Consider the following 56,252-nt stretch of genomic DNA (forward strand, 5'->3'; position numbering starts at 1 on the left):
GCGGCCATATTTCTCGCGCGGCAGGTCAAAGCCGTTGCGGCCACACATCCGAATCGCCCGGCTGGCAACTTCAAAGGCATTCTGCGCGGCGGGTTCGGAACCGTTGCGGTATCCGGCCAGTCGCAGGCTGGCCGGTTCGGGCCGTCCGTCCGGGCTCATGCGGAACCCGACCGAGACGGTCATGCGCGACGCCTCGACTGACAGGGCGCCAAGGTTCCAGCAGGGCCGCAGCGCCATCCGAAAGGCCTCGCGCTCGGACAAGGACAGCGGCTCTCCCATCGGCAGGCTACCGGGCCGGGTGGTAGAGGCCTCGGGTTCGGTCGCAGGATCGGGCAGGACCGTCGGGCGGATGGTCGAGGGCGCCAGCGGCATCACCTCATTGCTTTCGGCCTGCCCCCCGGTATCAGAGTCGCGCCCCTGCGACATCGCGCCCGCCAGGGCGGCAGCCAGCGGGTCCTGCGCGGCTGACGCCCCGTCGCCGCCCTCGATCCGCTGTGCCCCGCCAAAGGGGTCGGTGCCGGTCGTGGCCATATCGGTGCCGTCCGCGCCGGCGGTGCCTTCCTGCGCCTCGCGCAGCGCATCCTCCATCGCGCGCCGGCGCTCGGCCTCGGCTTCCGCTGCGCGACGTTCCTCGGCCTCACGTTCGGCGGCCCGGCGTTCCTCCTCGGCCCTTGCCTCGGCCTCGCGACGTTCGGTTTCGCGACGCTCTTCCTCGGCGCGGGCTTCAGCGGCACGGCGTTCGGCCTCTTCGCGCTCGGCGGCCTCTGCGGCGCGACGTTCCTCGGCTTCCCGCTCTGCCTGACGGCGTTCTTCCTCTGCGCGAGCCTCGGCTGCGCGGCGTTCGGATTCCTCGCGTTCAGCAGCCTCCGCCGCCCGGCGCTCTTCGGCTGCCCGCGCCTCTGCCTGACGGCGCTCTTCCTCAGCCCGGGCTTCGGCGGCACGCTGTTCCTCGGCGCGTTCGGCGACCTCGGCCTCGCGGCGTTCCGCTTCGGCCCTTGCCTCCGCTTCACGGCGTTCCTCGGCAGCGCGTTCGGCCTCTTGTTCTGCGGCCAGCTGCTCGGCCTCCTGCCGGGCCTCGGCTTCGGCAGCCTGACGGGCGGTCTCGGCGGCGGCTGCGGCCTGACGCGCGGCCTCGGCACTGGCGGCTTCCTGCGCGGCCAACCGGGCCTCATAGGCCTCGACCAGCCCATCGGGGGGCGTGCCCGGCCGGGGCGAGCCGTCCAGTGCCAGTTCCGAACGCGGCACCAGCGGCTGTGCCGAGTCGTCGGGCTGCGGCAGCGCCGGCTGCGACGGGCTGGCCTCGGTCACCGGTGGCTGCGCGGGGGCAGGGGCGTCGGGCATCTCCTCGACCTGCGGCTGATCCGTGGGCGCGGGCAATTCGCTGGCCACATCGACCGGCTCGGGTTCGGTGAAATCGCTCAGATCCGGCTCGGCTTCGGCATCGGCGGGCGCGGGCAGGGGCTGCGCCTCGGCTTCGGCCACCGGCGGGACGGCCTCGGCGGGCGCTGCGGCGCCGTCATCATCCTCGGCGGGGGTCGGCATGGCGGGCGCTGCGGTCGCCTCGCGGCCCACCGGACCCGCACCACGGGCAGCGGCGGCATAGGTCTCGAACTCGGCCCCGCTCATGGTGGCGACATCGGTCGTGCGGACGGTATGACTGGGCTGCGGACGAAACAGCATGCCGCCAAGGATCGCCCACAGGATCACGCAGCCATGCGCGATCCCCGAGATCCACCAGCCGATGCGTTCGTCGCGTTCCATCGGTCAACCATCCATTCGCGGGCCGCCGGTATCCGTGACCAGCACGATATCGGAATAGCCCGCCGCATTCAGCGCCCCCATGACCTGCACCACACGGGCATAGGGGATCGAGCCATCGGCGCGCAAAAAGATGCGGTGCGACTGACGTTCCCCGATCACGGCGCGCAGCCGCGTGACGATCTGATCGTCGGCCAGAGGCTCGTTCATCAGCGTGATCGACCCTTCGGCGGGGATCGAGATCACCAGCGGCTCCTCGGGCTCGGTCGGCATGGCGGTGGCCGCGCTTTGCGGCAGGTTCAGCGGCACGCCCGCCGTCATCAGCGGCGCGGCGACCATGAAGATCACCAGCAGCACCAGCATCACATCGACAAAGGGCGTGACGTTGATTTCCGACATGGGCAGGTTGCGGCGTTTGCCACGCCCTTGCCTTCTGACCCGCTTGACGACATCGCTCATCAGGTCAGCCCTCGTCCAGCTGCCGCGACAGCAGGGTCGAGAATTCGTCGGCGAAGGCCTCCCAGTTGCCGACGACGCGTTCGGCATCGCCCGACAGCTTGTTATAGAAGATCACCGCCGGAATGGCCGCCAGCAGGCCAAGCGCGGTGGCCAGCAAGGCCTCGGCGATGCCGGGGGCGACGACGGCAAGGCTGGTGTTCTGGGTCATGGCGATGCCCTCGAAGGCGGTCTTGATCCCCCAGACGGTGCCGAACAGCCCGATGAAGGGCGCGGTCGAGCCTGTCGTGGCCAGAAAGGACAACCCGCGGAACAGCCGCGCCTCCTCGCGCTGGATGGCAACATTCATCGCCCGGTCGATGCGCTGATGGCCGCCGGGGATCAGTTTGCCGTCATCGCGATGGCTGCGGCGCCACTCGGCCATCCCGGCGGAAAAGATCCGCTCGGAGGCGCCCGACGGCGTGTCGCCCAGCCGGTCATACAGATCGTCCAGCGGCTCTCCCGACCAGAAGCTGCGGTCGAAACGGGCGGCTTCGCGGCGGGTATGCGCATAGGAGATCAGCTTGCGGATGATGATGGCCCATGCCCAGAACGAGGCAAGGATCAGCAGCACCATCACGATCTGCACCGTCAGCGACGCCCGCGCGAACAGCGCCACAAGCGAGAAATCTACGGCCTGCGCGGCCTGAATGGGTTCCATCTGCTGCCTCATCGTCACGGACCGTCAATCGCGGCCTTCTAGCCTGTCTCTAGCAGGGGTTTCACCCCCTTGCGCAACACAAAGCCGTCAATTTCAGGATAGTGGTTTCCAGGAGACAGATCGAGAACCCGTCAGCCCTCGCCGCCCATGACGGCCCGGATATTCGCCGGAATACGCGCGGGCCTGCCACCCGCCGCCAGACAGACGATGGTGACCTGCGCCTGAAACAGCAACTCGTCCCCCCGGAAAACCTGCTGCGACATGGTGATCCGCGCCGTGCCGATCTCGCTCACGGCGGTCCTGACCTGCAACCGGTCATCCAGCCGCGCGGGACGCAGATAATCGGCCTCGACGCGGCGCACGGCAAAGACCTGCCCGGTCTCTTCTTTCAGAACCGACTGATCCACGCCCAGACCGCGCAGCCATTCGGTGCGGCCCCGCTCGATGAATTTCAGGTAATTGGCGTAATAGACGATCCCGGCCAGATCGGTGTCCTCATAATAGACCCGCAGATCAAGCGTATGGCCCATCCCCTCATCCCTCCCGCAGGGCAAGCCGCGCCGCCAGACGCAGCGCATGGGCGGAATCGGTCGCGGCCACCGGCAGCACCGGATCATAGGCCGCCCGGATCAGCGCCGCCAGTTCGGGACCGGCGGCGACCTCACCCGCGAAACTCAGCGTCGAGCGCATCACCACCGCCTCGGCCAGTGCCGCCGGGTGGCTGTCGGCCAGCGCCCCGCCCATGCGCAGAAACACCAGACAGGCACGAATGCCGCCATCACCGTCAAACCGAAACAGTCGATACTGATCCGCCCCCGCCGCCTGCAACCGCTCCGGCAGTCCGGGACTGCCGGTCAAGCGGTCCAGATCCGGCACCCCCGACAGTTCCGGCCAGTCGCGGACGAAGAACAGCATCAGATTGGCGCCCATCTCGGGATCGGTCTCCGCGACCGGATGCCCGGCATGGGCAAAGCCCGCCCGGATCGCCGCCCGGAAAACATCCAGACTCTCATCCGCCAGCCCAAAGATCACCGGCGCCACCGGCCGTCCCCAGCGCGCGCAAAGATAACTGCCATCCCCGCGCGTGAACAGGGCCGCAATCCTCTCGGGCGTCATCTCCACCATCCGATCCCTCTCCTTAACCCCCGGCCCATCTCTGGTGTCCAAATATCCCGGGGGGAGTCGCCGGAAACGGCGACGGGGGGCAAGGCCCCCCGCCACCCGTCCCATCTCGCAAATCTCAGCCGACGATGGTCGCCTCGGTGGCGGCGCGCAGCTCGTCTTCGGTCACGCCATCGGCGGTCTCGACGATCCGCAACCCACCCTCGACCACATCCAGCACGCCCAGATTGGTGATGATCCGGTCCACCACGCCCTTGCCGGTCAGCGGCAGGGTGCAGGATTTCAGCACCTTCGAGTCACCCGCCTTGTTGGTGTGATCCATGACCACGATCACCCGGCCGACGCCGGCGACCAGATCCATCGCCCCGCCCATGCCCTTGACCAGCTTGCCGGGGATCATCCAGTTGGCCAGATCGCCATTCTCGGCCACCTCCATCGCGCCAAGGATCGCCGCCGCGATCTTGCCGCCCCGGATCATGCCAAAGCTGGTGGCGCTGTCGAAATAGGATGTCCGCGCCAGTTCCGTGATCGTCTGCTTGCCGGCATTGATCAGGTCCGGGTCTTCCTCGCCCTCGAAGGGAAACGGCCCCATGCCCAGCATGCCGTTCTCCGATTGCAGCGTGATATCCTTGTCGCCCACATAGTTGGCGACCAACGTCGGAATCCCGATCCCGAGATTCACATACATCCCGTCTTCCAGCTCCTGCGCCGCCCGCGCGGCCATCCGGTTGCGATCCCAACCCTTCACGTCCTGGGCCATTACGCGGTCTCCTTCTTGCGGGTGGTGCGCTGCTCGATGCGCTTCTCATGCGTGCCCTGGATGATCCGGTGGACATAGATGCCCGGCAGGTGGATCAGATCGGGGTCGAGACTGCCGCGCGGCACGATCTCTTCGACCTCGACCACGCAGACGCGGCCACACATCGCGGCGGGCGGGTTGAAGTTCCGCGCCGTCTTGCGGAACACCAGATTGCCGGTGTCGTCGGCCTTCCACGCCTTCACGATCGACAGGTCGGCCACGATCCCGCGTTCGAGGATGTAATCCTGACCGTCGAAATTCTTGACCTCCTTGCCCTCGGCAATCACGGTGCCGACGCCGGTCTTGGTATAGAAACCCGGAATGCCCGAACCACCGGCCCGCATCCGCTCGGCCAGCGTGCCCTGCGGGTTGAATTCCAGCTCCAGCTCTCCCGACAGGTATTGCCGCATGAATTCGGCATTCTCTCCGACGTAAGAGCTGATCATCTTCCTGATCTGCCGCGTATCCAGCAGCTTGCCCAGCCCGAAACCGTCCACGCCGCAATTGTTGCTGGCGATGGTCAGATCCTTGACCTTGCTTTCGACCAGCGCGTCGATCAGCAGTTCGGGAATGCCACACAGGCCAAAGCCCCCCGCGGCGATGAACATCCCGTCGGTCAACAGACCGTCCAGCGCCTCGGTCGCATTGGCATAGACCTTCTTCATCTCGTCCTCCTGCTTGCCCATCATTGTTGTGGCGGCGTCACCGGGGGAAGTCAACGCGCCTGCCATCTGTTACACCGGTAGAAGAGGAGGAGCCCGCAGATGGCGAACATCACGCTTTGCCGCGCCTATGATCCGCCACCGAAGGATGCCGGACAGCGCGTTCTGGTCGATCGCCTCTGGCCTCGGGGCGTGTCGCGTCAGGAACTGGCCCCCGACCTGTGGCTGAAAGAGATCGCGCCCAGCACCGGCCTGCGCAAATGGTTCGGCCACGATCCGAGTAAATGGTCCGAGTTCCGCCGCCGTTATCGCGCAGAACTGGATGGCAATCCAGAACCCGTCGCCCAGCTGCGGTCATTGGCGCAGAAAGGGCCGCTGGTGCTGCTTTACGGGGCGAAGGACGAAAGGCACAATCATGCCCTTGTCCTTCGCGATTACCTGACGGATTAGGCGTCGGTTCCGGCAGACTTGGCCTTGGCCGCCGTCTTTTTGGCGGCAGGCTTCTTCGCCGTCGTCTTCTTGGTGGTCTTTTTGGCGCCCGCAGCCTTGCTGGCGGTTTTTCGGGTGCCCGCTTTCGGCTTCGTCTTGGAGGCCTTTTCTGTGATCAGTTCAAGCGCCCGCTCCAGCGTGATGTCTTCGGGCGACAGGTCGCGCGGCAGGGTGGCGTTGATCTTTTCCCATTTGACATAAGGGCCATAGCGGCCATTCATCACCTGAATCGCGCCGCCATCGGGATGGTTGCCCAGTTCCTTCAAAGGCGCGGCGGTGGCCCCGCGACCTCGCATCTGCTTGGCGGCCAGAACCTCGACCGCGCGGTTCATGCCGACGGTAAAGACCTCTTCGACATCGGGCAGGTTGGCGTATTTCGAGCCGTGTTTCACATAGGGGCCGAAGCGCCCGATCCCGGCCTCGATCAGCACGCCGTCATCGGGATGCGGCCCGACCGGGCGGGGCAGGGACAGCAGTTGCAGCGCCTTTTCCAGATCGATGCTGCCCGCGTCCCAGCCCTTTGGGATCGAGGCGCGGGGCGGTTTCGGAACCTCCGCCGTTGCCTCGCCCCGCTGCACATAGGGGCCGAAGCGCCCGGTTTTCAGGCTGATCTCGTCGCCCGCGTCCTGACCCAGAACCCGGTCGCCCACCGGCTGTTCGCCATCGGGGGCCGACAGCGGGCGGGTATAGCGGCATTCGGGATAATTCGTGCAGCCGATGAAGGCCCCGCCGGACCGTGCCGTCTTCAGGTTCAGACGGCCCGCGCCGCAGACCGGGCAGACGCGCGGATCGCCACCATCGGCGCGCGGCGGATAAAGATGCGGGGCCAGCGCCTCGTCGATGGCCTCCAGCACTTCGGTGATGCGCAGCTCCGACGTGCCTTCCAGCGCCTTCGAGAAGTCCTTCCAGAACCGGCCTAGCACATCGCGCCACATCAGGTCGCCGGCGCTGATCTCGTCCAGTTCGTTTTCCAGGTCGGCGGTGAAGTCATAGCTGACATAGCGCGGGAAATATTCGACCAGAAACACCGTGACCAGCCGGCCCTTGTCCTCGGGGATCAGGCGGTTCTTGTCCTTGCGGACATATTCGCGATCCTGAATCGTGGTGACGATGCTGGCATAGGTCGAGGGGCGGCCGATGCCCAGCTCTTCCATCCGCTTGACCAGCGTGGCCTCGGTATAGCGCGGCGGGGGCTGGGTGAAATGCTGCCGCGCGGCGGTCGAGGCGGCGTCGTTCATCAGCAGACCCGGCGCGGCGCGCTGACCGGCGGGCGCGTCGGGCAGAGGGGTGTCCTTCTCGCCGGCCTTGGCGAATTCGGCGTCGAAGGCCCGGCCGACCAGCGTCGCGGCCTCGCCCTGGGTGATGGCGGGCAGGCGGGCGCTGTCCTCGCCTTCGTCATCGTCGCGACCCTGATCATAGACACGCAGGAACCCGTCGAACAGCATCACCTGACCGGTTGCGCGCAGGCCGACCTGATTGTCGGGGCTGGCGATCTCGACCGTGGTGCGCTCCATCCTTGCGGCTTCCATCTGGCTGGCGATGGTGCGTTTCCAGATCAGATCATAGAGCTTGCGCTGATCCTCGGCGCTGACCTTCAGCTTGTCGGGCGACAGCATCATGTCGGTCGGGCGGATACATTCGTGGGCTTCCTGCGCGTTCTTGGCCTTGTTCTTGTACATGCGCGGGCTTTTCGGCACGTAATTCCCGCCGAAACGGGCCTTGATCGCGTCGCGGGCGGCCATCACCGCCTCGGGCGCCATGTCGATGCCGTCAGTGCGCATATAGGTGATCAGCCCGGCCTCATACAGCCGCTGCGCTGTGGACATGCAGGCCTTGGCGCCCATGCCCAGCTTGCGCGATGCCTCTTGTTGCAGGGTCGAGGTCATGAAGGGCGGCCAGGGGTTGCGGCTGGCAGGTTTGGCGGCGACGCTGGTCACATGCAGATCACGGCTGGAGACGGCGCTGACCGCCATTGCGGCCTTTTCCGCCGTGGGCAGGTCGAACCGTTCCAGCCTGGACCCTGCCAGCGAGACCAACTGCGCATCGTATTCATTGCCGTCCGGCGTCGCCAGACGGGCATGGACAGACCAGTATTCACGGGCCTTGAAGGCCTCGATCTCCATTTCCCGGTCAACGATCACGCGCAGGCAAACCGATTGCACCCGACCCGCCGATTTCGCGCCCGGCAGCTTGCGCCACAGCACCGGCGACAGGTTGAATCCGACCAGATAATCCAGCGCGCGCCGGGCCAGATAGGCATCGACCAGCGGCTGGTCGATCTGACGCGGGTTCGCCATCGCCTCGGTCACGGCGGCTTTGGTGATGGCGTTGAAGGTGACGCGGTTGACCTCGCTGCCCTTTTTCAGCGCCGGGGCCAGCGCCTCCAGCAGGTGCCAGCTGATGGCTTCGCCCTCGCGGTCGGGGTCGGTGGCCAGAATCAGGTTCGGATCGTCCTTCAGCGCGTCCTTGATTGCCTTCAGGTGCTTTCTGCTGTCGCTTGCCACCTCCCATTTCATCGCGAAATCGTCGGCGGGATCGACGCTGCCATCCTTGGGCGGAAGGTCGCGGACATGGCCGAAACTGGCAAGAACACGGTAATCGCCGCCGAGATATTTCTCGATGGTTTTGGCCTTGGCCGGGGATTCGACGACGACAACGGGCATTCTGACCTCGGACGGTTTCAATGGCCCGGCAACATGGGTGGCGGCGCAGGGACTGTCAACGGCAGAGCGTGTCGCACCGTTCAACTCAATGCCAGCCGCCCGCCGATCAGACGGTTCAGCCGGCCCTGCAATTCCAGTTGCAGGATGGCGGCGCTGGCGGTGGCGGCCGAGACGCCCAGATCGCGGATCAGGTCGTTTTCCTCGGTCGGGCTGGGGCCGAGACGGGACAGGATCCGCGCCTCCAGATTGACCGGCCCACCCGAATCGCGAGCCGTCTCGGGCAGGCGGGTGGTGACGGGCGCGGGTGCCATGGCGGGTGGCGTCGCGCGGGGCGGTCTTGCCCCCTGGCTCAGCGCATCGACCACATCGGTCGCGCCGCGCACCAGCAGCGCGCCGTCGCGGATCAGCATATTGCAGCCCGCCGCGCGCGCATCCATCGGATGACCCGGCACCGCCATCACCTCGCGTCCCTGATCCAGCGCGTTCCTTGCCGTGATCAGCGAGCCCGAGCGGTGGGCGGCCTCGATCACCACCACGGCGCGCGACAGGCCCGAGATGATGCGATTGCGGGCGGGGAAATGACGTGCGGCGGGTTGGGTGCCGGGTGGTTGTTCCGAGATCAGCGCCCCGCGCTCAACGATCTGGGCGGCCAGCACCGCGTTTTCGGAAGGATAGATGATATCGACCCCGCCCGCCATGACCGCGACGGTGCCAGAGGGCAGGGCGGCGTTATGGGCGGCGGTGTCGATGCCGCGCGCCAGCCCGGCGACGATGCTGTGGCCGGCCTCGCCCAGTCCCGCCGCCATGCCGCGTGCCATGCGCAACCCCAGCGACGAGGCATTGCGTGCCCCGATCACCGCCACCGGCTCGCGTGTCAGCCATGACGGATCGCCGCGCAGCCACAGGACCGGCGGGGCGCCGTCGATATCCTTCAGCGCCTGCGGATAATGCGGCGAATCGAAACGGATCAGCCGCGCGCCATGTCTGCGCCCGGCCTCAAGCTCTGCCGCGGCGACGGCTTCGGGGCAGGGCTGATAATCCGCCACCCCCGCAGCCGCGGCGATCTGTGGCAGGGCGCGCAGCGCATCCGCCGCGCTGCCATGTTCGGCCAGCAGCCGGTAAAAGGTCGCCGGTCCCACGCGGCGAGAGCGGATGAGACGGAGGACAACGAGATCATCATCCTTCGTCGTGGCTGGGGTTGGGGTAAGATCGAAAGTGCTGAACCCGGTCATCGTGACGCCTCTGCCTCATCCTGAGACAAGGCATAACGCATCAAGGGTTAACACAAGGTTAGCGCCGCCCGGATTTCACGGCTCAGGCTGCCGAGCCGCCGACCGTCAGCCCGCCGATCATCAGCGTAGGCTGACCCACGCCGACCGGAACCCATTGACCCTGCTTGCCGCAATTGCCGATTCCGGGATCCAGCGCCATGTCGTTTCCGATGGCGCGGATCTGCTGCAAGGCGGTCGCGCCGTCGCCGATCAGCGTGGCGCCGCGAATCGGATCACCCACGACACCGTTCTTCACGCGATAGGCTTCGGTGCAGGAAAAGACGAACTTGCCATTGGTGATGTCCACCTGCCCACCGCCGAAACCCACCGCATAGATGCCGTCCGCCAGATCGGCCAGAATTTCGGCCGGATCGGCGTTACCGCCGGGCATATAGGTGTTGGTCATGCGCGGCATCGGCGCATGGGCAAAGCTTTCGCGGCGGCCGTTGCCGGTGGGCTCGACCCCCATCAGCCGGGCGTTCTGGCGATCCTGCATGTAACCCACCAGGATCCCGTCCTCGATCAGCACGTTGCGGGCAGGGGGCGTGCCCTCGTCATCGACGCTGATGCTGCCGCGCCGATCGGGGATGGTGCCGTCATCGACCACGGTCACCCCGGGCGAGGCGACGCGCTGCCCCATCAGCCCGGCAAAGGCCGAGGCCTTCTTGCGGTTGAAGTCGCCCTCCAGCCCGTGGCCGACGGCCTCGTGCAGCAGGATGCCGGGCCAGCCGGGGCCAAGCACCACATCCATCACCCCGGCAGGGGCGGGAACCGAACGCAGGTTGACCAGCGCGATTCGCAACGCCTCGTCCACCGCGCGCTGCCAATGGGCGGGCTGCATCAGCCCCTCCAGCGAGACCCGCCCGCCGCCGCCGTGATGGCCGCTTTCGCGGCGATTGTTGTTCTCGACGATGACTGCGACATTCAGTCGCGCCATCGGCCGGATATCCCCGACCAGCCCGCCTTCGGGGCGCAGAATGAACACCTCTTGCAGCGATGTGGCGACCGAGGCCGTCACCTGAACCACCCGCGGATCCAGCCCGCGTGCATAGTCGTCGATCTGGCGCAAAAGCTCGATCCGGCGGGCGAAGGGGATGCCTTCGCTGGGGTCGATTTCGGCGTAAAGCCCGTGATTGAGCATCGGCGAGGGCGCCGCCGCCGTGCCGCCGCCCGCACCCACGGCCAGCCGCGCGGTTTCGGCGGCGCGGCGCAACGAAGCCTCGGATATCTCGGTCGAATGGGCATAGCCCGTGACCTCGTCGCGCACCGCCCTGAGCCCGAAACCCTGCGCGGTGGTAAAGCCCGAATTGCGCAACCGGCGGTCGTCGTAAACCAGCGTCTCGCCGATAGAGCGTTCAAGGAACAGCTCACCATCGTCGGCCCCGGCGACGGCCTGTTGCAGGATCGCCAGAGCGCGGTCCCGATCCAGAAGCTGTTCAAAGGGATTGAAGGGTTGGCGGCTCATGGCGGTTCCTGCATGCGGAGGGGAAAAAGCGGCATCCGCGGCGGCGATGCCTCGGAAATTCGTACCCTATTTCTTAGGTATCACTTGCCCGGACGGGTCAGATATGTTCATAGAACGGTCACTGTGAAAGGGAAAGGGGCAGCCTTCTGGATGCCCTTGCGGCCCATATTGATGGGTCAGACCAAACGCTACGGGATGGAACGATGGCAAATGCGATGATTCGCCGTGCAGGCGCGGCAGCTTCGGGGCTCGCGACCGCGGCATTTTTGGGCGGAGCGGCCTGGGCGCAGGATGTGCTGCCCGAACTGCCCACGATCGGCAAACCCAAGGCCGCCGGGATGGGCTTTCAGCCTGCGGCGACCGAAATTGCGCGCGATCAGCAATGGCTGGATCACTTCGTCCTGATCATCATTACCGTTGTGACGATTCTGGTCTGCGGGCTGCTGCTGATCGTGATCCTGCGCTTCAACAGCCGCAGCAACCCCGTTCCGGCGAAATTCACCCACAACACGCCGCTGGAAATTGCCTGGACGCTGGTGCCGGTGCTGATTCTGGTGGCCATCGGCGCGTTCTCGCTGCCGGCGCTGTTCCGCAGTCAGGAAATGCCCGAGAATCCCGATATCGTCATCAAGGTGACCGGGCATCAGTGGTATTGGTCCTATGAATATCCCGACAATGGCGTGATGTTCGATTCGATCATGCTGCCCAAGGAAGAACTGGCCGATGCCGGTTACGCCGAGGATGAGTACCTGCTGGCCACCGATACGGCGGTTGTGGTTCCGGTGGGCGCCACGGTGCTGCTGCAGGTGACCGCCAGCGACGTGATCCACGCCTGGACCATCCCGGCCTTTGCCATCAAGCAGGACGCCGTGCCCGGTCGTATCGCGCAGGCCTGGTTCAACGTGGAACAGGAAGGCGTCTATTTCGGCCAGTGCAGCGAGCTTTGCGGCATCAACCACGCCTATATGCCCATCGTCGTCAAGGCGGTCAGCCCCGAGGTTTACGAACAGTGGGTTGTCGAACAGGGTGGTTCGCTTGATGGCGAGGAAGCGCAGGCGGCGGCCACGGCCCTGCCCGCAGACACCCAGTTTGCCAGCGTCAACTGACGCCAGCTTCAAGATCCAACGAACGCGCAATGACCGATATCCGATCATATGAAGGCACCCCCGAGGCAGAGTTCGGCGATTACGTCGCCCTGCTGAAGCCCCGGGTGATGTCGCTGGTCGTCTTTACCGCCTTTGTCGGGCTGTGGATCGCACCGCAACCGGTGCATCCGTTCCTGATCTTCTGTGCAATCCTGTTCATCGCCCTGGGAGGCGGTGCCTCGGGCGCGCTGAACATGTGGTATGACGCCGATATCGACGCGGTCATGCGCCGCACCCAAAGTCGCCCGATCCCCGCAGGCCGGGTGACCGGGGGCGAGGCGCTGGGTCTGGGCATCGCGCTGTCTGGCCTGTCGGTGATGATGCTGGGGCTGGTCGCCAACTGGTTCGCAGCGGGCTTTCTGGCCTTCACCATCTTCTTCTATGCCGTAATCTATACGATCTGGCTGAAACGCTGGACGCCGCAGAACATCGTCATCGGCGGCGCGGCCGGGGCCTTTCCGCCGATGATCGGCTGGGCCTGCGCCACCGGCGGCATCGGTATCGAATCGCTGCTGATGTTCGCGCTGATCTTCTTCTGGACACCGCCGCATTTCTGGGCGCTGGCGCTGTTCATGAAGGAAGACTATCACAAGGCCGGTGTGCCGATGCTGACGGTCACCCATGGCCGCGCCGCCACCCGCCGCCATATCTTCGCCTATACGCTGGTGCTGGCGCCCTTTGCGATCTGGCTGGGGCTGACCTCGGTCGGCGGACCGCTGTATCTGGCCGTGGCCGTGGTGCTGAACGCGATGTTCATTCACGGCGGCTGGCGGATCATGCGCCGCAACGAAGAACAGGCGCAGGCCGATAACTATGTTGCGGAACGGCGGTTCTTCAAGCTGTCGCTTTATTACACCTTCCTGCATTTCCTTGCGCTTCTGGTTCAGCACGGGTGGGGGACATGGTGATGCCGCTGCACAGCGAACATGAACTGCACAACCGGCGGCGCTCTCGCAATGTCGGGCTGGGGCTGGTGCTGCTGGCTTTTGTCGCACTGATCTTTGCGCTGACCGTGGTAAAGGTAAGGCAGGGCAACCTGATGGAGGCCTTCGATCACCAACCGCGGGTGTCGATCCTGCCACAGGAACCCGCAGCAGCTACGACCGAGGAGGAAAGACCATGAACCGCGAATCCCGTACCGCCCTGTCGCTGGTGGGCGTTGTCGTGGTCATGGGCGCGCTGGCCTGGGCGGCCGTGCCCTTCTATGACTGGTTCTGCCGCGTCACCGGATTTGCCGGTACCACGCAGATCTCCGAGACGGCCCCCGACGAAGTGCTGGACGAAATGGTCCGGGTCCGGTTCGACGCCAATGTCGATTCCAATCTGGACTGGACCTTCCGGCCGATGCAGGCCCGCATGGACCTGAAGATCGGAGAGAACGGGCTGGCCTTCTATGAGGCGGTGAACAACAGCGACGTGCCGATCACCGGCACCGCCAGCTATAACGTCGCGCCGGAAGTCGCGGGTTTTTACTTCGACAAGATCCAGTGCTTCTGCTTTACCGAGCAGACCCTGCAACCCGGAGAGCGGATGGAGATGCCGGTCAGCTTCTATGTCGATCCGGCCATCGTCAAGGATCGCGATGCAGGCTGGGTGCGTGACATCACGCTGTCCTATACCTTCCACCGGACCGAGCCGAAACAGGCTGCGCTTGACAGCGCCCGGACCGAGACCATCAACTGAAACGAATACCAAGCAGCGACGGGGATCAGCTCATGGCGCACGCAAAGAACCACGATTACCACATCCTTCCGCCATCCATCTGGCCTCTGCTCGGCGCCATCGCCACTTTCGTCATGCTGTTCGGCGGCGTGATGTGGATGCAGGACAACGGCCCGTGGATGTTCCTGATCGGCCTTGTCGGCGTCCTTTATGTGATGTTCAGCTGGTGGGCCGATGTCGTCCGCGAGGGTGAGTCGGGCGATCACACCCCGGTGGTGCGCATCGGCCTGCAATACGGCGTCATCCTGTTCATCATTTCCGAGGCGATGTTCTTCGTCGCCTGGTTCTGGAACTTCATCAAGAACGCCATGTATCCGATGGGGCCGGAAAGCCCGATCAAGGACGGCGTCTGGCCGCCCGAAGGCATCGTGACCTTCGACGCATGGCATCTGCCCTTCATGAACACGCTGATCCTGCTGCTGTCGGGTGTCGCCGTGACCTGGGCACACCACGCGCTGGTGCATGAGAATGACCGCAAGACCACCATCAACGGTCTGGCCGTCGCGGTGGCCCTCGGCGTGATCTTTACCGTCATGCAGGCCTATGAATACAGCCACGCGGCCTTCGGTCTGGCCGACACCGCCTATGCCGGGGCCTTCTATCTGGCGACCGGGTTCCACGGCTTCCACGTCATCATCGGCACGATCTTTCTGGCCGTCTGCCTGATCCGGATGCTGAAGGGCCAGATGAGCCAGCAGCAGCATCTGGGCTTCGAGGCCGCCGCCTGGTACTGGCACTTCGTTGACGTGGTCTGGCTGTTCCTGTTCGCCGTCGTCTATGTCTGGGGCAGCTGATCCCCGTTGAACGGAAAACCGGCGCGCGGGGGTTGTCCTCCGCGCGTTTTTCTTTGGCCGGTTGATCCGGGCCGTATGACCTGTAAGAAGCATGCGATGCGACGTTATCTCTTTCCGCTGATCCTTGGCATTCTGGGCTGCGCCATTCTGGTGGGGCTGGGGGTTTGGCAGTTGCAGCGGATGGAATGGAAAGAGGGGCTGCTGGACCAGATCCGCACCGGGATCGAGGCGCCGCCGGTGCCTTTGCCGGACCAGATCGACGCGTCGATGAAATACCTGCCGGTCGTGGTCAGCGGCACCACCACGGGTCAGGAAATCGACGTGCTGTCAGGCAGCAAGGAGCAGGGCGGCGGCTATCAGATCGTCTCGGGTTTCGAGACCGATGACGGGCGTCGGATCATGGTCGATCGCGGCTTTGTCCCGCAAGAGATGCGCCATGCCCCGCGGCCGCCCACGCGGCTGGAGATCCGCGGCAACCTGCACTGGCCCGATGAAAAGGGCAGCGCCACGCCCGATCCGAACCTGTCCGAGAATATCTGGTTCGCCCGCGACGTTCCCGCCATGGCTGGCTTGCTGGACACGCAGCCGGTTCTGGTCGTCGCCAGCCAGGTGCAGGGCGATGCGCAAGGGGTGAAGCCGATCCCGGTCGCCGTCGAAGGCATACCCAACAATCACCTGTCCTATGCGATTCAGTGGTTCATGATCGCAGCCGTCTGGGCAGGGATGACAGTTGCCCTGATCTGGCGTATCAGGCAGCAGAAATACTGAAGGAACGGCGATGCGTTACATCTCGACGCGGGGCGAGGCCCCGGCTCTGGACTTCGAACAGGCGATGCTGACCGGGCTGGCGCGCGATGGCGGGTTGTATGTGCCCGAAACCGTTCCGGCCATGTCCGACATCGCGTCGCTGGACGGGCTTCCCTATGAAGAGGTCGCCTTCCGCGTGATCCGTCCCTTTACCGGCGACAGCTTTTCTGAGGACGAGCTGCGCGGCGCCATCACCCGCGCCTATGGCCGCATCAGCCATGTGGCCCGCGCACCGCTGGTCCAGCTTGCCCCCGGCCATCACCTGCTGGAACTGTTCCACGGCCCGACGCTGGCCTTCAAGGATTTCGCCATGCAGCTGATCGCCCAGCTGTTCCAGATCGCATTGAAGCGGTCCGGCCAGCGGATCACCATCGTCGGCGCGACCTCGGGCGATACCGGTTCGGCGGCGATCGAGGCCTTCAAGGGGCTGGACAATGTCGATGTGTTCATCCTGTTCCCCCATGGGCGCGTGTCCGAGGTGCAGCGCCGCCAGATGACCACGCCCGACGCCGCCAATGTCCATGCGCTGGCCCTGACCGGTCATTTCGACGATTGTCAGGCGCGGCTGAAGGACCTGTTCAACGACCACGCCTTCCGCGATCAGGTCGGGCTGGCCGGCGTTAACAGCATCAACTGGGCGCGGATCGTGGCGCAGGTGGTCTATTACTTCACCGCCGCCGCCAGCCTTGGCGCGCCGCATCGCGAGGTGGATTTCACCGTCCCCACCGGCAATTTCGGCGACATCTTCGCGGGTTCGATTGCCCGGGCCATGGGCCTGCCGATCCGCCGTCTGATCGTCGCCACCAACCAGAACGACATTCTGCATCGCGCGCTGAGCACCGGCGAATACCGGGTCGGCACGGTCGAACCTTCGATCAGCCCCTCGATGGACATTCAGGTCAGCTCGAATTTCGAACGCGCGCTGTTCTGGGCCTATGGCGGTGACGCGGGCGCGATCCGGCAGTTGATGGACGAACTGAAAACGGGTGGCTTCAGCATCAGCCAGGGGGCACTCGAGACGCTGCGCGATCAATATGCCTCGGGCTGCGTCACCGAAGATGAGACCTTGCAGATGATCCGCACCATTCGCGACGAAACCGGTCAGGTGCTGTGCCCGCACAGCGCCGTAGGCGTTGCGGTCGCGCGCAGGCATCTGGAACCCGGCGTGCCAATGGTGACGCTGGCCACGGCCCATCCGGCGAAATTCCCCGATGCGGTGGAACAGGCCGTGGGACTGCGCCCCGAACTGCCGCCGCATATGGCGCAACTGTTCGATCTGCCGGAACGCGTCAGCCGGGTTGAAAATGATGTGGCGGCGCTTAGATCGCTGATCCTTGAACGGAGAACCGCGTGAGCCACGATCCCGATTTCAACCTGACCACTCTTCCCAACGGGCTGCGCGTTGTCACCCGGCATATGCCCGGGCTGCATTCGGCGGCCCTTGGCGTGTGGATCAGCGCCGGTGGCCGCAATGAACGGGCCGAACAGAACGGCATCGCCCATTTTCTGGAACATATGGCCTTCAAGGGCACCACGACCCGCAGCGCCCTGCAGATCGCCGAGGCGATCGAGGATGTGGGCGGCTTCATCAACGCCTATACCTCGCGCGATACGACCGCCTATTACGTCCGGGTGCTGGAAAGCGATGTCGATCTGGCCTTCGACGTGATTTCCGACATCGTGCTGAACCCGGTTTTCGACGCGCGCGAGATCGAGGTCGAACGCGGTGTGATCCTGCAAGAGATCGGGCAATCGCTGGACACGCCCGACGACGTGATCTTCGACTGGCTGCAAGAGGCCGCCTATCCCGATCAGGCGATGGGCCGCACCATCCTTGGCGCGGCCGAGCGGGTCAGCCATTTCGGCCGCGCCGATCTGGCGAATTTCGTGACCGAGAATTACGGGCCCGGCCAGATGGTCGTCGCGGCGGCGGGGGCGCTGGATCACGACCGGATCATCCGTCTGGCCGAAGCCGCCTTCGGTCACCTGACCCCGATCACCCAGTCGCCGCGCGAAAGCGCCCGCTGGGAAGGCCGCGAGACGCGGCAGCTGAAGGCGCTGGAGCAGGCGCATTTCGCGCTGGCGCTGGAGGGGCCGGGCTATCTGGATCATGATTTCGACGCGGCGCAGATCTTTTCGACCGCGCTTGGCGGCGGCATGTCCTCGCGCCTGTTCCAGAAGATCCGCGAGGAACGCGGGCTGTGCTATACGATCTTTGCGCAATCGGGTTTTCATGACGATACCGGCATGATGACCATCTATGCCGGGACCGGGGCAGGGGATCTGGCCGATCTGGCCCGGCTGACCGTGGACGAGATCCGCCGCGCTGCCGAGGATATGACCGAGGCCGAGATCGCCCGCGCCCGTGCGCAGATCCGCGCCAGCCTGCTGATGGGGCTGGAAAGCCCGTCCTCGCAGGCCGAACGCATGGCGCGGACGCTGGCGATCTGGGGCCGCGTGCCCGATCCGGCCGAGGTGGCAGAGCGGATCTCGGCCGTCACGGTCGCCGATGTGCGCGCCCATGCCGAGCGGATGATCCGGGGGGCGCGACCGGCGCTGGCGCTTTATGGCCCGGTATCCGGTGCGCCCGCCCGCGAGGAGCTTGCCGAGAGGCTGGCCGCGTAATGTTCGGCATGCGCCGTGCCTTCCGTCTGGAAAGCGAGCGGATGGTGCTGCGCCTGCCCGCGCATTCCGATTACGCCGCCTGGACATCGCTGCGAGAGACCAGCCGCGATTTCCTGACCCCGTGGGAGCCCGTCTGGGCGCCCGATCACCTGTCGCGCAAAAGTTTCACCAATCGTGTCTATTGGGCCGCCCGGGCCAGCAAGGCGGGCACGGCACTGCCGCTGTTTCTGGTGCGCCGCGATGGGGTTCTGGTGGGCGCGATCACGCTGGACAATATCCGCCGCGGCCCGGCGCAATCGGGCACCATCGGTTACTGGATCGGCCAGCCCTTCGCCCGGCAGGGCTATATGCGCGAGGCGATCGGCGCGCTGGTCCATCACGCGTTCACCACCATGGATCTGAGCCGGATCGACGCCGCCTGCCTGCCCGAAAACGCCGCATCGCGCGGAGTTCTGGAACGCTCGGGCTTCAAATATGAGGGGGTCGCGCAAAGCTATTTGCAGATCAACGGGCGCTGGCGCAATCATGTGCTGTTTTCCAACCTGCGAAGCGACAGGCGGGGACGGACGGATATCCGCTGAAGGTAGGTGCGGCAGGGGACTGCGGCAATTACCCAGCCGCAGCAGTGTATGGCGACACAACGCAATGGCCATCGCCTCTTCGACCTCTCAGAGAACGGTTGATCGCGGCTCTTTCGGCACCGTCTCCGGGTTGATGCCGAACTCCCGGCTCAGCGTCGCGATCGAAGCTGGCGATCATTCGCGCCAGCCCGCGGACCAATCCCTCATCATTGCAGATCGCATGGCGTGCCTGTTCGTGGCGCTCCCATGAAGATCTTGGCCCAGGATGCTTCCTTAACAGCGCTGGCAGCGATCTTGCCGAGGCCCCACGGCCGTCAACGGGCCACGCCAACACCAGGGACGTGGGGCACGGTTACGTGCCTTTGAGAGGAAATTCAGTATTATCCTTAGTCGACTCTGACCAACGCGGAACGCGTTGATATTGCGTGATCATCCTGCGGTTTTGTTGGCGTTGGATCGCAGGATTTTGTAATCTTGACGCAGAAACCCTGCAATTTGTGATCGCCAATGAAGCCCCATTTCCGCACCGCCGAACAGGACGACCTTCTGCGCCCCCGACTGGTGGATATGATCGATCCGCGCCACGAGTTGGTGAAGCTCGCGGCGCTGATCGACTGGGAGTTCTTCGAGCGGGAATGGGCCGGGTTCTTCCCCTCGGCGACGGGGCGCCCGGCGACTTCTCCGCGTCTGATCGCCGGGCTGATGTATCTGCAGCATGCGTTCAAGCTGTCGGACGAGGCGGTGGTCGCCCGTTGGGTCGAGAACCCCTACTACCAGCATTTCACCGGCGAGACCTTCTTTCAGCATCGCCCGCCTATTGATCCGTCATCGCTGGTGCGCTGGCGCAAGAGGATCGGTGAAGAAGGGGTGGAATGGCTGTTGACCAAGACGATCGAGGCTGGCCGCAGTTCCGGGACGATCACCGACAAGGCGCTGAAGCGGGTGGCGATCGATACCACCGTGATGGAAAAGAACATCGCCTATCCGACGGATGCCCGGCTCTACGAGCGGGCCCGGGCCCTGTTGGTCGGTCTGGCGAAGAGGGCCGGGATCGATCTGCGCCAGAGCTATGCCCGTCTTGCACCGCGGCTGGCCATTCAGGTCGGGCGCTACGCCCATGCCCGCCAGTTCAAGCGCATGCGCAAGGCGCTGCGTCAGCTCAAGGGCCATGTCGGCCGGGTGCGCCGCGATCTGCGTCGGCACCTGCAGGACATCCCGCAAAGCCCCCTGCGCGAGAGGGTTGTGGACGCCCTCTGGCTGGTCGGCCGCCTGCTGGAACAGGGACCAAAGAGCCGCGACAAGGTCTATTCCCTGCACGAGCCCGAGGTCGATTGCATCTCCAAAGGCAAGGCACGGGTGCGATACGAGTTTGGCACCAAGGTCAGCCTCGCCACGACCCTTGTTGGCGGCCTCATAGTTGGCGCCCGCAGCTTTCCCGGCAATCCCCATGACGGCCACACCCTGGCACCGGCCCTCGAACAGGTCGAAATCCTGACCGATACGAGGCCCACACTCGCCCTGGTCGACCGCGGCTATCGCGGGCATGGCATCGAGACCACCCGCGTCCTGATCAGCGGCCAGCGGCGCGGTATCACCCCGGCGCTGGCGAAGCTCCTCAAACGGCGCAGCGCCATCGAGCCCGAGATCGGCCATATGAAATCAGACGGCAGATTGACCAGATGTCCCCTGAAGGGCAGGATCGGCGATGCCATCTTCGCCGTGCTCTGCGCCTGCGGCCACAACATCCGCAAGATCCTCGCCCATCTCAGGGCCTTTTGGGCCTTCGTCATCCGCTTAATCCTCGGCATCATCGTGGTCGTTAACAGACCACTTCAGATGCAGGGCGCGGCATAACCGCGTTGTTCAGAACCGACTCCTTAAAAGCCGTCAAGACAATGGACACTAAAGCATTTCTACTGAACCCTGAATCGTTTGGGGTTCCGTCGCAGCGCGGATCGTGATTCCCTTCTGTCTGGGAGGATAGATCATGTCAGCACCATTGCCGTCGGCCCTCCGGACGCGGTTTCAGCGATATATCGAGGAGGGTTTAAGCGGTCGGGCGGCGGCGCTGCGGCTGAAACTCTCGCCGGCGACCGGAGCACGTTGGGGCCGGGCGATCAGGACCAGGGGGCATGCCGAACCATTGCCCCAGGGACGTCCCAAAGGGCATGGAAAGCTTGCCCCGCACCGGGCCTTTTTCGAGGAACTGCTCGCACAGGATCCCGACATCACGCTGTTCGAACTCAGGGACGCGCTGATCGCAGCGGAAGGCGTTCGTGTCCATCACTCGTCCATTGCCAGTCTGCTGTCGCGGCTTGGGTTCACCTATAAAAAAAGTCGCTGGTGGCCGCCGAACGCCGCGGTGCCAGGGTAAGACAGCGGCGAACCGACTGGTTCGAGCATCGCTTGCCAGCCATCGCGGATCGGCCGGAACGCGTGGTTTTCAGTAACGGCCCGGTTGCCCTTGCAGTTACCCACAAGTGGTGCGGCGAATTGATTCACCCACCAGACTTGGCCTTGCCTGAGCACAAGCGATCATGATTCGTCATGTGGCACCGAATAATTGAGGTGCAGACATGGGACAGAGTTGGGTGGAAACGGAAACGGCCGGATGCGATCTGGGAGATGTCAGGCTGAACAGGCGGCTTGAGGCAATGCTCGAGGCCCTCGGGGAACGGCCGGGAAAATCGCTGCCGACGGCATTCCAGGACTGGTCGAATACCAAGGCCGCCTACCGCTTCTTTGCTAACGGCAATGTCAGCGAGGACAAGATCCTCGAGGGCCATTTCGCTGCCTCTGCCCTGCGCATCCGGGCAACCGATGGTCCCATCCTGATCCTGCAGGACACCACGGAATTCTCCTTCAAGCGTTCGGCTCCGGAGAAGGTGGGGTTCACGACGGTGTCGACTGGACGCAAACTGAAGGAAGGTCGCTATCAGAAACATGCGGTCTGCGGGCTTTTGATGCATGCCAGCATGGCCATCACGCCGGATGGGCTGCCGCTCGGCCTGACGGCGGCCAAGTTCTGGTCGCGCAGCAAGTTCAAGGGAACCGCCGCTCTTAAACGGAAGATCAATCCGACCCGGGTGCCGATCGAACAGAAGGAAAGCATGCGCTGGCTCGACAATCTGCGCCTGTCCACCGAACTGACAGGGGTGCCAGAGCGCTGCGTGCATATCGGTGATCGGGAAAGCGACATATACGAACTCTACTGCCTGTCCGAAGAACTCGGGACCGGGTTCCTCGTCCGCAGCTGCGTCGACCGTCTGGCGGAGGATGGCGGCACGACGATTGCCAAGGTGATGGCAGAGGTGCAGTCCAGCGGCACCCACGAGGTCCGGTTCCGCGATGCGCAGGGCAAGGATCATTGCGCCGTGCTCTCGGTCCGGCACGCTACAATGACGGTCCGCCCGCCGATCGGAAAGCAGCGGAAATACCGGCATCAGAATCTTCAGATCATCCATGCCGAGGAGCTTGACCCGCCGGAAGGCCGGGTGCCCGTCTTCTGGAAGCTGATCACGAACTTGCCGGTGGCGACCCACGCGGACGCAATCCACAAGCTCCAATGGTATGCGCTGCGCTGGAAGATCGAGACATTCTTCCGGACCCTGAAGACCGGGTGCCGGATCGAAGAGCTGCGCCTGGCCACGGCTGATCGACTGGCAAACTGTATCGCGTTGTGCTGCGTCGTGTCCTGGCGCGTGTCATGGATGACGATGCTCGGCCGAGAGGTGCCGAAAGCATCGCCTGCTGCCGTCTTCACCGACGCCGAACGCCAACTGCTCGAGCGCACAGCGCCCGAGAGCAAGCAAAAGCTTCCGCGTGACCTCGATTTCTATGTCAGACTCGTCGCGCGGCTCGGCGGCTATCTCGATCGGACCTCCGATGCGCCACCAGGAACCACCGTCATATGGCGCGGCCTCTCCCGCCTCGCCGATCTTGTCGAAGGCGCTCGCATCGCCGAAACACCATCATCCGAGACATATGGGTAACTGCAAGAACAATCGGTTGGTTACGGTTTTCATAGACGAGACCTCGGTGAAGACCAACCTCACCCGCCTGCGGGGACGTGCCCTGTGCGGCACACGCCTGACCATGGATGCGCCCTTCGGCAGCTGGGGAACACAGACCCTGATTGCCGGGCTCACACCGGATGCCCTGATTGCGCCCTGGTGCATCCGGGGCGCAATGGACGGCCCCGCCTTCGCAGCCTGGGTTCGCGAGGTCCTGATCCCGGAGATCGAGCCGGGAACCGTGGTGATCCTCGACAACCTTGCCACCCACCACAACAAGCAGGCTGCCGAGGCTCTGCGTGCCCATCGCTGCTGGTTTCTCTATCTGCCGCCATATTCGCCGGACCTGAACCCCATCGAAATGGCATTCGCAAAACTCAAGGCGCACCTGCGCAGGATCGGGGCAAGAACATTTACCGACGTCTTCAAGGCCATCGGCGAAGTCTGTGATCTCTTCGATCCCGGCGAATGTTGGAACTACTTCAAGGCCGCAGGATATGTCGCAGGTTAAAACAGAAATGCTTTAGGACAAACGCAAGAATAGTAACATACCCTACAGGTGCCTCAGTTACCCAACTCATCACAGCTCAACTATACAGAAAATAAAAAAGCAGCCTAACGTTTTCTTTTCCAGTTGCCTATAGCGTCCGATTGGAAATTAATATACGGTACCTGGCGTTAATACACGGACGACATTTCAGCTAAGGCTATATTTAAGAAGTATGTCATAAGCCGTCATTTTTCCAGCTCTCACACGATCAAAATCGTCCTTTGAAATCGTATGTTCTTTAGTTCCTCCGCCATGACTTCCTGAGAGATACTCAAATATGTATGAATTATTTTTATGGAATATTCTCCAAGTATCATCGCTAATTCCATCCTCCACCACGGCGTTGTTGCAGAAGTCAGTGTGTGAGCGCAGTTTTCCCTTTCCGCGTTGAGTTCATGCCACGCGTTTGATCTCGGCGGATCCGAGGGCATTGAAGCGGTTCATGAGGGCGATGCGGATATGGATTTCGGCGGTCTGGCGGTCCGGGTCTCGTGATGAGATGCGTTCACCGAAGGCCTTGAGGCAGCGCATCCTTGCCTCGATCCTGCTTCGGACGTGATAACCTGACCAGCGCTTCCATATGGCCCTGCCCAAGCGCTGGGTTGCCCGGAGGATCTCGTTGCGCGCCCTGGCTGCGGGGCAATCCTCCTTCCAGAGACGGCCATTCCTCCGGATCGGGATGATAGCGGTGCCGCCTCGATCCAGGATCGCGGTGTGGCAGCGTCGGGTGTCAAAGGCACCGTCGCCGGTGACGGTGCCGATCTGTTCATCCTCTGGGATCTGGTTGAGCAGGTCGGGCAGAACAGGGCTGTCGCCTTCACGGCTTGAGGTGAATTCGACGGCGCGGATGTCACCTGTAGCCGTGTCCATCGCCAGATGAACCTTACGATATTGGCGTCGGCGATGCGGGCCATGCTTGCGGGCAAGCCATTCCCCATCACCAAGAAACTTGATCCCGGTGCTGTCCACCAGCAGGTTCAGCGGCCCCGGCGCACGGCGGCTCGTGATCTGAACCGTGATGCGCTTCTGCCTGCGGCTCAGGGTCGAGAAATCGGGCACCCGCCAGTCGAGCCCGGCCATCGAAAGGATGCTCGCCACCATCCCTGTCGTTTGCCGCAGAGGCAGGCCGAACAGAACCTTCACCATCAAGCAGAACTGGATCGCGGCATCAGAGAAGACCGGCGGCCGACCATTGCATCCGGATTTGGGTGCGCGCCAAACCATGTCCTTGTCCAGCCAGATCAGAAGGGACCCGCGCCGCTTCAAGGCATCGTTGTAGGACTTCCAGTTCATCGTGCGGTAGCGGGTCGGCTCAGGCTTGCTCATACTCGCCCCTTAGCCCACTGGATTCGCAGTGTGAATCCCTCAGAAAACGGAGTTCTGCAACAACGCCCTCCACCACTTTGTTTTTTGCCTTAGATGGATATAACTTCTTTCCTCGCTCAAGCATAACGACCATCTCCCCTGTCCGTCCTTTGGCTGAAATGCCCGAGCGAGCGCAATGATTTAATTATTCACTAGGCGTTGCGCTTAAGATGGGAGGTAATTTTTTTAACGAGATCGCCTATTAGTTTAGCGTTTTCAGGTGTTTTTTCTATCTCTATGTGAGAGATTTGCATTATTATATCTTCAAAGGAATCAAAGCCGACTCTGACTTCCTCATTTCCGCTGTAAGACCAGAATTCGATATAATCTACCGTGTCCTCGCTGATCCCTTCATCTTCCGCGATATCGGAGGGAAAGCTGCAGGTGTTGTCCTCTATATTGAAACCCCTACCCGACGAGAAGTTTTCAAGAGCCCGCAGGAGGTCATCTGAAGAGATCCAGTTGAAATAGGTCTCCACTGGATGAAGGTGGTCCGGCAAGGATATTCTTTGATGGTTCATGCTCTATATCTCGGGAAAGAAGCTTGTGATTTCGCCAGTGGAGGTATTTGCATATCCGCGCATTCGTACACCATTATTAGCTATCCCAGACCATTCTCGCGGCAAGCTCCCTCCGTTTGCGCGCATCGCCGAATCTGCCGCTTCCTGCCCCCATTGCATCATTCTCCCATCGGGCACGATACTAGGATCATACACTGTCTTGGTGAATACCTGATTACGCAGTTCGCCGGTAGGCTGCCCGGCTGCGTCGAGCGCTCCCATTCGGTAATCTACCCGCTCAACTCCCGGAAGGTCAGGGTGCGGTGTCCGACTGACGACCTCTCCTCCCTCGCTCCGCAACGCAGCCTCGAACTCATGCTTGTCATGAGCTCCGCCAATGCCACGTTTGCGGGGAACATCAGGATCACGCTTCTTGATATGATCTTCAATGCCTTCCGCCATTTTTGCCCGTTGTTGAACGGGTCGCGTTACCTCAATTTCGCTGTCAGTCGTACCCTGAGCCTTCTCCGCGCGATTTCGCCGTTGCGCCCTGATGAGGTCGCCCATCTTGCCCGCGATAGAGGCGATGCCCTGAAACATTCGCAGGATTACCCGGCCCGCCGCATGGCCAAGCTGCGTCAGCTGCGTGGTAACGCGGGCGATGAAAGCCGTCAGGCGCCCGGCGAGCGCCGCGCCTCCTGTTCCGACGGTGAAGAACGCGATGATCGCGAAGATGATCGCCAGAATGATCTCGGGCAGCAGGAAGCCGGTTCCCGTGCCGATCATCTCTGCCCAGAAGTTCGGCGTCGTCAGCATGACCACGCCCAGCATTGTCGCGCCAAGGGCGGCAAGGATCCGGGGGCTCTGGATGACCATTTCATTCATTGCACCCGCCCATTCGGCACTTTTCTCCACGAGCAGGCGGAAGGTTTCGGCGATTTCCTCAAGACCGGGAATCGCGGCCAAGGCATCTTTCAGGGCCTCTATGCCACGCTGGAACGCCTTGACCGAACCGGTCGCGAGATCCTGCAAAAGCTGGACAATCCTGTCTTTGTTATCCCATAGTGCGCGCGCACCGCTGGACAGGCCGTCCCAAGCATCGCCGAGCATGTCAGGCAGGTTGGACATCCAGTCGCGAACAGCCGCCCAGAAATCCTTTTCACCCTCCCACCATGCGGACATGCCGCGTTTCGCCCCTGCGAACCACGCTTTTGCGGCCCCCAGCCAGCCCTGCTCCTCCCATGCAAGGATCCATGGCTGGAGCGCGGTCTCCATGCTGGCGGTGAATGCGCGCAACTCTTCAAGAATTTGCGCTTCCAGTGATGCCACCTGCGCGGCAGCGTCTGGCTCGGGCCTCAACTCCGCGCCGACAGCCCCGCGCAGCGCGTCGCTGAACAGGAGTGTGCCGAGTTCCGGGCGGACCCCGTCGATCTCGTCCCCATCCTGCATTCCGAAGCTGGGCAGCCCTTGCGTGCGCGCACCACCCGCAAGCACCACGCCCGACCTGTCGGTGATCCAAACCGGTGCCATCGTGACCGGCGTGCGCCAGTGATCATCATAAACCGCGCAAACCCGCACCGGCCCCCGGCACGAGGCGGTTACATCGCCCGGCGGGATGGCCTCGGCATAGGCGCTGCGTTCGGAGCGGATCGCGACTTCGGAAGGGTTGGGGGGCTGGTGGCGCGGCGACATCTAGGCGGCCTCCGACCAGGAGCGTTCGAACTGCTCCCTGAACGCCTTGAAGCGCTCGATCTCGGACCCCGTCGCATGGCAGATTTCCAGCAGTTTTCCCGTCGGGTCGCGGGTCTCGAAATCGGCGCCATAGAACACGGTCCATGCGGCGAAGAAATGCAGATGGGCGTGGATCCTGAAGCCATAGGCGCCGAACCGTTGCAAGGCATGGTTGACCGCCGCCTCGACCGCCTTGCGTGGCCTGTGTTCAAGCTCCCTGGCAAAGTCGTGGCAGATCCGATCCGCCATCCGTTTGCGGCGCTCGGCTGCCCTTGCGCGGGCGATCGGATCGAAATCCGCATAATTCAGGCGCATGGGGGTGATGGGCTCTCCGGCCAGTTCTTCCACCATGGGTGACAACCGAAAGTCCGTGTCCTCGTGGCGGATGGTGTAGTGGATCGGAGTTCCGTCATCCGTCAGCATCATCCGGCGCAGGCGCGGGGCATCATCCTGTATGGCTTCCAGAAACGGGCGCAGGACGCGCGGATCCCAGAACCGGAAGAACCGCAGCTTGCCATCGTCCTGCACCGGCAATTTGGTGAAGCGGCGCAGATGGCGGCGGATTGCGTCAAGACTGGCATCGGTCTGGATCAGCAGGCTGCTGCCGACCGGCCAATGCTGCTGGAAGAATTTTCGATGAAAGGTCAGCGTCCCCGGATTGTCCGGCTCGGGGATCGTCAGGTTGACCAGCCACGGCGCGGTCTGTTGCGCGCTTTCGGCCGCTGCCCCGTCGAACAGGCAGGCGGCGGGCTGGGCGATGCTGTCCAGGTCGAAGAAGCCGGTGATGTCGCTGCGCAGCGAGGCGTCCACCAGCATGAAGACATGTTTCGGGGCATCCGGCCCGAAAAGCGCATCGATCAGACCGACAGGAGCGGCGGGCAAGGTGTCGGCAAGCGCGCCCAGTGGCGCGGGCAAGCTGGGCCGGGCAGCAATCATCGTCTGGCGTAAAAACATATGTGCGCAATGCAAAAGGGCTCTAAATGCGGCTCAGCCTACTGGCGAGATCGGATTCGCGCAACAAAGAAGGCCGCGAGAAGGGCAAGTCATGCGGTGCGCGGTCACCATCCGGTCACCAGCGCCAGATTTGACCGAACTTCGTCAGATTTGACTTCCCTGCACCTTCGCCGTTCATATCAGCCCGTTTTCTCGATGTTGCGAATCCTGCGTTTTCGTGCAGTTCAGTGTCATGATCTGCGCTGGCGTGACAAAGCAATTTCTGGCTTTACACCGAAGATGTCGGGGATTCGAATCCTTCACCGGCCACCATTCCCTTGCGCCGTTTTTAGTATATTTCCGAGGTGCTTAGACGCCCTTGGAGGCGGGGCCGGACATCTTGTCACCATATCCGAAGATGTCCGCGGTCACCACGGTGTCACTCGGAATCGGGGAGGCGGAGGGTAAGCCCTTGTTGTATCTGGCCGGTTTCCTGCGTTTCTTCCTGGGCGGGATACAGGGGCGGATACTGCGGCCCTTGAGGTCGTCGCGCAACCAGTCGGCGTCATAGGCCTTGTCGCCCAGGAAGTGCTTGGCTGGCGGCAGATGGCGCAGCAACACGAGGGCACCCCGACTGTCGGCCATCTGGCCAGGAGAAAGGAAGAAGTCCAAAGGGCGCCCCTTGCCATCGCTGAGCATGTGCAGCTTAGAGTTAAGGCCGCCCTTCGTGCGCCCGATCGCCCTCGGACGATCCCTTTTTTTCGCAGGCTTGCTGCGGTGCGGTGCACTTTCAGGAAGGTGCTGTCGATCATCAGCGTGTCGCCATGGCTGCCGGGTTGCGCCAGTTCCTGAAATATGCGTGCGAAGATGCCCATTCGAGACCAGCGGGCAAACCGGTTGTACAGGGTCTTGTAGGGACCGTAGACCGAGGGTGCATCTTGCCATCGCAGCCCATACCGCTTGACGTAGATGATCCCGCTCAGCACCTTGCAGTCGTCCGATCGCGCGCGACCTCGCACCTTGGGAAAGAACGGTTGAAGCCGCCGCATCTGTTGTGCGCTCAGCCAGAAATATCGCTCGTCTCGGTTGATCATGACCACCGTGAATCACTCAACCAGCTGGCCTGCAACAGAAACTTATAGGGATGGAGCCTAGGCTCCAGACTTCGGTAACGGGTTCGCCTCAGTCAAGGCATTTTGCTCAAACCGATTGATCCGCCAGAACGGTGCCTTTTGTTCTGGTCCTGTCCGCCGTTTTTTCGCGGGGCCTTTGGCGTGGGTCCTTTGGGTACATGCTTCGGTCCGTGGTCAGCGTCTGGCTGCCAACATGATGCGGGTTCGGTGCAATTCCGATGTGCCCATCTCATAGGCGTGCTTGACTGATGTCAGCGACGGTCTAGAGCACGACATCATCGGAACCACGTCCCTGCGGGACCTCGAGGGCCTGCGATCAGGCCGGCAACGGGTTTCGGATCAGGTCGTCGGCGCAGTTTCCATTCGGAATGTCGTGCCGTCGATCCACATGCGGTGCAAGATAACTGAGATCCGGCGCGCCAACGCGACCATGGCCCTTTTCCTGCCCCGGCGCTTTGCAACCTGAGCGCCCCAGCTTCTCAGCCATGTTCCTCGACCTCGGTTCATCATGACAGTTGTGGCCTGGCACAGCGCGCGCCTCAGGTTCACGTCACCGGCCTTGGTTATACCGCCTGAGACATCGCGCTCGCCAGACTGGTTTCGCGAGGGTGTCAGCCCGGCGTCCGTCAGCCCACGATGCAGCCATTGCGACAAGGGCCCCGCCTCGAGGCCAAGAGCAGCAATGCTGCCGCCAAGTGCTTGAAGCCACGCAAGCAGAGGCTCTGGTTCACTGGCAACCTCAGTTTCCTTGACTATCTTTCCATGCTCGCTGACCACGCAGATCGCGGTTTTGGCCATCTTCGCACGCATATTTCAGGAACTGGCGCAACCCGGCAGCCATGGCGACACGCTGATGATCGACAGCACCTTCCTGAAAGTGCACCGCACCGCAGCAAGCCTGCGAAAAAAAGGGATCGTCCGAGGGCGATCGGGCGCACGAAGGGCGGCCTTAACTCTAAGCTGCACATGCTCAGCGATGGCAAGGGGCGCCCTTTGGACTTCTTCCTTTCTCCTGGCCAGATGGCCGACAGTCGGGGTGCCCTCGTGTTGCTGCGCCATCTGCCGCCAGCCAAGCACTTCCTGGGCGACAAGGCCTATGACGCCGACTGGTTGCGCGACGACCTCAAGGGCCGCAGTATCCGCCCCTGTATCCCGCCCAGGAAGAAACGCAGGAAACCGGCCAGATACAACAAGCGCCTTTATCGCAGGCGCTACCGCATCGAGAATGCCTTCGGTCGTCTGAAGGACTGGCGCGGCATTGCTACCCGCTACGAGAGATGCGGCGACATCTTCCTCAACGCAATCATCCTCGCCGCGATCATCATCTTCTGGATCTAAAATTTATAGGGATCGACTCTAGAGTGATGGCGAAGTTCGAACGGAAATCCGTTTAACTCGATCTCATATCTGGCATCGGAACCAACATTATAATTTTCTCCCACCTTCGCAGCCCATTGCTTTTTGAAGTACCTAAAGCATTTCTGTTTTAACCTGCGACATATTTTGCGGCCTTGAAGTAGTTCCAACATTCGCCGGGATCGAAGAGATCACAGACTTCGCCGATGGCCTTGAAGACGTCGGTAAATGTTCTTGCCCCGATCCTGCGCAGGTGCGCCTTGAGTTTTGCGAATGCCATTTCGATGGGGTTCAGGTCCGGCGAATATGGCGGCAGATAGAGAAACCAGCAGCGATGGGCACGCAGAGCCTCAGCAGCGTGCTTGTTGTGGTGGGTGGCAAGGTTGTCGAGGATCACCACGGTACCCGGCTCGATCTCCGGGATCAGGACCTCGCGAACCCAGGCTGCGAAGGCGGGGCCGTCCATTGCGCCCTTGATGCACCAGGGCGCAATCAGGGCATCCGATGTGAGGCCGGCAATCAGGGTCTGTGTTCCCCAGTTGCCGAAGGGCGCATCCATGGTCAGGCGTGTGCCGCGCAGGGCACGACCCCGCAGACGGGTGAGGTTGGTCTTCACCGAGGTCTCGTCTATGAAAACCACGCGTTCCGGCCGATCCGCGATGGTTGGCAAGCGATGCTCGAACCAGTCGGTTCGCCGCTGTCTTACCCTGGCACCGCGGCGTTCGGCGGCCACCAGCGACTTTTTTTATAGGTGAACCCAAGGCGAGACAGCAGACTGGCAATGGATGAGTGATGGACACGAACGCCTTCCGCTGCGACCAGCGCGTCCCTGAGTTCGAACAGCGTGATGTCGGGATCCTGTGCGAGCAGTTCCTCAAAAAAGGCCCGGTGCGGGGCAAGCTTTCCATGCCCTTTGGGACGTCCCTGGGGCAATGGTTCGGCATGCCCCCTGGTCCTGATCGCCCGGCCCCAACGTGCTCCGGTCGCCGGCGAGAGTTTCAGCCGCAGCGCCGCCGCCCGACCGCTTAAACCCTCCTCGATATATCGCTGAAACCGCGTCCGGAGCGCCGACGGCAATGGTGCTGACATGATCTATCCTCCCAGACAGAAGGGAATCACGATCCGCGCTGCGACGGAACCCCAAACGATTTAGGGTTCAGTAGAAATGCTTTAGCCAAGCTTTCGCAATCTTCGTTTGATGGTGCGTCGTTGATGTAGCAGCGTTCTTGATCGTCTTCATATACGCAAGTTATTGCCATCATTTTGGTTATGGCCTCTGGTTGAAGCTGCTCATTGAAACGTATAAACCTAATCCAAGTGGCGGTTCATCACTCATAAAAACGGTGGAGGCCTATATGAGAATTAGGATTGCTGACTGCTCACCTGCCTGAAGGCGCTATCTGACGCGGGTAGATCTAAAACAGGTTCGTCATTCACCTTCCAAAAATCCAATTCACCGAATTTCCCATCATTGGTCAGTAGTAGGGTGACGATGACGGGAACTCCATCACTATCATCAAATTCACCAGACGCCACGGAATGTACTCGGCGCCCTTTCGGACAATAATCAGCGCGAATCGATCTCATTTCTGGGTTCACTACCCAGACCAGCTGGTGGGGCGTCCAAGTAAGTTGAATCCCACCAGCTCGCGCCAAAAAAGATATGATTTCTGATTCTCTGGGGTCAATTTTTCTCATGTATTCGTCCAATGTTAACGGTTCCATCAGGCAGCTTGAATGCGTTATACTGTAGTTTCACCCCGTCAACAGTGACAGTTCTAACGTTCAATCCGTTGGAGAGATTCGTCACAGGCGGTAAATCAGCAACGATGGCATCCTGTACGCGCTGCCTGCTCATGCCGAGCTCATCCTCGACATGACGCCATACGTGGTAATCTTGATTCGCATTTCGCCCAAAAGAAACCCCTTCAGGGATTGCTCTATTTCGGCCGCGAACTCTTGCCCATATTCTCGTTCGGGATATGCCCCGTACGATCAGCACTGCGGCGCCGCTCAGAACGGCACCGCCTATGCCACCGGTGAGAGCCCCGACAGCTGCGCCATCTAAGCGATCAACAATTCCACCTTCATCTTGACCGGCACCCGAGATCGCCCCCGCGCCTGCGCCTGCAATTCCGCCGGCCTTCATTGATGCTGCTGCGCCACCCCTGGCTGCACTAGCCGCAGCGCCGCCGATCGGCACAAAAATGGTTGGAACGGCGCCCGCAATCTCGCCTCCCATGTAATAGCCGGGATTGCTTAACCGACTCTGATCAAGAATATGTCGATGATCGTCAATAATTTCTTCGTAGCTTCGCTCATCCAACAAGCTTCCTAGACGAGCAGAAATTTCATCACCGAAATAGAACGAGGCAGATTGATCCGCCCCTGCGCCAAAGCTTTCTCCCCGCCCAGCCACTCTTGCGCCGGTTGCGAGCTGATATTGATCCCACGCTTCGTCGCGCCGTCGAGCATATTCACTTTCAGCCCAACCTGTTAACCCTTGCCCGGTTGCAAGTGAACCAACCAGATTGCCGATGCCTCTGGCTCCGCTTATGGCACCCTCGAAAAAGCCTCTGTCCTCGTCAACGAAAGTGCCCGATTCTATGAGCTCTCTGTGTCTGGCATTGAACTCCTCCTGAGACAGACCAGCCTCGAAGCCCCGCCATTCTGGACGTGCATTTTCCTGAACAGCGCGTTCGCGCTGCAGGGCGTCCATTTGTTCCATCGCTTCATCGATGGCTTCGTCCGTACCGAACATGACGAATAGCTGCGTGGCGGGCATCGGGATCTGATGTCGGGGAGATCGCCCGTTTGCGTCCAGAACGCCTCGGGCCACCTCGTCCTTGGTCGCGATCTCGAATATCCGATAGGGCAGGTTGGGCAGCGGCTCTCCGGTACTTTCATCGATGGCGCCGGTTTCCACCCAGTTGTCGGGGCAGGTTTCGCAGATCTGGTCAACCTGACCGGGGTTCTGCTCGTCAGCCGCAGCCAGTCCTGCGTTGAGCCCTTCCGGCGTTCTAGGATCCCCGCCCATCAGGAAAACCTCGCGTAGAAACCTGCCATGCGGGCGTGAAGATCGTCAGCGGAACGGGCGGCTTCGAATTCGCTTCTCAATCCTCGCATCAGCGGATCATCAAACCAACTATAGCCATGGGCCAGCGCGCTGGCGCAGTAGGCCAGGCGCAGTTCCGGGTCAGGCAAACCATAAGCGAGGGTGTGGTCGGCGCAGGCCGCAAGGAAGGTCTCGCTCTGCTCGACACGGAGGATACCCCGTTCATCTGGCAGGAGCGGACGCAGAGCCGCCGTCAGCGCGGAAGGGGAATCGGGCATCACCGTGCAATGCCGAAGTGTCGCGACCAGTCGCGCGCCAAAGTCGGATAGCGTTCTTCCGCGCCACAGAGATCGCAGCCATGCTTCTGCAAAGGTCGACAACAGGGTGAGGCGACGTCCTGAAGGCAAGGACAAGCGGGCAAGGGACCGCGCTATGCCTTCCTGAAATCTTGGATCATGGCAGAAATGCGCCCCCAGCGAGAGTGCAATGACCACCAGCTTGAAGACATCGCGGCGCTCGGTGATCTGGTAGGAGAGGGCGTGGCCCCGCACGGTCCGACATAATCCGGAAAGATCCGCTACCGTCGCGCCAAGCGCCTCCATATGGGCTGGGTAGATTTCCAGCAGCTTCTCTGCCGTTTGCCGGTCCCAGTCCTCGGCAGCCCCCTGCGCCAGGGTTCTGAACATACCCTCCGATATCGTAAAGGCCATCAATGAGCCCCCGTCGTCTCGAAATTATTCCTGTTCAATTGGATGCAGTATACCCTCGAAGGGGCCCCGGCGGCAATCGCATAAACGGCCGAGACGGGGGCGAGCAGGCGCCTTGACTGATCCGCTGGCATGGCTGCAATGAAGCGATCGATCCAGCGGGTTTCCCAGAAGCGGAAGTAGAACCATTTCCCGCGTTCGTCCCGAATCCTGGTGAACTTCCTGAAATGCCGCCACATCTGCTCCAGAGATCCGCGTGAGCGAACGTAGATTCCCGGATCTGCGTCCCACAGGTACCACGGGGCGTCACCGCGGGTGAACAGATTGCGGGTGAAATCACTGCCCTGATCAAGCTTCACCACCCATGGGGCAACCTGCTTCAGGTCATCATAGGCATCGCCCTTGAACAGGCAGCGATGCTCGAGGCCGCTATTCTCCAGCAGCTCGGGCAGGTTGATGACCTTGGCCGCATCCAGGACCGCATAGGTTTGCATTGGCGCAACCTTCGTCGGATCGCCGCCTGCTATCTCAAGTTCGGAAATGCTGGGCTGAGGCTGGCCCCAGAAGGCGCCGTGAAGCGCGTCTGGAACGGTTTTCTTCGGAAATGCACCAAGCTGGGCATCCAGGGGCTCGACATTCGGGATTTCGCTGATCAGCACGGTTGCCCGCTCTGCCCTGGCGCCGCCCGCGCGGTCTTTCTCCCTCAGGTTCAGCCAAGGATCGTCAGCATGCGGGTCTTGCATCATGTAAAAGCCTTCCTGACAATGTGCCGCAATGGTGCAGGCGCACGCCCGCTTCTGCAAGCCTATGGCGCATTGGAGGACTGAGTGGAGGCGTTTGGCAGGAACCGGACAGGGTGACGCGCTGACATTTCCTTGCGTTGTCGTAAAGCGAGCATGAAGGTAGTATGACACGGAGTCATTGCCATCGGTTGAGCGCAGGCTACATGACACCGGAGCGCGGTCCGGCGGCAATCGGGGTATGTTGCGATGCAGTGCGTGAAATCCAGAGCCCACCACCGCCCTCTGGGTGAGCACGAAATCCGTGATCTCCGCCGTGCCGTCCGAAAAATTCCCGCAAACCTCCGGGTGACCAGCATCGAGGTCAACGGTCAGTCCTATTGGGTCAAGCGCCAGGAAAGACTGTCGTTGCGCTGGCGGCTGCAAAAGGGCAACCCGGCGCGCGCCTTCGAACGCGAGCGTGAGGGGCTGCATCTTATGCACACGGCGGGCATGCCGGTCCCCCGGATCGTCGATGAAGGTCCCGATTACTTCGTGACTCCGGATGCAGGAATATCTCTTGCCGCGCTTTGCAAATCGCCCGCATTCGAAGAGGCGGAGCGTCAGGCCGCGCTTGCCGAAGCTGCCCGCACCCTGCACGAGCTGCATGATGCCGGGATGGCCCACGGGCGCCCCAACCTCAAGGATTTCCTGTGGGACGGCCAAAGGATCACGCTGATCGATCTGGAGCGCTTTGGCAAGGTTCGCAAGCTGCATTCGGCTCAGGTCATTGATTTCATTATTTTCGCTCTGAGTTGCTTTGCGGTGGCCAATCGTTCTCTGCCACAGATTGATCAGGCGCTCTATCTCTATCGGATGCTCGACATGCGCGGTGTCTATATTGCCGCCAACCGCTGGCTGCATTGGTTGCGTTGGTTGGACCCGGTGGCGCGCTGGCTGCAAAGGTTCCGGAGTTCGCGCGACATTGCTGCCATTCCCCGGCTTTTCAAATGGCTGCGGGAACGAAGCTGAAACCCGCAATCGCGGGGCATAGAGCATGTAAACGGGAGAGCCTTTCATAGATCCGCATTATCTTGGTCATCACGGCGGAAAAGTGGCCTTGCGCACACGCATGGGCCTGACATGAGGACGTGACGGTCAGATTGCGAGGACAGTCGTCGGTTACCATCAGAAACTGCGGTCACCATCCGGTCACCAGTACAAGATTGAACCCAATTTCGCGAGATTAAAGCATTTCTACTGAACCCTAAATCGTTTGGGGTTCCGTCGCAGCGCGGATCGTGATTCCCTTCTGTCTGGGAGGATAGATCATGTCAGCACCATTGCCGTCGGCCCTCCGGACGCGGTTTCAGCGATATATCGAGGAGGGTTTAAGCGGTCGGGCGGCGGCGCTGCGGCTGAAACTCTCGCCGGCGACCGGAGCACGTTGGGGCCGGGCGATCAGGACCAGGGGGCATGCCGAACCATTGCCCCAGGGACGTCCCAAAGGGCATGGAAAGCTTGCCCCGCACCGGGCCTTTTTCGAGGAACTGCTCGCACAGGATCCCGACATCACGCTGTTCGAACTCAGGGACGCGCTGGTCGCAGCGGAAGGCGTTCGTGTCCATCACTCGTCCATTGCCAGTCTGCTGTCGCGGCTTGGGTTCACCTATAAAAAAAGTCGCTGGTGGCCGCCGAACGCCGTGGTGCCAGGGTAAGACAGCGGCGAACCGACTGGTTCGAGCATCGCTTGCCAGCCATCGCGGATCGGCCGGAACGCGTGGTTTTCATAGACGAGACCTCAGTGAAGACCAATCTCACCCGTCTGCGGGGTCGTGCCCTGCGCGGCACACGCCTGACCATGGATGCGCCCTTCGGCAGCTGGGGAACACAGACCCTGATTGCCGGGCTCACACCGGATGCCCTGATTGCGCCCTGGTGCATCCGGGGCGCAATGGACGGCCCCGCCTTCGCAACCTGGGTTCGCGAGGTCCTGATCCCGGAGATCGAGCCGGGTACCGTGGTGATCCTCGACAACCTTGCCACCCACCACAACAAGCAGGCTGCCGAGGCTCTGCGTGCCCATCGCTGCTGGTTTCTCTATCTGCCGCCATATTCGCCGGACCTGAACCCCATCGAAATGGCATTCGCAAAACTCAAGGCGCACCTGCGCAGGATCGGGGCAAGAACATTTACCGACGTCTTCAAGGCCATCGGCGAAGTCTGTGATCTCTTCGATCCCGGCGAATGTTGGAACTACTTCAAGGCCGCAGGATATGTCGCAGGTTAAAACAGAAATGCTTTAGACCTCTCTGAGCCTTTGCGGCCCATCTCAGTCGGTTCTTCCGGAGCCTTGAAACCTGCATTCTCGTGCCGTTCGGTGTCATGAGTCGCACTGGCGTGACAAAGCAATTTCTGGCTTTACACCGAAGATGTCGGGGGGGCGAATCCCTCACCGCCCACCATTCCCCCGCGACGTTTTTAGTATATTTCTTAGTCGGTTCTGAACAACGCGGTTATGCCGCGCCCTGCATCTGAAGTGGTCTGTTAACGACCACGATGATGCCGAGGATGAAGCGGATGACGAAGGCCCAAAAGGCCCTGAGATGGGCGAGGATCTTGCGGATGTTGTGGCCGCAGGCGCAGAGCACGGCGAAGATCGCATCGCCGATCCTGCCCTTCAGGGGGCATCTGGTCAATCTGCCGTCTGATTTCATGTGGCCGATCTCGGGCTCGATGGCGCTGCGCCGTTTGAGGAGCTTCGCCAGCGCCGGGGTGATACCGCGCCGCTGGCCGCTGATCAGGACGCGGGTGGTCTCGATGCCATGCCCGCGATAGCCGCGGTCGACCAGGGCGAGTGTGGGCCTCGTATCGGTCAGGATTTCGACCTGTTCGAGGGCCGGTGCCAGGGTGTGGCCGTCATAGGGATTGCCGGGAAAGCTGCGGGCGCCAACTATGAGGCCGCCAACAAGGGTCGTGGCGAGGCTGACCTTGGTGCCAAACTCGTATCGCACCCGTGCCTTGCCTTTGGAGATGCAATCGACCTCGGGCTCGTGCAGGGAATAGACCTTGTCGCGGCTCTTTGGTCCCTGTTCCAGCAGGCGGCCGACCAGCCAGAGGGCGTCCACAACCCTCTCGCGCAGGGGGCTTTGCGGGATGTCCTGCAGGTGCCGGCGCAGATCGCGACGCACCCGGCCGACATGGCCCTTGAGTTGGCGCAGCGCCTTGCGCATGCGTTTGAACTGGCGGGCATGGGCGTAGCGCCCGACCTGGATCGCCAGCCGCGGTGCAAGACGGGCATAGCTCTGGCGCAGTTCGATCCCGGCCCTCTTCGCCAGACCAACCAGCAGGGCGCGGGCCCGCTCGTAGAGCCGGGCGTCCGTCGGATGGGCGATGTTCTTTTCCATGACCGTCGTATCGACCACCACCCGTTTCAGGACCTTGTCGGTGATCGTCCCGGAACTGCGGCCAGCCTCGATCGTCTTGGTCAACAGCCATTCCACGCGTTCGGCGTGGCCTTGAACCAGTGGCGGCTCACGCCTCACTCACCGATCCTCTTGCGCCAGCGCACCAGCGATGACGGATCAATAGGCGGGCGATGCTGAAAGAAGGTCTCGCCGGTGAAATGCTGGTAGTAGGGGTTCTCGACCCAACGGGCGACCACCGCCTCGTCCGACAGCTTGAACGCATGCTGCAGATACATCAGCCCGGCGATCAGACGCGGAGAAGTCGCCGGGCGCCCCGTCGCCGAGGGGAAGAACCCGGCCCATTCCCGCTCGAAGAACTCCCAGTCGATCAGCGCCGCGAGCTTCACCAACTCGTGGCGCGGATCGATCATATCCACCAGCCTGGGGCGCAGAAGATCATCCTGTTCGGCGGTCCGGAAATGGGGCTTCATTGGCGATCACAAATTGCAGGGTTTCTGCGTCAAGATGGCTCTGTTGCACAAATCCCGTGAGGGATTCATCTTGTGAATCCAGTGTGGTAGCTGTGATTCATGAGCAGACCCACGCCCCCGACCTACAAGACCAGGAACTGGCCAGCCTATAATGAAGCGCTCAAGCGCCGCGGCTCGCTGACGATCTGGTTTGACCCCGAGATGAGCTGGGATGCCGCGCCGTCAGGCAGGCGTGGCCGCCAGCAGAGCTACAGCGATGCCGCGATCCAGACGTGCCTGTCGATGAAGGTGTTGTTCGGCATGGCCTTGCGGCAGACGACCGGGTTCGTCGAGAGCTTGCTGCAGCTGGTCGGCCTGAACTGGGCAGTGCCGGATTTCAGCACGCTGTCCCGCCGTCAGAAGACCCTCGCCGTGAACATCCCGTATCGTGGTTCCAAAGGGCCGTTGCACCTGCTGATAGACAGCACCGGCATCAAGGTCGAGGGCGAAGGCGAGTGGCATGCGCGCAAGCACGGTGGCCCGAAGCGGCGTGTCTGGCGCAAGATTCATCTCGGGATCGACGAGCAAACGCTGGAGGTCAGGGCTGTCGAGGTCACCGGGAGCCACATCGGTGATGCGCCCGTTCTGCCCGATCTTCTCAGTCAAATCCCGGAGGACCAGGAGATCGGCAGCGTCACCGCCGACGGCGCTTACGACACGCGCAAATGCCACGATGCGATCGCCGACCGCAGCGCTCATGCCGTCATCCCGCCCCGCAAGAACGCGAAGCCCTGGAAAGCTATCACAGCCGGAGCCATGGCCCGAAACGAAGCCCTTCGCGCCGCGAAATATCTGGGGCGCACCCTCTGGCGACGATGGAGCGGATATCACCGCCGAAGCCGCATCGAAACAAAGATGCATTGTGTGAAACTGCTGGGCCAGCGCCTCATGGCGCGGGACTTCGACCGCCAGGTCGTCGAACTCCAGGTCCGTATCGCTGTCCTGAACGGTTACACCGCGCTCGGCATACCCGTCACGGAAGCTGTGGGATAAGTCCGTCCGGGGAAGGGGGAACCTCGGCCATCACCCGATTTGTGCAACAGAGTCATGATGAAGTCGGGAATCATTTCGTTGGATATGCCCTTTCCATTGAACTCGTCTGCGTGGTTCAGTGGGCGTTGTTGCAGAACTGATCATCATCCGGGATTCACGGCGTGAATCTGGTGGGTTAAGAGCCTGCCATGAGCAAGCCCGAACCTGCCCGCTACGGTACGACCAACTGGCAATCCTATAACGACGCGCTGAAGCGGCGCGGATCTCTGCTCGTCTGGCTGGACCGGGACATGGACTGGCTTGCGCCGAAGGCAGGCAAGTCCGGACGTCCGCCGGTCTCATAAGCATTCCTGCCGGGCGGTTACCGATTTCTTCGTGGCTCCTCCGCAGTATTTCGAAGAAGCGCGAGGGGCGTTCAGGCCGGCATTTCATGCGCCCAGGGCGGGTTGGCGCCGGGGCGGGAGACGGTGATGGCGGCGGCCTGCGCCCCGAGGGTCAGGGCGGCCTGCATTCCGGCGGGCGAGATGCGGGCGAGGCCGGATTTCGTCAGCAGGTTCTGGCGGCGGAGGCTGGCCAGCACACCGGCGTTGAAGGTGTCGCCGGCCCCGATCGTGTCGGCGACCGTGGTGCGGATCGCGGGGGCGCTGATCGTGCCGCCGTGCCAGAAGGCGCGGGCGCCGGATTCGCCGCCGGTGCGGAGGACGATCTTCGGGCCCTGGCTAAGCACCCAGGTGGTGGCTTCGTCATCGGACAGGTCGGGGCAGAGCCATGCCAGATCGTCGGCGGACAGTTTCACGATGTCGGACATGGCCATCAGCCGGGCCAGCCGTGCGCGATAGGCCGCAGGATCCGGGATGAAGAACGGCCGGATATTGGGGTCGAGCATGACCGGCAGGGTCTGGTGGTGGCGCTCGATCAGCGATTCGACCGCCGCGCCGCAGGGATCGGGCACGAGGCTGATGCCTCCGGCGAAGATCGCGCTGATGCCTGTGGGCAATGGCGGGATGTCCTGCGCATGCAGCATCCGCCCGGCCGAGCCTTCGTCATAGAAGGAATAGCGGGCCTCGGTGCCGGTCAGCGTCACCACCGCCAGCGTGGTCAGGCGGTCGGTGCGCGGGCAGAGGCTGGTATCCACCCCGGCCTCGGTCAGCGGGCCAAGGAGCATCTTTCCGAAGGCATCGCGCGAGATCGGCCAGAGGTAAGAGGTCGTCTCGTCCAGACGGCCAAGCGCGATGGCGGTGTTATAGACCGATCCACCCGGCAATGCCCGAAAGCTGCCCTGTTCCGGCACCATGTCGATCAGCGATTCGCCCGCACACAGGATCATCGGTCTGCCTCCCTCAATATCCCCTGACGGCATATCCGCCGATCTGGATATGGCCCGTCGTCTGGGCCAGATACAGCAAAGCCGCTAGCGCTACCAGAGCGGCGAGTGCGGCCGCGGCGATTTTCCAGACCGACCACGGACGTTCGCCCTGAACCCGGCCCGACTGACCGTTGACCACGAAGCGATAGCTTTTGCCGCTGTAGCGATAGGCGGCGGTCCAGACCGGCAGCAGGATATGCTTGAAGGTCTCGTCCCGGTGTTCGGTTTCAAGCCGCTGGATGCGCTGGACGTCGCCGCCGATGGCGCGGCGGGCATCCATGTGGATCACCCCGGCCATTTCCTGTCTGGCGGTCTGATGGCCATCGGCCAGCGGGATCGTATAGCCCTCGGCCTCCAGCCCGGCCAGATAATCGGGGCGATAGGGTTGCAGATGCGACAGGTCCCACGGCGTCAGCCCGTCGCTGAAGCGGCGCGGCAGAGAGGCCGAGGCCAGCACCAGCACGTCGTTGAAATCCCGCGCCACCCGGCCCGAGGCGGGACGCCAGCGGATCTTGCGGACCTGCTGTGCGACCCGCTGGCTGCGGCCGTTGATCTGCTGGGTGACGTAAACGGTCTCGTAATAGTAATCGCCGCGCTGGCCTGCGTAATCCGATTGGGTGCGGGCGTCGAAGGTCCAGAAGGGCGAATAGATGCCGGTCATCCGGCGTCCGCGCCGGGCGTAAGCCAGCAGGCCAGAAGGCGCGAACCACAACCGGCCCAGCCATGCCTCCATCGCCTTGCGGGCCTGCGCTTCGGTCAGCACGAAGGGCAGCACGCCCTGCGGCTTGATGCGCCGGGTGGGGCCGGTATCGGCAACGACGGGGGTGGCGCAGAAGGGGCAGGCGCCGGAATGGGCCGCGCCCTCCAGCTCGATCCGGGCGCCGCAATTGGGGCAGGAGAGGGTGCGGATATCCTCGGCAATGTCGCTGTCGGCGTCCAGCCGCAGGCCCTTTTGCAGCGGGACTTCCTGCAACTCGGGCGATTTGTGACCCGCATCCCATTGCAGCGCCCGGCCCGTCGCGGGATCGGTCAGCAGGACATCCTGCGCCTCGGCCCCGCCGCCGGGCTGGCGCGCAGGCGCGCGGGCGGGGCCGTCGCCGATCTGCTGCTGATGGCCGCACCAGTCGCAGACCAGCATCTGCTGGCCCGGCTGAAAGCGCAGGCTGGCCCCGCATTGCGCGCAGGGATAGCGATGTTCCGAAACCGGGGTCGGCATCGGGCCCTAGCGCGGCAGGGGCGGGGGCAGGGTGGTGAACAGCTGCGCCAATTCGGGCACATCCTCGGCGGGCAGCCAGCCATCCTGACCGGGCGCCCAGACCAGAGTGTCGCGGGCGAACTGGCCTTCGGTGACCATCCGGCCCAGATGGCCGCGCCCATAGGGGCCTTGCGCCTGACCATCCAGCGCGACATGCCAGACGGTTTCCACCGTGCGACCGGGCAAAGGCGGGGGCGTCGCGTTGCCAGCGGTGGGGTCGGCGATGGCGGGACCAGCGGCGGGTCGTGCGCCCCAGGGACCGGCCATCCCCATCCCCATTGCCGCCCCCATCGCGGCACCCATGCCCGCGCCCGCGCCGCCGGTATTCTGCGAGGCGTTCAGCGCTGCCTCGGCTGCCGCATATTGGCCGAAGCGGTCCAGATCGCCGATGATCCCCATAGATGTCCGCTTATCCAGCATCTTCTCAACATCCTGCGGCAGGCTGATGTTTTCAATATAAAATTCTGGTAGGGACAGCCCATAGGCGGCGATGGTCGGCGCGATGGCCTTGACCACCAGTTTCGCCAGATCGGCGGTGTTGGCCGCCATGTCCAGAACCGGGATATTCGAGGCGGCGATGGCGCGGGAAAACTCTTGCACGATCACGTTGCGGATCTGGAAGGCGATCTCGTCACGGGTGAATTCGCCATCGGTGCCGACGATCTCGGACATGAATTTCGCCGGATCGGTCACGCGCATCGAATAGGTGCCGAAGGCGCGCAGACGCACCGGGCCGAATTCGGGATCGCGGGCGATGATCGGATTGCGCGTGCCCCATTTCAGATCGTTGAAGCGGGTGGTGCTGACGAAATAGACCTCGGACTTGAAGGGGCTGCGGAAACCGTGGTCCCAATGTTGCAGCCGCGTCAGCACCGGCAGGTTGTTGGTTTCCAGCAGGTAAAGACCGGGGCCAAAGACATCGGCCAGTTGCCCCTCATGCACGAAAACGGCGGCCTGGCCTTCGCGGACGGTCAGCTTGGCGCCATATTTGATGGCGCGGCCCACGGTCTCGAACCGCCAGACCATCGTGTCGCGGCTGTCATCGGTCCATTCGATGATGTCGATGAACTCTCCGCCCAGAATGTCGAAAATGGACATGGAAGAACCTTTCTTACGGGGGTCAGCGGCGATGATGCAGTCCAGCGCGGAAAGGCAGGCGCGTCAAGGTGGGGTCAGACGTTTTCGCCCAGCAGTTCGGCGGCGATCCGGCGCACGATGGGGCGGGCCTCGGCCTCGGTCATGCCGGGGCGCAGGCGCGGGTCATAGAGGATCTGCAACAGCAATTCGTCATGGCGGGTCAGCAGCGCGAATTCCTCGTCATCGTTGAAGATCGAGGGGCGCACGGTCAGGCTGTCATTGGCCAGCCCCAGCCCCTGCGCGATTTCCTCGTGGATGCACGAGGATCGCAACAGCGAGGGCAGTTCCGCCCGGATCAGCGCGACGGCATGGGCATAGGTCGGATTGCTGCCCTGCGAATAGGCAAAGACGATGCAGGTGTTTTCCTGCGACAGATGCTGGATCGTATCGACATCGGCGGCGGGAATGCCGGGCACCAGTTCGGCCAGCCGGGGGGCGATGTCGCGGCGTTCGTCATCGGTCAGCACCAGAACAGCGAAATTGCCGCCCCTGCTGGTGACGCTGACCGGGTGGCGGGTGATCTCGGCCAGCCGCGCGGCATAGGCGGTGACCTCGCCCAGAACGATGCCGCGCAGGGGCTGGTTGGCCGAAGCGCCGAATTCCAGTTGCAGCCGCACCGGATCGCGCCAGCGGCGCAGCGGTGCGGGCAATCCGTCCGGCCCGGCATGACTGCCATCGGCGCCATATTCGTCGCGCAGGGCCACGGTCATGAAATTGCGGGTCAGGGTCTCGGCGTCGATGGGGGCATCCTGCGGCACCCGGTCGCGGCGCAGGCGGTTCTGTTTCAGCAACTCTCGTTCGACCTGCGCGTAATGACCACGCTGCGCCAGACTGCGTTCGCTGGCGCGGGCGGCAGCAGAGGCGGCCGCCTGGTTCACGGCGCGGTTGCGTTCGGCGCGGGCCTTGCGGATCTCGGCCTGACTGGCGGTCTCGGGACGCTCGGGGCGGGCGGGGGGCGGCGGCACCGGGCTGATCTGTGGCGCTTCCGAGCCGCAGGCAGTCAGGATCATCAGCCCCGCCAGCATCATGGCGGGCAGGAAGCGCGGGCCGGAGGGCCGGAATATTGGCGGCGAAACCGCGATCATTGCCGTCCTGCCGTCCCTTCCACCGCCTGCCGGTGCGACGTGGCCGAGGCCAGCGCATCGCGCAGATCGTCTTCCATCTTGGTCAACTCGCCCTCGGCAGCGGCGCGGCGGGCGCGACCTTCGTCGGCGATGCGCAGGCTGTCCTCGATCGTGGCGATCAGTTCGGCATTGGCGGTGCGCACGGCCTCGATATCAAAGACGCCGCGTTCGGTTTCGGTGCGGATGGCGGTATTGGCCTGACGCAGGTTTTCGGCATTGCGGGTCAGCAGCTGATTGGTCAGGTCGGTGGCCTCGCGCACGGCGCGGGCGGCCTCGGCGCTGCGCTGGATGGTGACGCCCTGCGCCAACTGGGTTTCCCAAAGCGGCACCGTATTCACCAGCGTCGAGTTGATCCGCGTCACCAGCGCCTTGTCGTTTTCCTGCACCAGCCGGATCGAGGGCAGCGACTGCATCGTCACCTGCCGGGTCAGGCGCAGGTCATGGACGCGCCGTTCCAGATCGTCGCGCAACGTGCGCAGATCGCGCAGCCCCTGCGCCTCCATCACCTGATCGGGATCGGCGGCGGCGTCCAGTTCGGCGGCGCGGGCGGGGATGATCTCTTCGTCCAGCTCGCGCAGCTTTTCCTCGCCCGCGCTGATATACAGCGCCAGTTCGTCATAGAAGTTCAGCGTGCGCTCATAGAGGATATCCAGCGATTTGATATCCTTCAGCAACCGCTGTTCATGGCCTTCCAGATCGCCGGTCACGCGGTCGATCTGGGTCTGCACCTTCTCGTAATTGGCGACGAATTTCGCGAACGGGGCCGAGCGTCCCAGCAGCCGTTCCCACCAGCTGCGGTCGCGGCGCAGGTCCAGCTCCGAGGTGGAAAAGCCGCGGATGGTGGTCACTATTTCGCGCAGGCTTTCACCGGCGGGGCCGACATCCTTGCTGCGCACATCGGCCAGCATCTTCTGGCTGATTTCCTGCAAACCCGACTGCGCGCGGGTGCCGAAACGCACGATCGAGCCCGAATCCTTCAGGTCGATCTCGTCCATCCGCTGGCGAATCGCCTGCGCGGTCCCGGCATCGGCCTCGTTCAGCCTGACCTCGTCCGAGGCACGCTCGGGCAGCACGACCGAGGTTACTTCGTCAATGGCTTTTTGCGCGTCTTCGGCGCGGCGGCGCGTTTCATCGGTCATCAAAATCGCCCTTCCGGGTTGGTAAATACGGTTCAACCCATGTCGCGGTGCAGCATAGGCAGTTTTTGTGCCGTTTCAACGTCAGAGCGGGGCGATGGTTCGCCCCGCTCGTTCAGCGTGTCATCTGTGCAGCAATCGTGCCGCGTTCAGGCGGCCTGCTTGCCCGCGCCAAAGCGTTCATAGAAACCCTGACCCTTTGCCGCCATCTCGCGCAGCAGGGCGGGGGCGGCGAAACGCTCGCCATGCGCGGCGGTCAGGCGGTCGCAGATCTCGACCGCGCGGGCGGCGCCCAGCATGTCCAGCCATGCGAACGGCCCGCCCGACCACGGCGCAAAACCCCAGCCGAGGATGGCGCCGACATCGCCTTCGCGGATATCCTCCAACACGCCATCCTCCAATGCGCGTACGGCTTCCAGCGTCTGGGCGAACATCAGGCGGTGCTGGATATCGTGCAGATCGGGCTGGTCCCCGGCGCGCGGATATTTCGCGTCCAGCCCTTCCCACAGGCCCTGCCGCTTGCCCTTGTCGTCATAGGCATAGAAACCCGCATTGGCCTTGCGGCCCAGCCGGCCCTCATCCGCCATCCAGAACAGCACCTCATCGACCGTGCCATCGGGATAGGCATCGCCCATCGCCGCCTTTGTCGCCTTGGCGACCTTGACGCCAAGGTCGATCGAGGTTTCATCGACCAGTTGCAGCGGACCCAGCGGCATGCCCATCATCTTGGCGGCATTTTCGACCAGCGTGGGGTTGACACCCTCGGCCACCATGCGCACGCCCTCGTTGATATAGGGGATGATGCAGCGGTTGGCATAGAAGAAGCGCGCGTCGTTCACGACGATGGGGGTCTTGCGGATCTGGCGGACGAAATCCAGCGCCTTGGCGACGGCGCGGGGGCCGGTCTCGCGGCCCTTGATGATCTCGACCAGCAGCATCTTGTCCACGGGCGAGAAGAAGTGGATGCCGATGAACTGATCGGGGCGGGCACTGGCGCGGGCCAGATCGCTGATCGGCAGGGTCGAGGTGTTGGTGGCGAAGATCGCGTCCTGCGGGATCACGGCTTCGGCCTTTGCGGTGACGTCGGCCTTGACGCCGGGATCCTCGAATACGGCTTCCACGATCAGGTCGCAGCCCTCCAGCGCGGCGTAATCGGTGGTGGCGGTAATGCGGCCCAGCACTTCGGCCTTCTTTTCCTCGGTCGATTTCTTGCGGCTGATCGCCTTGTCCAGCAGGGTTTCGGAATAGGCCTTGCCCTTCTCGGCCGCGTCCTGTTTCGCGTCGATCAGCACCACCTGGATTCCCGCCATCGCGCTGACATAGGCGATGCCGGCACCCATCATCCCCGCGCCAAGGATGCCGACCCTGGCGACCTTCTGATCGGGCGCGTCGGGGCGGTTGGCGCCCTTCTCCAGCGCCTCCTTGTTGATGAACAGGCTGCGGATCATCGCCGTCGAGGACGGGTTCATCAGCACATTGGTGAACCAGCGCGCCTCGATCTTCAGCGCCTGATCGAAGGGCACCTGCGCCCCTTCATAGACCGCCGACAGCAGCGCCCGGGCGGCGGGATAGACGCCCATCGTCTTGCCATGAACCATCGCGCTGGCGCCCACGAAGGTCATGAAGCCCGCCGGGTGGAACGGCTCTCCGCCCGGCATCTTGTAGCCTTTCTGATCCCACGGCTTGACCAGATCGGCATCCGAGGCGTTCAGCACCCATTCCCGGGCCGAGGCGACCGGATCGGCCACCACCTCGTCGATCAGCCCTGCGGCCTTGGCCTTTTTCGGATCGCTCAGCTTGCCTTCCAGCAGGAAGGGGGCGGCGCCCATCGCGCCCAGCTTGCGCGACAGGCGGATGGTGCCGCCGCCGCCGGGAAAGATGCCGACCATGATCTCGGGCAGGCCGATCCTGGCCTTCGGGTTGTCGGCGGCAAAGATGCGATGCGTGGCCAGCGGCAGTTCCAGCCCGATGCCAAGCGCGGTGCCGGGCAGGGCGGATGCGATGGGCTTGCCGCCCTTCAGCGTCTTGGGGTCCATGCCCGCACGCTCGATCTTGCGCAGCGAATGGTGCAGCGACATGATCCCGTCAAAGACGCCCTGCGCACCGCCATTGTCGCGCATTCCGGCGATGACGTTCAGGTCCATCCCGGCGGCGAAATCCTTCTTGCCGCTGGTGATGACGATGCCCTTCACGGCCTCGTCGGCCAGCGCGTCCCCGATCAGCGCGTCCAGTTCCGCCGCGCCTTCCAGAGACAGCACGTTCATGGATTTGCCCGGCACGTCCCAGGTGATGATCGCGACGCCCTCGGCGTCCTTCTGCATGGTGAAATCGGTCATCTTCCCCTCCGCTCAGACGCGTTCGATAATGGTGGCCGCGCCCATGCCGGACGCGATGCACAGGGTGGCAAGGCCAACCTGCTTGTCCTGCCGCTCAAGCTCGTCCAGCAGGGTGCCGATGATGATCGCGCCGGTGGCGCCAAGCGGGTGCCCCATCGCGATGGCGCCGCCGTTGACGTTGACCAGATCGGGGCTGACATCGAAGGCCTGCATGAAGCGCAGTACGACGGCGGCAAAGGCCTCGTTCACCTCGAACAGGTCGATATCGGAAATCGACATGCCGGAATCGTGCAGGATCTTTTCGGTCACCGGCACCGGGCCGGTCAGCATGATGGTCGGATCGGTGCCGATCTTGGCGGTGGCGCGGATGCGGGCGCGGGGCTTCAGCCCGTGACGCTCGCCGAATTCCTTGTTGCCCAGCAGGATCGCCGCCGCCCCATCGACGATGCCCGAACTGTTCCCGGCATGGTGGATATGGTCGATATGGTCCAGATGCGGATATTTCAGCATCGCCACCTTGTCGAAACCGGGCATCACCTCGCCCATGTCCTTGAAGCTGGCTTTCAGGCGGCCCAGATCCTCGGTCGAGGTGCCGGGGCGCATGTATTCGTCGTGATCAAGGATTGTCAGACCGTTCTGGTCCAGAACCGGCACGATGGATTTGTCGAAACGACCTTCCTGCCACGCCAGCGCGGCGCGGCGCTGTGATTCGACGGCCAGCGCGTCGGCCTGTTCGCGGGTGAACCCGTATTCGGTGGCGATGATGTCGGCGCTGATGCCCTGCGGCACGAAATAGGTCTTCATCGCCAGCGACGGATCGACGGCGATGGCCGCCCCGTCGCTGCCCATGGCGACGCGGCCCATCATCTCGACCCCGCCCGCGATATAGCCGTCACCCGCGCCACCCCGGATCTGGTTGGCGGCAAGGTTCACCGCCTCCATGCCGGATGCGCAGAAACGGTTGATCGCCAGACCGGGAATGGATTCGTCCAGATCGGATGCCAGCACGGCAGAGCGCGCCAGACAGCCGCCCTGTTCCTTGACCTGGGTCACGTTGCCCCAGATCACATCCTCGACCGCGTGGCCCTCCAGCCCGTTGCGCTGCTTGACCGCATTCAGCAGCCGCGCCGACAGTGCCAGCGAGGTGACCTCGTGCAGGCTGCCATCGGGGCGGCCCTTGCCGCGCGGGGTCCGGGCGGCGTCATAGATATAGGCGTCGGTCATGTTTCCTCCTTCGGGACCCGGTCGGATGGATTGCCGGGCATCAGATCATAGGGGTGTTTCCAGCCGGGCAGGGCGGCGATCGCATCCAGCCAGCGGTCGATATTGGGCCATTCGGCGCGCTGAAAGCCGAAGGGTTCGGGGTAATAGAGGTATCCGCAGCAGGACAGGTCCGCGATGGTCGGGTTCAGTCCCACGATCCAGTCGCGCCCGGCCAGATGCTCGTTCAGCGTCTTGTAGGCGGCGCGCAGGCGCTTTTGCTGGAAGGCGATGGCCTCGGTCGGGCACTTGTCGGGCGGCAGGAAATTCATCAGGAACCGCGTCGGGCCGGCCTGACCCGACAGCCGGTGATTGTCCCAGAACAGCCAGCGCATGATCTCGGCCCGGTGGCCGTCCAGCCAGGTGCCGGTCTTTTCCGCGATATGCAGCTGAATGACCGCCGACTGGGTCAGGGTCATGCCGCCCTCCTGGAAAACCGGCACCTCGCCCATCTCGTTCAGGGTCAGGAAGGCCGGGTCGCGGGTCTCGCCACGAAAGAAATCGACAAAGACCGGCTTCCAGTCATAGCCCGTCAGTTCCAGCGTCAGCGCCGCCTTGTAGGCATTGCCCGATTCGCCAAAGCACCACAGTTGCGCGGTCATTGCGTCACCTCTTCGATCTGCGGCAGCGGGAAATCCTGATCGTAAAGCGCGGGAAAGGCCATGCGGATGTTTTCCTGCTGCTGGTCGCTGCCCAGCCGCACCAGATGCCATTCGCCGCGATCCTTCAGCGCCAGCGTCTGGCTGACCTCTTGCACCACGGTCGAGCGGGGGCCGCCCGGCGTGTCGCTGATCTCGACCACGCTTTGCGTCGGGATCAGGGCATAGCTGCTGCCGTCCGGGACCTCGTGCCAGGTCATGGCATCGGTATCCAGAGTGACGCTGCGAACCGAGACCAGCGAGGCGTTCTGCGACGCCGCCTGAATCATGTGGCCGATATATTCGTCGCGGGTGACGTTCATCTGCGCCGAGATGCTGTCGATCAGTGTCGGCGGCAGCATCTCCAGTGAACCGGCCATGTCGCTGTTTTCCGTGACCGTGGCGAATTGCCCGGCCAGTTCGGTGATGCGGGCGATATCCTCGGGTGATTGTCCGAAAGCGGCGCCGGGCAGCAGCATCAGGGCAAGCAGCGTGGAACGGTAACGGGTCTGGGGACGATGGTGCATCCGTGTCTTCTCCTTGGGCCGGGCGGCGCGGGCCGCCCGGTGCGTTGCCGGTCCATGACGCCCTGTTCGTCATGGTTGCGCAAGGGGCGTCGTGGTTCTGGCGGGGGTAGAAATCCATTTCCACCCCGACGCGCGCCGCCGGACGGGATCAGAACGCTTCGGCTTCCAGCGCCATCACGGTATCCGCGCCCGAAGTGATCCGCGCCAGATGCGTTGCCGTCATCGGCAGTTGCCGCTGCATATAGTAACGCCCGGTGGCCAGTTTCGTCCTGAAGAACGCTGCGTCGCCCCGGCCCTCGTCCAGCGCCGATTGCGCGGCGACGGCCTGTTGCGCCCACATGAAGCCCAGCATCGCATGGCCGAACAGATGCATGAAGTCATAGGAACCGGCCAGCGCGTCGTCGGGGTTCTTCATCCCGCGTTCCATGAAGTACATGGCGGCGGATTGCAGATCCTTGGACGCGGCTTTCAGCGGCGCGATGAAATCCGTGGCCAGCGCCTCGTTTTCGCCATGTTCCTTGCAGAAGGCCTTGACCATGCCGAACAGCGCCATCAGCGGCTTGCCATTGTCGGCGGCCAGCTTGCGGCCGACCAGATCCAGCGCCTGCACGCCGTTCGCGCCCTCATAGATCATGGTGATCCGGGCATCGCGGACGAACTGGCTCATGCCCTGTTCCTCGATATAGCCATGCCCGCCAAAGACCTGCTGTGCCAGCACCGCGGTCTCGAACCCCTTGTCGGTCAGAAAGCCCTTGATGACCGGCGTCAGCAGCGAGATCAGCCCCTCGGCATCGTCGTCGCCATTGCGCGAGCGGTCGATCTGATGCGCCCCCCACAGGGTCAGCATCCGTGCGCCTTCCAGAAAGGATTTCTGATCCATCAGGCTGCGGCGGATGTCGGGATGCACGATCAGCGGATCGGCGGGGCCTTCGGGGTTCTTGGCCCCGGTCACGGCGCGGCCCTGAAGCCGTTCGCGGGCATATTCGACCGCCGCCTGATAGGCCGGAATGGCACAGGCATAGCCTTGCAGGCCGACGCCCAGACGCGCCTCGTTCATCATCGTGAACATGGCCCGCATGCCCTTGTGCAATTCGCCCAGCAGCCAGCCGCGGGCGCCGTCGAAATTCATCACGCAGGTGGCATTGCCGTGAATGCCCATCTTTTCTTCCAGATTGCCGACGCTGACACCGTTCGGCGCCGCCAGAGAGCCATCGTCATTGACCAGGACCTTCGGCACGATGAACAGGCTGATGCCCTTTGTGCCCTCGCCCCCGCCGGGTGCTTTGGCCAGCACCAGATGGATGACGTTTTCGGCCATGTCGTGATCCCCGGCCGAGATGAAGATCTTGGTGCCGGTGATCAGATAGCTGCCATCGTCCTGCGGTTCGGCCCGGGTGCGCAGCAGGCCCAGATCGGTGCCGCAATGCGGCTCGGTCAGGTTCATGGTGCCGGTCCAGTCGCAGCTGACCATTTTCGGCAGATACAGCGCTTTCTGCGCGTCGGTGCCGTGGGTGTGGATCGCGGAATAGGCGCCGTGGGTCAGGCCCTGATACATGTTGAAGGCCATGTTCGCGGCCACGAACATTTCGCCCGTGGCGGCATGCAGCACATGGGGCATGCCCTGACCGCCATATTCGGGGTCGCAATCCATCGCCGTCCAGCCGCCTTCCTTGACGGCCTCGAACGCCTCGGCAAAGCCGTCAGGCGTGCGCACCACCCCGTTTTCCAGCCGACAGCCCTGCCGGTCGCCGACCGCGTTCAGCGGCGCCAGCACGTCCGAGGACAGCTTGCCCGCCGCATCGAACACGGCTTCGGTGAAATCGCGATCCAGATCCTCGTGACCGGGCAGGCCGCTTTGCGACAGCCGCAGCACATCATGCAGGATGAATTGCAGATCGCGGGTCGGTGGGGTGTAGCTGGGCATGGGATCTATCCTCCGGATTGTTCCTGACTTGCGGCCAGCCGGGCCTCGGCATCACCGATCTGGCCGCGCAGATCGTCGATCGCGCCTTCCAGTTCGTGATACTGACGTTCCATGTCCGCCAACCTTGCGCGCGCGGCGTCAAGCGCGGCCGCGATCTGCGTCTGGTTGGCCCCGCCCGGCTCGTAGAGTTCGAGCAACTGGCGGATCTGTTCCAGACTGAAGCCGAAACGCTTGCCGCGCAGGATCAGCGTCAGCCGCGCCCGGTCGCGCCGATCATACAGACGGTGCTGTCCGCGCCGTTCCGGAAAGATCAGCTCTCGCGCCTCATAGAAGCGCAGGGTGCGGGGGGTGACGTCGAACGTGTCGCACATCTGGCGGATCGTCATCAGGTCTTCATCTGGCATGGAACGTGTTTTCCTTCTCCTCCCGGCCGGCTGCCACGTCTCGTCCTACCTATTTAGGATGACGTTTCCGTAAACGTAAGCGCAACGCAGCGTCACGAACATGCAGCCGGTCATGCCGGGTCGTCGGTCAATGGGGTTGTCTTGTCATAATCCTGCTGGCTGGCGTCGCGCAGCGCCTTCAGATCGTCCCGCGCGGCTTGCAGTTCGGCGATCTGCTGATCCAGCACCGCCAGCTGGCGGTCTGCCCGCCCGATCCAGTCAGCCAGCTGTTCCCGGCTGCCCTGCTTTTGATAGATTTCCAGCCATTGACGGATCTCCTCCAGCGAAAAGCCGAAGCGGCGTCCGCGCAGGATCAGCGTCATGCGGGCGATTTCCCGCGGACCGTAGAAACGGGAACGACCGTCGCGACGGGGGCTGAGCAGTTCGATATACTCATAGTAACGCAACGTCCTTGGGGTGACCTCGAAGCGTTCACACATGTCCTTGAAGCTGATCAGGTCGTCGTCTGGCATCGGCATTTCCCCAACGTTGCGAGACGAAGGCTAACCTGCCCGTCAACGGTTCTCAACTGTAACGCGATGCGGGGTATGGATTCGCGCGGGTGAAGGGGGGCTTGAGCGCGGGCGTTTCCGGGCGGATAAGACCGGAACGCAACCGATCAGGAGCAGGCCAATGTCCAGCAACCCCGGCGACGGGACCGGCAAGACTGGCGATCAGGACCAGCGTGCCGGTCTGGCGCAGCAATTCATCGAGGCGCTGCCCCATGCGGCGGCACTGAACATGCGGGTGGACGAGTTGGGCGGCGGCACGGCGGCGATCTCGATGCCCTGGGCCGAGCATCTGGTGGGCGACCCGCGCAGCGGGGTCATTCATGGCGGCGTCGTCTCGGCGCTGATGGACACCTGTTGCGGGGCGGCGGTGATGGTCCATCCCAGCCAGCCGCAATCGACCGCGACGCTGGATCTGCGCATCGACTATATGCGCGCGGCCACGCCGGGACAGCGAATCACCGCGCGGGCCACCTGTTACCACCTTACCCGCAGTATCGCCTTCGTGCGCGCGGTGGCGCTGGACGAGGATAGCGACAACCCGGTGGCCGCCGCGACCGGCGCCTTCACGGTAGAGAGGTAAGTCATGGCCGACCGCAACGAACCTCTGGCGCGGATCAAGACCCGCCGCGATTCGGCACTGGCGGCGCTGGTGGGGGGCGTGCCCTATCTGCAATGGCTGGGCGTCCGCTTTGACCGGCGCGGGGACGAGTTGACCGCCGTGCTGCCCTTTGACCCCAAGCTGATCGGCAACCCGCTGTTGCCGGCGATCCACGGCGGGGTGACGGCGGCCTTTCTGGAGGTGACGGCGATCATCGAGCTGTCATGGTCCTCGATGTGGGAGGATCTGGAGACCGGCCGCATCGCCCCCGATGTCGCCATTCCCGGCAGCCTGCCGCGCCTGCCCAAGACAGTGGATTTTACCGTCGATTACCTGCGTTCGGGCCTGCCGCGCGATGCCTATGCCCGCGCGCGGGTGGTACGCTCGGGGCGGCGCTATGCCTCGGTGCAGGTCGAGGCGTGGCAGGACAACCGCGCCCGGCCCTTCGCGCAGGCAACGGGGCATTTCGTCATGCCGCAAGGCGAATGACCACGCTGGCCGCCGATGTCGCGCTGGACCGGCTGACGCATCGGCGGGTGCTGGCCATCGCCCTGCCGATCGTGCTGTCGAATGTCACCGTGCCGCTGCTGGGGCTGGTCGATACCGGCGTGATCGGCCAGCTGGGCCGGCCCGAACCCATCGGCGCGGTGGGGCTGGGGGCGGTGATCCTTACCTCGGTCTATTGGATCTTCGGCTTTCTGCGCATGGGCACGTCGGGACTGGTGGCGCAAAGCCACGGGGCAGGGGACGCGGTCGAGACCGGCGCCCATCTGCTGCGGGCGCTGGCCATTGCCGGGATGGCGGGGCTGGCGCTGATCGCGCTGCAATACCCGCTGTTCGCGGGCGCCTTCGCGCTGGCCCCGGCGTCAGATGCGGTCGAGGAACTGGCCCGCGATTACATGGGCATCCGTATCTGGGGCGCGCCTGCGACCATCGGGCTTTACGCCATCACCGGCTGGCTGATCGCGGTAGAGCGGACCCGCGCCGTGCTGGGCCTGCAACTGTTGCAGAACGGGCTGAACGTGCTGCTGTCGGTCTGGCTGGTGCTGGGACTGGGTTTCGAGATCCGCGGCCTTGCCACCGCCACGCTGATCGCGGAATGGAGCGGGTTGCTGCTGGGCCTGTGGCTGGCGCGCAGCGCCTTGCGGCGGGCCATCGCCACTTTGCGGGCTGGCGCGGCGCTGTTTGCGCGCGACAAGCTGGGGCGGCTGGCGCGGGTCAACAGCGATATCATGATCCGTTCGGTGCTGCTTCAGGGCTCTTTCACCACCTTCCTGTTCATGGGGGCGGCGCAGGGCGACGTGGCGCTGGCCGCCAATCAGGTGCTGTTGCAGTTTCTGGCGATCACGGCCTATGCGCTGGACGGGTTCGCCTATGCCGCCGAAAGCCTTGTCGGGCAGGCGGTGGGCAGGCGGCGTCCGGACCGGGTGCGCCGCGCCGCCATCCTGACATCGCAATGGGGGATCGCGGGGGCGGTCTGTCTGGGGCTGGCGTTCTGGCTGGCGGGCGGCGCGATCATCGACCTGCTGACGACATCGGCCGAGGTGCGGGCCGAGGCGCGGCTGTATCTGGTCTGGATGGGTTTTGCGCCGCTGCTGGGCGTGGCCAGCTGGATGCTGGACGGCGTCTTCATCGGCGCCACCCTGACGCGAGAGATGCGGGTGGCGATGATCCAGTCGGTGCTGGTCTATGTCGCGGTGCTGCTGGTGCTGCCGCCGCTGATGGGCAATCACGGGCTGTGGGCGGCCTTGATGGTGCTGAACACGATGCGCGGGCTGACGATGCTGGTGCGATATCCCCGCGCGGAACAGGCGGCACAGTCAGCCTGAAGGGATGAAAGGGCCGCGCGCGGGCGGCGGCCCCGGTCTTGTCGTGGGTGGGCGGTCAGATCACTCGGTTTCCTCGATGACCTGACGGCGGGCGGTATCCAGAAGTTCGGCCATCT

The 56,252-nt window shown here is 63.3% G+C and carries 53 protein-coding genes and 4 pseudogenes (2 of these 57 running past the window's edge); 22 read left to right on the forward strand and 35 right to left on the reverse strand.

Features of this window, described 5'->3' with window-relative positions:
- The 7 genes from JHW40_RS10975 to JHW40_RS11005 all read right to left on the reverse strand — a co-directional run.
- On the reverse strand, nt 1-1,761 hold the 5' portion of the coding sequence (locus JHW40_RS10975; RefSeq protein ID WP_090610028.1) for a hypothetical protein. Its footprint begins 51 nt before the window's first position; 1,761 of the gene's 1,812 nt are visible here — the first part of the coding sequence; its start codon is at nt 1,759-1,761; its stop codon lies off the left edge, out of view.
- A 3-nt stretch (nt 1,762-1,764) separates the two neighbouring features.
- Nucleotides 1,765-2,217: an ExbD/TolR family protein gene (locus tag JHW40_RS10980; RefSeq protein ID WP_419182439.1), complete on the reverse strand. Its 453-nt coding sequence runs from the start codon at nt 2,215-2,217 to the stop codon at nt 1,765-1,767.
- Between the two features lie 4 nt (nt 2,218-2,221).
- A complete protein-coding gene (gene tolQ, locus JHW40_RS10985; RefSeq protein ID WP_090610027.1) occupies nt 2,222-2,914 on the reverse strand; it encodes a protein TolQ in 693 nt (230 codons plus the stop codon).
- A 131-nt stretch (nt 2,915-3,045) separates the two neighbouring features.
- Nucleotides 3,046-3,444 (reverse strand): tol-pal system-associated acyl-CoA thioesterase, encoded by a 399-nt coding sequence (gene ybgC / locus JHW40_RS10990; protein WP_090610026.1) that lies wholly within the window; start codon nt 3,442-3,444, stop codon nt 3,046-3,048.
- 4 nt (nt 3,445-3,448) lie between these two features.
- Nucleotides 3,449-4,030, reverse strand: a complete 582-nt coding sequence (locus tag JHW40_RS10995; protein ID WP_090610207.1) for a hypothetical protein — start codon at nt 4,028-4,030, stop codon at nt 3,449-3,451.
- Nucleotides 4,031-4,154: 124 nt separating this feature from the next.
- Nucleotides 4,155-4,796 carry a 3-oxoacid CoA-transferase subunit B gene (locus JHW40_RS11000; RefSeq protein WP_090610025.1) on the reverse strand — a complete coding sequence of 214 codons (642 nt, stop codon included), beginning with the start codon at nt 4,794-4,796 and terminating at the stop codon, nt 4,155-4,157.
- Complete coding sequence (locus tag JHW40_RS11005; RefSeq protein WP_090610206.1) at nt 4,796-5,500, reverse strand: CoA transferase subunit A; 705 nt, start codon at nt 5,498-5,500, stop codon at nt 4,796-4,798. Before JHW40_RS11005 ends, JHW40_RS11000 begins: the two co-directional genes overlap by 1 nt.
- 99 nt (nt 5,501-5,599) lie before the next feature.
- Between JHW40_RS11005 and JHW40_RS11010 the strand changes: the two genes are divergently transcribed.
- The gene (locus tag JHW40_RS11010; protein WP_090610024.1) at nt 5,600-5,947 is read left to right on the forward strand and encodes a DUF488 domain-containing protein; all 348 of its coding nucleotides are present in this window, start codon (nt 5,600-5,602) and stop codon (nt 5,945-5,947) included.
- Here JHW40_RS11010 and topA read toward each other — a convergent pair.
- The 3 genes from topA to tldD all read right to left on the reverse strand — a co-directional run bounded on the left by topA (nt 5,944) and on the right by tldD (nt 11,385).
- Complete coding sequence (topA, locus tag JHW40_RS11015) at nt 5,944-8,649, reverse strand: type I DNA topoisomerase (RefSeq protein WP_090610023.1); 2,706 nt, start codon at nt 8,647-8,649, stop codon at nt 5,944-5,946. The two genes, JHW40_RS11010 and topA, sit on opposite strands and share 4 nt — an antisense overlap.
- Nucleotides 8,650-8,729: 80 nt before the next feature.
- Nucleotides 8,730-9,881: a DNA-processing protein DprA gene (gene dprA / locus JHW40_RS11020; protein ID WP_090610022.1), complete on the reverse strand. Its 1,152-nt coding sequence runs from the start codon at nt 9,879-9,881 to the stop codon at nt 8,730-8,732.
- An 82-nt stretch (nt 9,882-9,963) separates the two neighbouring features.
- The gene (tldD, locus tag JHW40_RS11025) at nt 9,964-11,385 is read right to left on the reverse strand and encodes a metalloprotease TldD (RefSeq protein ID WP_090610021.1); all 1,422 of its coding nucleotides are present in this window, start codon (nt 11,383-11,385) and stop codon (nt 9,964-9,966) included.
- Between the two features lie 203 nt (nt 11,386-11,588).
- Between tldD and coxB the strand changes: the two genes are divergently transcribed.
- The 13 genes from coxB to JHW40_RS11090 all read left to right on the forward strand — a co-directional run bounded on the left by coxB (nt 11,589) and on the right by JHW40_RS11090 (nt 23,583).
- Nucleotides 11,589-12,491 (forward strand): cytochrome c oxidase subunit II, encoded by a 903-nt coding sequence (coxB, locus tag JHW40_RS11030; protein ID WP_090610020.1) that lies wholly within the window; start codon nt 11,589-11,591, stop codon nt 12,489-12,491.
- A 29-nt stretch (nt 12,492-12,520) separates the two neighbouring features.
- The gene (cyoE, locus tag JHW40_RS11035) at nt 12,521-13,438 is read left to right on the forward strand and encodes a heme o synthase (protein WP_090610019.1); all 918 of its coding nucleotides are present in this window, start codon (nt 12,521-12,523) and stop codon (nt 13,436-13,438) included.
- The gene (locus JHW40_RS11040; protein ID WP_272848961.1) at nt 13,432-13,653 is read left to right on the forward strand and encodes a hypothetical protein; all 222 of its coding nucleotides are present in this window, start codon (nt 13,432-13,434) and stop codon (nt 13,651-13,653) included. Before cyoE ends, JHW40_RS11040 begins: the two co-directional genes overlap by 7 nt.
- Nucleotides 13,650-14,213: a cytochrome c oxidase assembly protein gene (locus JHW40_RS11045; protein WP_090610018.1), complete on the forward strand. Its 564-nt coding sequence runs from the start codon at nt 13,650-13,652 to the stop codon at nt 14,211-14,213. Before JHW40_RS11040 ends, JHW40_RS11045 begins: the two co-directional genes overlap by 4 nt.
- 32 nt (nt 14,214-14,245) lie before the next feature.
- Entirely contained in the window at nt 14,246-15,046 is an 801-nt protein-coding gene (locus JHW40_RS11050; protein ID WP_090610017.1) for a cytochrome c oxidase subunit 3, read from the forward strand.
- 96 nt (nt 15,047-15,142) lie between these two features.
- Nucleotides 15,143-15,814: an SURF1 family protein gene (locus tag JHW40_RS11055; protein ID WP_090610016.1), complete on the forward strand. Its 672-nt coding sequence runs from the start codon at nt 15,143-15,145 to the stop codon at nt 15,812-15,814.
- Between the two features lie 10 nt (nt 15,815-15,824).
- Nucleotides 15,825-17,207, forward strand: coding sequence for a threonine synthase (thrC, locus tag JHW40_RS11060; RefSeq protein ID WP_090610015.1), 1,383 nt, complete (start codon nt 15,825-15,827; stop codon nt 17,205-17,207).
- A 62-nt stretch (nt 17,208-17,269) separates the two neighbouring features.
- Complete coding sequence (locus JHW40_RS11065) at nt 17,270-18,478, forward strand: M16 family metallopeptidase (RefSeq protein WP_090610204.1); 1,209 nt, start codon at nt 17,270-17,272, stop codon at nt 18,476-18,478.
- Entirely contained in the window at nt 18,478-19,059 is a 582-nt protein-coding gene (locus JHW40_RS11070; protein ID WP_090610014.1) for a GNAT family N-acetyltransferase, read from the forward strand. The genes JHW40_RS11065 and JHW40_RS11070 overlap by 1 nt, the downstream gene beginning before the upstream one ends.
- Nucleotides 19,060-19,566: 507 nt before the next feature.
- Nucleotides 19,567-20,913, forward strand: a complete 1,347-nt coding sequence (locus JHW40_RS11075; RefSeq protein ID WP_272848962.1) for an IS5 family transposase — start codon at nt 19,567-19,569, stop codon at nt 20,911-20,913.
- A gap of 133 nt (nt 20,914-21,046) precedes the next feature.
- Nucleotides 21,047-21,433 (forward strand): transposase, encoded by a 387-nt coding sequence (locus tag JHW40_RS11080; protein WP_272848963.1) that lies wholly within the window; start codon nt 21,047-21,049, stop codon nt 21,431-21,433.
- A 202-nt stretch (nt 21,434-21,635) separates the two neighbouring features.
- Complete coding sequence (locus tag JHW40_RS11085; protein WP_272848964.1) at nt 21,636-23,051, forward strand: IS4 family transposase; 1,416 nt, start codon at nt 21,636-21,638, stop codon at nt 23,049-23,051.
- A gap of 16 nt (nt 23,052-23,067) precedes the next feature.
- Nucleotides 23,068-23,583, forward strand: a complete 516-nt coding sequence (locus JHW40_RS11090) for an IS630 family transposase (protein ID WP_272848965.1) — start codon at nt 23,068-23,070, stop codon at nt 23,581-23,583.
- A gap of 432 nt (nt 23,584-24,015) precedes the next feature.
- Here the strand turns inward: JHW40_RS11090 and JHW40_RS11095 are convergent, their stop codons facing one another.
- The 6 genes and pseudogenes from JHW40_RS11095 to JHW40_RS11120 form a co-directional block, all read right to left on the reverse strand.
- Nucleotides 24,016-24,948: an IS5-like element ISPpa3 family transposase gene (locus JHW40_RS11095; protein ID WP_026155396.1), complete on the reverse strand. Its 933-nt coding sequence runs from the start codon at nt 24,946-24,948 to the stop codon at nt 24,016-24,018.
- Nucleotides 24,949-25,139: 191 nt separating this feature from the next.
- The gene (locus tag JHW40_RS11100) at nt 25,140-25,487 is read right to left on the reverse strand and encodes a hypothetical protein (RefSeq protein WP_139208326.1); all 348 of its coding nucleotides are present in this window, start codon (nt 25,485-25,487) and stop codon (nt 25,140-25,142) included.
- A 24-nt stretch (nt 25,488-25,511) separates the two neighbouring features.
- On the reverse strand, nt 25,512-27,179 hold the full coding sequence (locus JHW40_RS11105; RefSeq protein WP_090618105.1) for a CdiA family toxin C-terminal domain-containing protein: 1,668 nt from the start codon (nt 27,177-27,179) through the stop codon (nt 25,512-25,514).
- Entirely contained in the window at nt 27,180-28,172 is a 993-nt protein-coding gene (locus tag JHW40_RS11110) for a DUF4123 domain-containing protein (protein ID WP_090618107.1), read from the reverse strand.
- Nucleotides 28,173-28,616: 444 nt separating this feature from the next.
- Nucleotides 28,617-29,245 (reverse strand): annotated as a pseudogene (locus tag JHW40_RS11115) (IS5 family transposase); the annotation flags it as partial.
- 378 nt (nt 29,246-29,623) lie between these two features.
- Nucleotides 29,624-30,082, reverse strand: coding sequence for a transposase (locus JHW40_RS11120; RefSeq protein ID WP_272848966.1), 459 nt, complete (start codon nt 30,080-30,082; stop codon nt 29,624-29,626).
- Between JHW40_RS11120 and JHW40_RS11125 the strand changes: the two are divergent.
- Nucleotides 30,075-30,622, forward strand: a pseudogene (locus tag JHW40_RS11125) (IS5 family transposase); the annotation flags it as partial. The gene JHW40_RS11120 and the pseudogene JHW40_RS11125 overlap by 8 nt on opposite strands.
- 148 nt (nt 30,623-30,770) lie before the next feature.
- Here the strand turns inward: JHW40_RS11125 and JHW40_RS11130 are convergent.
- From JHW40_RS11130 to JHW40_RS11150, 5 genes are all read right to left on the reverse strand, one after another.
- A protein-coding gene (locus tag JHW40_RS11130) for an IS630 family transposase (protein ID WP_272848967.1) occupies nt 30,771-31,729 on the reverse strand; the annotation gives its coding sequence in 2 pieces (ribosomal slippage) (nt 30,771-31,385 and nt 31,388-31,729; 957 coding nt in all).
- Between the two features lie 273 nt (nt 31,730-32,002).
- On the reverse strand, nt 32,003-32,338 hold the full coding sequence (locus tag JHW40_RS11135) for a DUF6984 family protein (protein ID WP_139208322.1): 336 nt from the start codon (nt 32,336-32,338) through the stop codon (nt 32,003-32,005).
- A complete protein-coding gene (locus tag JHW40_RS11140; RefSeq protein ID WP_090618093.1) occupies nt 32,325-33,677 on the reverse strand; it encodes a hypothetical protein in 1,353 nt (450 codons plus the stop codon). Before JHW40_RS11140 ends, JHW40_RS11135 begins: the two co-directional genes overlap by 14 nt.
- On the reverse strand, nt 33,677-34,381 hold the full coding sequence (locus JHW40_RS11145; RefSeq protein WP_139208323.1) for a hypothetical protein: 705 nt from the start codon (nt 34,379-34,381) through the stop codon (nt 33,677-33,679). Before JHW40_RS11145 ends, JHW40_RS11140 begins: the two co-directional genes overlap by 1 nt.
- Before the next feature lie 23 nt (nt 34,382-34,404).
- Entirely contained in the window at nt 34,405-35,148 is a 744-nt protein-coding gene (locus JHW40_RS11150; RefSeq protein WP_170852006.1) for a DUF4123 domain-containing protein, read from the reverse strand.
- A gap of 342 nt (nt 35,149-35,490) precedes the next feature.
- Here JHW40_RS11150 and JHW40_RS11155 point away from each other — a divergent pair, with 342 nt between their 5' ends.
- On the forward strand, nt 35,491-36,153 hold the full coding sequence (locus JHW40_RS11155; RefSeq protein ID WP_170852007.1) for a lipopolysaccharide kinase InaA family protein: 663 nt from the start codon (nt 35,491-35,493) through the stop codon (nt 36,151-36,153).
- 299 nt (nt 36,154-36,452) lie between these two features.
- Nucleotides 36,453-37,411, forward strand: a protein-coding gene (locus JHW40_RS11160; protein ID WP_272848968.1) for an IS630 family transposase whose coding sequence is annotated in 2 segments (ribosomal slippage) — nt 36,453-36,794 and nt 36,797-37,411 — 957 coding nt in all. Because the reading frame shifts where the segments join, the coding sequence is not laid out codon by codon here.
- A gap of 226 nt (nt 37,412-37,637) precedes the next feature.
- Here JHW40_RS11160 and JHW40_RS11165 read toward each other — a convergent pair.
- A pseudogene (locus JHW40_RS11165) lies at nt 37,638-39,019 on the reverse strand (IS5 family transposase).
- A 99-nt stretch (nt 39,020-39,118) separates the two neighbouring features.
- On the opposite strand from JHW40_RS11165, the gene JHW40_RS11170 reads away from it, so the two are divergent.
- Complete coding sequence (locus JHW40_RS11170; protein ID WP_272848969.1) at nt 39,119-40,051, forward strand: IS5-like element ISPlc1 family transposase; 933 nt, start codon at nt 39,119-39,121, stop codon at nt 40,049-40,051.
- Between the two features lie 188 nt (nt 40,052-40,239).
- Nucleotides 40,240-40,389, forward strand: a pseudogene (locus tag JHW40_RS11175) (IS5/IS1182 family transposase); the annotation flags it as partial.
- A gap of 77 nt (nt 40,390-40,466) precedes the next feature.
- Here the strand turns inward: JHW40_RS11175 and JHW40_RS11180 are convergent.
- The 12 genes from JHW40_RS11180 to JHW40_RS11235 all read right to left on the reverse strand — a co-directional run bounded on the left by JHW40_RS11180 (nt 40,467) and on the right by JHW40_RS11235 (nt 53,670).
- Nucleotides 40,467-41,378: a carbohydrate kinase family protein gene (locus tag JHW40_RS11180; RefSeq protein ID WP_090616416.1), complete on the reverse strand. Its 912-nt coding sequence runs from the start codon at nt 41,376-41,378 to the stop codon at nt 40,467-40,469.
- A gap of 13 nt (nt 41,379-41,391) precedes the next feature.
- The gene (locus JHW40_RS11185) at nt 41,392-42,633 is read right to left on the reverse strand and encodes a TFIIB-type zinc ribbon-containing protein (RefSeq protein WP_090616412.1); all 1,242 of its coding nucleotides are present in this window, start codon (nt 42,631-42,633) and stop codon (nt 41,392-41,394) included.
- 6 nt (nt 42,634-42,639) lie between these two features.
- Nucleotides 42,640-43,770 carry an SPFH domain-containing protein gene (locus tag JHW40_RS11190; protein WP_090616407.1) on the reverse strand — a complete coding sequence of 377 codons (1,131 nt, stop codon included), beginning with the start codon at nt 43,768-43,770 and terminating at the stop codon, nt 42,640-42,642.
- A gap of 74 nt (nt 43,771-43,844) precedes the next feature.
- On the reverse strand, nt 43,845-44,894 hold the full coding sequence (locus JHW40_RS11195) for a DUF2927 domain-containing protein (RefSeq protein ID WP_244519319.1): 1,050 nt from the start codon (nt 44,892-44,894) through the stop codon (nt 43,845-43,847).
- Entirely contained in the window at nt 44,891-46,072 is a 1,182-nt protein-coding gene (locus JHW40_RS11200; protein ID WP_090616404.1) for a toxic anion resistance protein, read from the reverse strand. Before JHW40_RS11200 ends, JHW40_RS11195 begins: the two co-directional genes overlap by 4 nt.
- 146 nt (nt 46,073-46,218) lie before the next feature.
- Nucleotides 46,219-48,405, reverse strand: a complete 2,187-nt coding sequence (locus JHW40_RS11205) for a 3-hydroxyacyl-CoA dehydrogenase NAD-binding domain-containing protein (protein WP_090616400.1) — start codon at nt 48,403-48,405, stop codon at nt 46,219-46,221.
- Between the two features lie 12 nt (nt 48,406-48,417).
- Nucleotides 48,418-49,629: an acetyl-CoA C-acetyltransferase gene (locus tag JHW40_RS11210; RefSeq protein ID WP_090616394.1), complete on the reverse strand. Its 1,212-nt coding sequence runs from the start codon at nt 49,627-49,629 to the stop codon at nt 48,418-48,420.
- Nucleotides 49,626-50,267, reverse strand: a complete 642-nt coding sequence (locus tag JHW40_RS11215; RefSeq protein WP_090616390.1) for a glutathione S-transferase family protein — start codon at nt 50,265-50,267, stop codon at nt 49,626-49,628. Before JHW40_RS11215 ends, JHW40_RS11210 begins: the two co-directional genes overlap by 4 nt.
- Nucleotides 50,264-50,830, reverse strand: a complete 567-nt coding sequence (locus JHW40_RS11220; protein WP_090616387.1) for a hypothetical protein — start codon at nt 50,828-50,830, stop codon at nt 50,264-50,266. The genes JHW40_RS11215 and JHW40_RS11220 overlap by 4 nt, the downstream gene beginning before the upstream one ends.
- 148 nt (nt 50,831-50,978) lie before the next feature.
- Nucleotides 50,979-52,754: an acyl-CoA dehydrogenase C-terminal domain-containing protein gene (locus JHW40_RS11225; protein WP_090616383.1), complete on the reverse strand. Its 1,776-nt coding sequence runs from the start codon at nt 52,752-52,754 to the stop codon at nt 50,979-50,981.
- A gap of 5 nt (nt 52,755-52,759) precedes the next feature.
- Nucleotides 52,760-53,158 carry a MerR family transcriptional regulator gene (locus JHW40_RS11230; protein ID WP_244519318.1) on the reverse strand — a complete coding sequence of 133 codons (399 nt, stop codon included), beginning with the start codon at nt 53,156-53,158 and terminating at the stop codon, nt 52,760-52,762.
- Nucleotides 53,159-53,268: 110 nt separating this feature from the next.
- Nucleotides 53,269-53,670, reverse strand: coding sequence for a MerR family transcriptional regulator (locus tag JHW40_RS11235; protein ID WP_090616379.1), 402 nt, complete (start codon nt 53,668-53,670; stop codon nt 53,269-53,271).
- 160 nt (nt 53,671-53,830) lie between these two features.
- On the opposite strand from JHW40_RS11235, the gene JHW40_RS11240 reads away from it, so the two are divergent.
- From JHW40_RS11240 to JHW40_RS11250, 3 genes are read left to right on the forward strand one after another with little or no spacing between them, the layout of a single operon-like run.
- A complete protein-coding gene (locus JHW40_RS11240; RefSeq protein ID WP_090616376.1) occupies nt 53,831-54,289 on the forward strand; it encodes a PaaI family thioesterase in 459 nt (152 codons plus the stop codon).
- Between the two features lie 3 nt (nt 54,290-54,292).
- Nucleotides 54,293-54,796: a PaaI family thioesterase gene (locus JHW40_RS11245; protein ID WP_090616373.1), complete on the forward strand. Its 504-nt coding sequence runs from the start codon at nt 54,293-54,295 to the stop codon at nt 54,794-54,796.
- On the forward strand, nt 54,793-56,136 hold the full coding sequence (locus JHW40_RS11250) for an MATE family efflux transporter (protein ID WP_090616369.1): 1,344 nt from the start codon (nt 54,793-54,795) through the stop codon (nt 56,134-56,136). Before JHW40_RS11245 ends, JHW40_RS11250 begins: the two co-directional genes overlap by 4 nt.
- 60 nt (nt 56,137-56,196) lie before the next feature.
- Here the strand turns inward: JHW40_RS11250 and JHW40_RS11255 are convergent, their stop codons facing one another.
- Nucleotides 56,197-56,252, reverse strand: the end of a protein-coding gene (locus JHW40_RS11255) for a DUF1476 domain-containing protein (protein WP_090616363.1). The gene runs 262 nt beyond the window's last position; the window shows 56 of its 318 coding nt (coding positions 263-318); the start codon falls outside the window, past its right edge; the stop codon is at nt 56,197-56,199.

The organism is Paracoccus alcaliphilus, assembly GCF_028553725.1.
GTDB lineage: Bacteria > Pseudomonadota > Alphaproteobacteria > Rhodobacterales > Rhodobacteraceae > Paracoccus > Paracoccus alcaliphilus.

Coding starts and splice junctions, on each gene's coding strand:
- JHW40_RS11210 (WP_090616394.1), bottom strand. CDS start 49,629: ATGACCGACGCCTATATCTATGACGCCGCCCGGACCCCGCGCGGCAAG.
- JHW40_RS11245 (WP_090616373.1), top strand. CDS start 54,293: ATGGCCGACCGCAACGAACCTCTGGCGCGGATCAAGACCCGCCGCGAT.
- JHW40_RS11070 (WP_090610014.1), top strand. CDS start 18,478: ATGTTCGGCATGCGCCGTGCCTTCCGTCTGGAAAGCGAGCGGATGGTG.
- JHW40_RS11110 (WP_090618107.1), bottom strand. CDS start 28,172: ATGTTTTTACGCCAGACGATGATTGCTGCCCGGCCCAGCTTGCCCGCG.
- JHW40_RS11135 (WP_139208322.1), bottom strand. CDS start 32,338: ATGAGAAAAATTGACCCCAGAGAATCAGAAATCATATCTTTTTTGGCG.
- JHW40_RS11235 (WP_090616379.1), bottom strand. CDS start 53,670: ATGCCAGACGACGACCTGATCAGCTTCAAGGACATGTGTGAACGCTTC.
- JHW40_RS11000 (WP_090610025.1), bottom strand. CDS start 4,796: ATGGCCCAGGACGTGAAGGGTTGGGATCGCAACCGGATGGCCGCGCGG.
- JHW40_RS11140 (WP_090618093.1), bottom strand. CDS start 33,677: ATGGGCGGGGATCCTAGAACGCCGGAAGGGCTCAACGCAGGACTGGCT.
- JHW40_RS11080 (WP_272848963.1), top strand. CDS start 21,047: ATGTCAGCACCATTGCCGTCGGCCCTCCGGACGCGGTTTCAGCGATAT.
- JHW40_RS11220 (WP_090616387.1), bottom strand. CDS start 50,830: ATGCACCATCGTCCCCAGACCCGTTACCGTTCCACGCTGCTTGCCCTG.
- JHW40_RS11040 (WP_272848961.1), top strand. CDS start 13,432: ATGGTGATGCCGCTGCACAGCGAACATGAACTGCACAACCGGCGGCGC.
- JHW40_RS11215 (WP_090616390.1), bottom strand. CDS start 50,267: ATGACCGCGCAACTGTGGTGCTTTGGCGAATCGGGCAATGCCTACAAG.
- JHW40_RS11170 (WP_272848969.1), top strand. CDS start 39,119: ATGAGCAGACCCACGCCCCCGACCTACAAGACCAGGAACTGGCCAGCC.
- JHW40_RS11225 (WP_090616383.1), bottom strand. CDS start 52,754: ATGCCCAGCTACACCCCACCGACCCGCGATCTGCAATTCATCCTGCAT.
- ybgC (WP_090610026.1), bottom strand. CDS start 3,444: ATGGGCCATACGCTTGATCTGCGGGTCTATTATGAGGACACCGATCTG.
- JHW40_RS11230 (WP_244519318.1), bottom strand. CDS start 53,158: ATGCCAGATGAAGACCTGATGACGATCCGCCAGATGTGCGACACGTTC.
- JHW40_RS11250 (WP_090616369.1), top strand. CDS start 54,793: ATGACCACGCTGGCCGCCGATGTCGCGCTGGACCGGCTGACGCATCGG.
- JHW40_RS11185 (WP_090616412.1), bottom strand. CDS start 42,633: ATGCCGACCCCGGTTTCGGAACATCGCTATCCCTGCGCGCAATGCGGG.
- JHW40_RS11095 (WP_026155396.1), bottom strand. CDS start 24,948: ATGAGCAAGCCTGAGCCGACCCGCTACCGCACGATGAACTGGAAGTCC.
- JHW40_RS11195 (WP_244519319.1), bottom strand. CDS start 44,894: ATGATCGCGGTTTCGCCGCCAATATTCCGGCCCTCCGGCCCGCGCTTC.
- JHW40_RS11150 (WP_170852006.1), bottom strand. CDS start 35,148: ATGATGCAAGACCCGCATGCTGACGATCCTTGGCTGAACCTGAGGGAG.
- JHW40_RS11005 (WP_090610206.1), bottom strand. CDS start 5,500: ATGAAGAAGGTCTATGCCAATGCGACCGAGGCGCTGGACGGTCTGTTG.
- thrC (WP_090610015.1), top strand. CDS start 15,825: ATGCGTTACATCTCGACGCGGGGCGAGGCCCCGGCTCTGGACTTCGAA.
- JHW40_RS11075 (WP_272848962.1), top strand. CDS start 19,567: ATGAAGCCCCATTTCCGCACCGCCGAACAGGACGACCTTCTGCGCCCC.
- JHW40_RS11050 (WP_090610017.1), top strand. CDS start 14,246: ATGGCGCACGCAAAGAACCACGATTACCACATCCTTCCGCCATCCATC.
- JHW40_RS11200 (WP_090616404.1), bottom strand. CDS start 46,072: ATGACCGATGAAACGCGCCGCCGCGCCGAAGACGCGCAAAAAGCCATT.
- JHW40_RS11085 (WP_272848964.1), top strand. CDS start 21,636: ATGGGACAGAGTTGGGTGGAAACGGAAACGGCCGGATGCGATCTGGGA.
- JHW40_RS11010 (WP_090610024.1), top strand. CDS start 5,600: ATGGCGAACATCACGCTTTGCCGCGCCTATGATCCGCCACCGAAGGAT.
- JHW40_RS11145 (WP_139208323.1), bottom strand. CDS start 34,381: ATGTTCAGAACCCTGGCGCAGGGGGCTGCCGAGGACTGGGACCGGCAA.
- JHW40_RS11240 (WP_090616376.1), top strand. CDS start 53,831: ATGTCCAGCAACCCCGGCGACGGGACCGGCAAGACTGGCGATCAGGAC.
- JHW40_RS11055 (WP_090610016.1), top strand. CDS start 15,143: ATGCGACGTTATCTCTTTCCGCTGATCCTTGGCATTCTGGGCTGCGCC.
- JHW40_RS10995 (WP_090610207.1), bottom strand. CDS start 4,030: ATGACGCCCGAGAGGATTGCGGCCCTGTTCACGCGCGGGGATGGCAGT.
- JHW40_RS11045 (WP_090610018.1), top strand. CDS start 13,650: ATGAACCGCGAATCCCGTACCGCCCTGTCGCTGGTGGGCGTTGTCGTG.
- coxB (WP_090610020.1), top strand. CDS start 11,589: ATGGCAAATGCGATGATTCGCCGTGCAGGCGCGGCAGCTTCGGGGCTC.
- JHW40_RS10980 (WP_419182439.1), bottom strand. CDS start 2,217: ATGAGCGATGTCGTCAAGCGGGTCAGAAGGCAAGGGCGTGGCAAACGC.
- dprA (WP_090610022.1), bottom strand. CDS start 9,881: ATGACCGGGTTCAGCACTTTCGATCTTACCCCAACCCCAGCCACGACG.
- tldD (WP_090610021.1), bottom strand. CDS start 11,385: ATGAGCCGCCAACCCTTCAATCCCTTTGAACAGCTTCTGGATCGGGAC.
- tolQ (WP_090610027.1), bottom strand. CDS start 2,914: ATGGAACCCATTCAGGCCGCGCAGGCCGTAGATTTCTCGCTTGTGGCG.
- JHW40_RS11065 (WP_090610204.1), top strand. CDS start 17,270: ATGCCCGGGCTGCATTCGGCGGCCCTTGGCGTGTGGATCAGCGCCGGT.
- topA (WP_090610023.1), bottom strand. CDS start 8,649: ATGCCCGTTGTCGTCGTCGAATCCCCGGCCAAGGCCAAAACCATCGAG.
- JHW40_RS11180 (WP_090616416.1), bottom strand. CDS start 41,378: ATGATCCTGTGTGCGGGCGAATCGCTGATCGACATGGTGCCGGAACAG.
- JHW40_RS11190 (WP_090616407.1), bottom strand. CDS start 43,770: ATGTCCATTTTCGACATTCTGGGCGGAGAGTTCATCGACATCATCGAA.
- JHW40_RS11120 (WP_272848966.1), bottom strand. CDS start 30,082: ATGGCCAAAACCGCGATCTGCGTGGTCAGCGAGCATGGAAAGATAGTC.
- JHW40_RS11105 (WP_090618105.1), bottom strand. CDS start 27,179: ATGTCGCCGCGCCACCAGCCCCCCAACCCTTCCGAAGTCGCGATCCGC.
- JHW40_RS11205 (WP_090616400.1), bottom strand. CDS start 48,405: ATGACCGATTTCACCATGCAGAAGGACGCCGAGGGCGTCGCGATCATC.
- cyoE (WP_090610019.1), top strand. CDS start 12,521: ATGACCGATATCCGATCATATGAAGGCACCCCCGAGGCAGAGTTCGGC.